We start from the raw sequence: 55471 nt of genomic DNA on the forward strand, positions 1-55471 counted from the left end.
GGCGGTTCCGGTCGACTCAGACGGGATCCCGAAGCCGCTCGACGAGGACGTTCTGCACGCTCCCACACCAACCGACGACGGACTTTCGTTGCCTGCCAGGCTTCTGGCGTCGGTTCCGGTCGAGCCTTCGCGACGTCGCGTGCTGCCCGGGGCCGAGCTGAACGAGGTGCTCGCGAACGCCGCCCGAGAGTATGTGCAGCTGGTTCGGTTGCTGCCGGCCGAACAGCGGTTCGCGCTCGTGCCCGCGCCAGGGTTCCCGAAGTCCACTGTGGACGCGATGCTTCGCGACGAGGTGCTGGCGAACCTCAGTTCCGAGCCGTGGTTGTCCACTCAGGACGGTCGTGAGGTCGCCGGACGGCAGGCGAAGGTGCTCGACGTCGACGTGCCGGGTCTGCCCCAGCTGATCGCCGATGTCGTTCCCGGGCTGATCGACGGCGCGGCACCCGCCAGTGTGCTGAAAGCCGTTGCGGTGCAAGTGATCAGCATCGAAGAGGTGCTGGAAACGCTGACCGGCACGTCCCGCGAGCCAGGCTGGTGGCACGACGTCTACGCGGCCCTGGCGATCGCCGTCGAGTCGCACGCGCTCGCGCGTGAACGGCTGGACGGGCTGCCCGTGCCGCTCTCCGACGGCCGGACGCTGCCCGGGGCGAGAGGGTCTCTGCTCGTCGAAGGCTCCGCCGAGCTGCTCGAACTGCTGTCCGATGTGGACGTCCCGGGGCTGAGGCTGGTGCACCCGGCGGCGTCGCACCCGCTGCTGGAACGCTTGGGGGCCAAGCAGGCCGACGCCCGGGAGCTGCTCAACGCCGACCAGCTGCGGGACGCCGTCGAGCGCAGTGTCGAGGATGTCAAGTCCGGTTTGGACGGTACGACGCTCGCGGGCGCCGTCCTCCGGCTGGTCGCCGACTGCGGGGACGACCCCCCGCGGTGGGTCGGCGCGCTCGCCCTGCCCGCCACCGACACCTGGCGGCGTGCCGACGAACTCGTGCTTCCGTCGTCGCCGCTGCTGGACGTCTTCGACGAAGAGGTCTTCGACGAGGACGGCGCCCTCGACGTCCTCGACGAGGACTTCGCAGAAGACTGGCCGGCCGACACGCTCAAAGCCGCGGGTGTGCTGGACTCGTTCGCGCTGGTCGTCGACGACGAGCCGCACGAGCCCGACCACGACCTGCCGGACGAGGAAGCCTGGTGGGACTCGCTTCCGGAACCGCCGTCGACGCTCCTCGCCGTCCGCGACCTCGACCTCGTCGCGGACGACGCGTGGCCCGCGGCGCTGCGTCTGCTCGCCGCGCGCCCGGAGACGTTGCAGGCCCTGCGCGCGCCCCGAGGGCACGCCGCCTGGTGGATCGCGCAGTACGCCGTGCTCGGCGGGCTCGCCCCGAGCGAATGGCGGCTGCCGGGCGCCGATCTCGCCGGTCTCTACGACGAGGTTCCTGAACTCGGCCTGAGTGAAGAGCTTCTGCGAACGGCCGGCGTGCGGACCGATCTCGAGATGTCCAATGTGGACGAAGTCGAGAACGTCCTGAATCGGCTCGCGGATCCGGATCGGACGATCTCGACCGGGCTGACCACCCGCGCCTACGACGCGGTCGTGGCGTCGGGGTTCGAGCCGCGGCCGCCGGAAGGAGTGCGCGCCGCCGACGGGTCCGTCGTGGACGGTGCGCTGGTGCTCGACGTGCCGTGGGTGGCCGGAGCGCTCGGTCCGGACCAGTACGTCGTCGCGCCCGAGGATCCGGAACGCCTCGCCGACCTGCTCGACCTCCCGCTCGCCAGTACCGAGGAAGCCGCGGTGACCAGCGAAGGCGAGTACGCGCCGTGGGCCGAGCTGCCCGCGCTGAAGCTCGTCGCCGACCAGCTCGGCATCCGGCTGCCCGCGGGCGGCGTCCTCGTGCACGACCCGCTGACCGTGTCGATCCAGGGCGCCGACCACGACGTCCAGTGGTGGTCCGACGGCCGGCTGCACGCGGCCGACACGTCCGAGGGTCTGGCGCGCGCGTTCGCCTGGGCGGCCGGGCGCTGGCCCGACCGGCACCTGATCACGGCGCTGCTCGACGAGCCCTCACCGCGGACGCTGCTCGCGTAAGCGACAAGAAAGTCGAAGGCATCAGAGGCGCTGGGCCGATTTCGAGCCCCGGCGGGCGGCGGCGCGCTGCCAGCCGATGATCGCCAAGCCGACGAACCCGAGCACGAAACCGGACAGCGCCGTCTGCACCCACAGCCCCGAAGTCGTGAAGAAGAGCACCACCAGCGCGACAGCCCAGATCGAGGTGCCTACGATCACCACCGGCGTCAGGTCGGTCAGCTTCTTGGGCAGCTCCGGCGTGTGCCGCAACGAGCCCGTAACCTCCGGTGGATTGATCGGTTCACTCACGTGGTGAAGGGTACTCCGCAGCAGCGACAGAATGGGCAGGCCAATGGCGGAGCAGGAGACGACCCGCGCCGGGACGTCCACACTGGACCGGTTCTTCAAGATCACCGAACGGGGTTCGACCGTGCCGCGCGAGGTGCGCGGCGGCCTGGTCACCTTCGTCACGATGGCCTACATCGTGGTGCTGAACCCGCTGATCATCGGCAGCTTCTCGGCCGGTGACGCGGGCGCGCACAAGGACCTGCTCGGCGGCATCCTGCCCGTGCCGCAGGTCGCCGCGGTGACGGCGCTCGTCGCCGGGGTCATGACCATCCTCATGGGCCTGGTGGCGAACTACCCGTTCGCCATCGCGACCGGCCTCGGCATCAACAGCCTGGTCGCGGTCACCATCGCCCCGCAGATGACCTGGCCCGAGGCGATGGGCTTGGTCGTCATCGAGGGCGTCATCATCGTGGCGCTCGTGCTGACCGGGTTCCGCACCGCGGTGTTCCGGGCGGTGCCGGCGTCGCTGAAGTCCGCGATCGCGGTCGGCATCGGCGTGTTCATCTGCCTGATCGGCCTGGTCGACGCCGGGTTCGTGCGCCGGCTGCCGGACGACGCGCACACCACCGTCCCGGTCGGCCTCGGCATCAACGGCTCGATCGCCTCCTGGCCGACCGCGGTGTTCGTGGTCGGCCTGCTGCTCACCGGCATCCTGGTCGTGCGCAAGGTCAAGGGCGCCATCCTGATCGGCGTGCTGTCGTCGACCGTGCTGGCCATCGTCGTCGAGGCGATCGTCAAGGCCGGGCCGTCGCAGGGCACGAACCCGAAGGGCTGGAACCTCGGCTACCCGGCACTGCCGGACCAGGTCGTCGGCCTGCCGAACCTTTCGCTGGTCGGCGACGTCTCGTTCGGCGCCTGGACGCGGCTGCCGATCATCACCGTCTGCCTGCTGGTGTTCACCCTGGTCTTGGCCGACTTCTTCGACGCGATGGGCACGATGACCGGCCTCGCGAAGGAAGCCGACCTGCTCCCGGCCGACGGGCAGCTGCCCAACGTCGGCAAGGCGCTGTTCGTCGAGGGCCTCGCGGGCGCGGCCGGCGGATTCGGTTCGGCCAGCTCGAACACGGTGTTCGTCGAGTCGGCGGCCGGCATCGCCGAGGGCGCGCGGACCGGCCTGGCCAACATCGTCACCGGCGTGCTGTTCATCGCCGCGATGTTCCTGACCCCGCTCTACCAGGTCGTGCCGGTCGAGGCGGCCGCGCCGGCGCTGGTCGTCGTCGGCGCGATGCTGATGGCGCAGGTCCGCGACATCGACTTCACCGACTACTCGATCGCGCTGCCCGCGTTCCTGACCATCGTCGTGATGCCGTTCACGTACTCGATCGCCAACGGCATCGGCGCCGGCTTCGTCAGCTACGTCGTGATCCGCGCGGCGACCGGCAAGGCGCGGCAGGTGCACCCGCTCATGTGGGTGATCGCGGTGGCCTTCATCGCCTACTTCGCGGTCGGGCCGATCCAGGCGGCGTTCCGCTGATCAGCCGGCGCCGCTGACCCGCAGCGCCGCGTCGAGGACGCCGCGGTTGCGCTCGAACTCGGCGGGCGGTGCCTCGAATCGGATCGTGATGAGGGTTTCACCGACGCCGAGGCCGATCACGGAGACCCGCCGCGGGCTTCCGCCGCCGGGATCGGTGTAGTCCCACTCGGCGGCGTCGTAGTCGGCGATCTGCGGGTGTTCGGTGACCGTGCCGCCGTGGCCGGCGGCCTTGGCCACGGCACGGAGACCGCTCACCGGGTCCTCCTGCTCGAGGGGCACCCGGTCGGTCTCCAGCAGGAGATCGCCGTGGCGGTAGCTCGCGCGGTCCTTGTCTTCGGTGAGGGCCCAGCCGGTCGGGACCGGAATCTCCACGTCGAAGCCGCCCGTCCCGCGGCCGGCTTCGGCCGGGAAGTCGTAGATCTCCTTGGTCTCCTGGTACGGCAACGTGGTCGCGGTCGGCGCGGGAGTCGTCGACGGTGGCGGTGCGGCTGCCTCGTCACCGCCGCCCGCGAACTGCGCCACCACGATCGCCAGGACCGCGGCGCCGACCACGGCCGAGCCCACCAGCTTCTTGTTCACCGAACCCCCAGGTTTCTCTCGAGGAGGGACGCCCGAGGCGCGCGGGAGGTTGCGGTGGAGATCACCCGTGCGGTGGAAGTTTCGTAAGGTATGCTAACTATATGTCCGGCGACACGCACGAACGCTCCTTGGCGAGCCGTCTGCGTCTCGCGGTGGTCCGGCTCAACCGCCGGCTGCGGGCACAGCGCGTCGGGGACGACCTGACGTTGACGCAGGTCGCCGCGCTGTCCACCCTGCACAAGTGCGGTGCGCTGACCCCAGGTCAGCTCGCCGCGAAGGAAGGCGTCCAGCCGCCCTCGATGACGAGGGTGATCGCCGCGCTCGAAGAGATGAAGTTCGTCGAGCGGCGCCCGCACCCGACCGATGGCCGACAGGCCATCGTCGAGCTGTCCGAGAGCGGGCTGGCCTACGTGCAGAAGGCCATTTCCGTGCGGGAGGCGTGGCTGGACCGGCAGTTGGCGGAACTCGGCGACGAAGAGCGTGAAGTGCTCTCGAAAGCCGCCGAAATCATAGACAGGATGGCGGGGAACTAACCACGGTGACGGCCACGGGTAGCGAAACGAAGCGTTCGATCGAGACCACTGCTACCCGGGACACGGCCCCACCGCCGTCCGCTTCACCACCATCCCCTTCCCGGCGCGGCAGCATGTTCGCGTCGCTGCGGGTGCGCAACTACCGGCTCTTCTTCACCGGCCAGGTCATCTCGAACATCGGCACCTGGATGCAGCGCATCGCCCAGGACTGGCTGGTGTTCACCCTCAGCGGCAACAACCCGATCGCCCTCGGCGTCGCCGTCGCGCTGCAGTTCGCGCCGACGCTGTTCCTTTCGCTCTGGGCCGGTGTCCTCGCCGACCGCGTCGACAAGCGGCGCCTCCTCACGTGGATCCAGGCCGCGGCGTGCTCGCAGGCCGTCGTGCTCGGCGTCCTCGACATCACCGGGCTCGTGGCGCTGTGGCAGGTGTACGTCCTGTGCTTCACGCTCGGCATCACGGCGTCGCTCGAAGTGCCGACGCGCCAGTCGTTCGTCGCCGAGATGGTGGGCCGCGACCAGATCGCCAACGCCGTCGCGTTGAACTCGTCGATCTTCAACATGGCGCGGATCGTCGGGCCGGCGATCGCCGGGTTCGCGATCACCTGGATCGGCACCGGCTGGCTGTTCATCGCGAACGCGCTCAGCACCGTCGCGGTGATCACCGGGCTCGTCCTGATGAACCCGGACAAGCTGTTCCGCGTCGCGGCGGTGCCGCGCGAGAAGGGCCAGCTCGCCGAGGGCCTGCGCTACGTCCGGCGGCGCTCGGACCTGATGACGGTGATGGTGCTGGTGCTGTTCGTGAGCACGTTCGGCATCACGTACTTCAGCTCCCTCCCGATCGTGGCCGCGAACGTCTTCCACACCGCGGCCGACGGCTACGGGCTCCTGTCGACGCTGGTCGCGGTGGGGACGTTCACCGGCGCGGTGATGTCCGCCCGCCGCGGCACCAAAGGCCGGCCGCGGGTGCGGCTGATGCTGGTGTCCGCGTTCTTCCTGGGCGTGTTCGAGCTGATCACGGCGTTCATGCCGACGTACCTGACGTTCGGCCTCGGCCTGATCCCGCTCGGCTTCGCCACGATGACGTTCCTCAACACCGCGAACGCACTGGTGCAGACGTCGGTCAGCCCCGAGATGCGCGGCCGCGTCATGGGGCTCTACGTGCTGGTGCTCATCGGCGGCAACCCGATCGGCGGCCCGATGGTCGGGTGGATGGCGCAGGCGTTCGGCGGGCGGTCTCCCTTCTACATCGGCGGGGCGGTTTCGGCTTTGGCTGCGGTCGTGTGTGCGGTGGTGCTGATCCGGCGAGGTGGAGTCTCGTGGCCGGTTCAGCGGGGGTTCGGACTTCGGGTGTTGAAGCGGGAGAAGATCTGACCGCGAGTATCGGTTCGTGTTCATGGCGTGACCGTAGCGGCACGCACCGACAAAAAACGGCGACCTGGGACCCCGATGTCACTCGGAAGGGTGAGATCGGGGTCTCGGCGATGGATCCCTTGCCCGATGAGGTGAGGTTAGGCTAACCTCATACACGTCCGCTTCGTGGTGGGAGCGGCAGTCAGTTCGGGAACGGACGGAGCCCCGGCCCTGGGAACCCCAGGCCGGGGCTTCGTTCACGTCACGGCAGTGTCGGGCTGAGCGCTCCGCTCGTCAAGGGACTCTCACCCGGTGGCGTGGGCAGCCGCGTCAGGGGGATGCCGAAGTAGACGCGGTACGCCGTGCGGATCGCCGCTTCCGTCGACAAAGCGACCTCGGTGCGGACGCCGTCGACCGTCTCGATCAGGCGGTCGCCCGAGAGCGTTACGCGGCCCTGGGAAGTCGGGCGGGAGCACGTCAGGGACTTCGTGAAGTGGGACGCCGGGGACGTCGACTGCCACCACGCCATCGGGACGAAGTCCGACAGCGGCCGCGGCCGGCGCTCGAGGCGGTACTGGGGCTTGCCGTCCAGGAGGACGTCGATGTCGCCGTGGGGAGCGTCCAGGAGGAGGAACTCGCCCTCCGGGTCGGGCTGGGCGTCCACGCCGGACAGTCGCAGCGGGTAGCGGGAGAAGCGGCCGAAACCGACGTCGACCAGCCAGTCCTCGTCCAGGGAAACGACGATCGCGGCGTGGTCCAGAGGTGGGCCGAGAGTGCCGTCCGGGCGGAAGACCTGCGCCGCGTGCAGCGATGCGTCGTACCCCAATGAGCGCAGCAGGGCCGCGAAGAGGCCGTTGAGCTCGTAGCAGAAGCCGCCGCGCCGGCGGCCCACGATCTTGTCGGACAGCGCCTCTTCGGTCAGCTCGACCGGCTCGCCCAGGTGGATGCCCAGGTTCTCGAACGGGACCGTGGTCAGGTGGCGTTCCTGCAGGTGGCGCAGGGTCCTCAGGTCGGCGGCCGCGGGCCGCTCGACACCCAGCCGCGCCAGATACGCGTCAACGTCCATGCCGACCACTCTCACACCTCGACTGCACTCGAGGTCAAGTGAGATTTCACCCGACGACGAAAAACGGGGCCCTCCCGCGAAGGAGGACCCCGTTCGGCGCGACGCTCAGCCGAGCAGCAGGCCGTTGCCGCCCGCGACCGCGTTGTCGAAGCGCTTGGAGATCTCCGCCCAGTTGAAGATGTTCCACAGGGCCTTGACGTAGTCCGGCTTCACGTTCTTGTAGTCCAGGTAGAACGCGTGCTCCCAGACGTCGACCAGCAGGATCGGCACGGTCGGCAGGATCAGGTTGTTGTGGTGGTCGCGCAGCTGCTGGGTGATCAGCGTCTTGCCGATCGGGTCCCAGGAGAGTGCGCCCCAGCCGTTGCCCTGGATCGTGGTCGACACGGCGGTGAACTGCGCCTTGAACTTGTCGAAGGAGCCGAACGCCTCGTCGATCGCCGCGGCCAGCTCGCCGGTCGGCTTGTCGCCACCCTCCGGCGACAGGATCTTCCACCACACGACGTGGTTGGCGTGGCCGGCCAGGTTGAAGGCCAGCGTGGTCTCCAGGCCGACGATCGAGCCGAAGTCGTTCGCTTCGCGGGCGGCTTCGAGCTTGTCGAGCGTGTCGTTCGCGCCCTTGACGTACGTCGCGTGGTGCTTGGTGTGGTGCAACTCGTTGATCTCGCCGGAGATGTGCGGCGCGAGGGCGCCGTAGTCGTAGTCGAGATCGGGCAGCTCGTAGCGGGCCATTGGCCCTCCTTCTGTCTTCGACACAAGTTTCCGGTACCGAACCTAGTAGCACACGCCCCTCCGCGGCGAGCGGGGGCGGGTCGTGGTCACCGCGTGGGACGACCGGTTCGTGAGTGGCGTACCCGAGGGTCCGGCACCCGAAACCGAGCCTGCTACCTGGACTTAACTGGAGGTCAACGAGCTGTGAGAACGATCATTCAGGCGCGGTACTCGTCCAGCCGCGAAGCCAGCTCCTCGAACACCGCGACGTTACACTCGAACGCCACCAGCGTCTCGTCGATCACCCGGGCGCGCTCGGCGTCGTCCCACGGCGCCTCGTCCAGCTTCGCTCGATATGCGTCGCGGAAGCGGGGCGCGCTGCCGATGCCGTCGAAGTGGTAGAAGAGCGTGCCCGCCTCGGCGACGTCGTACTTCTTCTCCAGCAGACGGCGGATCGCCTGGCCGCCCGCGATGTCGCCGAGGTAGCGGGTGTAGTGGTGCGCCACGTACCCGCCTGCCCACGAAGACGCTTCGCCGATGCGCGCGACGTACGCCCGTGTCGAAGCGAGCGGCGAGATCGTCGATCGCCAGTCCGGGCCGACCAGGTGCGCGAGGTCGCGCTCCAGGTGGGGCAGCCGCCGTAGCTCGTCGAAGACGAACTCGCCGCCCACCGGGTCGGCGGCCATGCGGTCGCTGGCCGCCTCGATCGCGCCGTAGACGAAGTAGTACTGGATCGCCAGCTGGGTGTAGCCCTCCTGGGTCAGCTCGCCGCCGAGCAGGGCGCGCATGTACGTCGAGTAGTTCGCCTTCTCGTGCACCTCGAGCGTGGACGCGCGCAGCGTCGCCGAAAAGGGACGGGCGTCCGTGGTCACCGACATGGGCAGGCCTCCCGGCGATCGATCTGACACGCTGTCAGAAAGATCGTAGGGCATCGCCGTGGGTCAGGCCAGGGCACCGACCGCCCGGAGTACGAACCGGACCGCCGCCTCGACGATCTCGTCCAGCTGCTCGGGCGGTCCGTCGACGAGCGTGCGGTTGCCCAGCGCCGCGGTGATCATCGGGATCAGGACGTCCGGGTCCTCGGCCGGCCAGCGCCCCAGGTCGACGCCGCCGGCCAGGATCGCGCGCAGCCGGTCGGTGATCGGGTCGGCGTGCGCGCTGATCCGCCGGTACGCGGCGGGCGCCAGCGCCGACGCGAGCGCCGTGCCCGGCGGCATGTGGAACTCGGCCAGCACGCGCAACTGCAGCCGGACGAAGGTGGCGAGCTGGTCGACGGGGTCGGCCTGGGCTTCGACGGCATCGGTCAGCCGCGTGACGTACTGGGCCGCCTCGTGCTCGACGAACGCGACGAGCAGGCTTTCCTTGTCCGGGAAGTGGTTGTACAGCGCGGTCCGGCCCACCCCGGCCGCCGCGGCGACGCCGGCGAGCGTGATCGCGTCGAAGCCGCGCTCGTAGAGCTGGGCACGCAGCACTTCGAAGACCCGCGTGCGGACCTCGCGCCGGTGCGCCTCCAGCGACGCACCGAGAATCTTCGGCATCGACCCAGGTTAGCGGTCAGTCGCCGAGCTGCCAGGTGTGCACGGGCTCGCCGGACTCCGAAAGCTCCAAGTAGCGACCCAGCATCCGGGACAGCGCCTCTTCCCGGTCCAGGCCGCGTTCCTGCGCACGTACGACGTAGTCCCGCTGCCAGGTCGCCCCGGTCCGCCGCGCGAGGCAGCGGCGCTCGATGATCCCGAGGTAGCGCTCGCGGGCCTCGTCGGACACGTCGGAGCGGCGCAGCCCCTCGTGAGCGAGCGGGAGCAGCACGCGCAGCGCCAGCTCGTCCGGCGGGATCCAGCCGATGCCCGGCCAGTACAGCTGCGCCTCGAAGCCGCGCCGCGCGCCGGCGTAGAGGTTTTCCTCCGCCGCCTGGAAGGACATTTGGCTCCACACCGGGCGTTCCGCCTCGGCCAGCGCGCGCTGGGCACCGTAGAAGAACGCCGCGTTCGCCACCGTGTCGACGACCGTCGGGCCGGCGGGCAGGACGCGGTTTTCGATGCGCAGGTGCGGCAGGCCGTCGACGACGTCGTACACCGGGCGGTTCCAGCGCCAGATGGTGCCGTTGTGCATGCGCAGCTCGGTGAGCTTGGGCGCCTGGCCCGCGTCGAGCGCCTCGATCGGGTCCTCGGCGTCGGTTTCCGGGAGCAGGCCGGGGAAATAGCGGACGTTCTCCTCGAACAGGTCGAAGATCGACGTGATCCAGCGCTCGCCGAACCACACGCGCGGCCGCACGCCCTGGTTCTTCAGCTCCTCCGGCCGGGTGTCGGTCGCCTGCAGGAACAGCGGGATGCGCGTCTCGTGCCAGAGCGCCTTCCCCAGCAGGAACGGCGAATTCGACGCGAGCGCGATCTGCAGCCCGGCCAGGCACTGCGCCGCGTTCCAGTGCGCCGCGAACTCCTCGGGCGCGACCTGGAGGTGCAACTGCACGCTCGTGCAGGCGGCCTCCGGCAGGATCGACTCCGCGTAGCTGCGCAGGCGCTCGGGCTGCTGCCCCGGCAGCGGCGCGCCTTCCATCGCGAGCACCGTGCGTTCGCCGCGCGCGGCGAAGATCTGGTCGTTCAGCGTGGCGTAGCGGGCCTTGTTGGTGAGCCACTTCTGGTCGAAGTGCTCGTGCTTCAACGTCGGCAGGATGCCGATCATCGCCAGCGACGATCCGGTGTCCCGGGCCTTCGACGCCGCCGTGGCGAGGTACGCGCGGAGGTCGTCTTCGAGCTGGAGGGCCGAATCGCCGGCCAGCGGCCGCGGCGGCACGTTCAGCTCGATGTTCTGCTGGCCCAGCTCGGTGGTGAACGACGGGTCGTCGAGCGCTTCGAGCACGGCGGTGTTCGTCATCGACGGGCGCAGCTCGCGGTCGACGAGGTTCAGCTCGACCTCGAGGCCGATGTTCTTGCGGGGGAACGAAAAACTGCCGTCGGTGAGCATGCGGGCCAACGTGTCCAGGCAACGCTGCACCTTGCGGCGGTACCGTCCGCGGTCCAGCGTGTTGAACGGTTGAGCCGCGAGGTCCATCCCCATGACCATCCCTGCTTTGCGTCGGCGTGGAACTAGGACGTGTTTCAGGCCCCGGCGGACAACCGTTTCACAGGCGTTGCACCCGGGCTAGCGGCCAAACTGGTGCTCTCCGTCACGACGAGTTAACAGACAGCAAAAAGAACCCGTTCGCACCACACCCGGCCGGACGTTCGGACCAGTGAAGCGCCCGGCAAGCGGATGACAGACTGGGCGGATGGGCCTGATCCACATCGCCGCCCGCGACGACCCCAGGGTCGACGATTTCCGGGACCTGTCCACAGCGGACCGCCGCCCGGACCGCCCGGGCGGCAAGGGACTCGTCATCGCCGAAGGCACCGTCGTGGTGTCCCGGCTGCTGGCCTCCCGGTACCCCGTGCGGGCGCTGCTGGGCGTCGAACGCCGGTTCGCCGAGCTGGCGGACGACCTCGCCGGCCGGGACGTGCCCCAGTACGCCGCTTCCGCGGAGGTGATGGCCGACGTCGTCGGCTTCCACCTCAACCGCGGGATCCTCGCCGTCGCGGACCGGCCCGCGCCGCTGACGGTTCCCGAGGTCGTCGAGGACGCCGGCACGATCGCCGTGCTCGAAGGCGTGGGGGACCACGAAAACCTGGGCGCGCTGTTCCGCAACGCGGCCGCGCTCGGCGTCGGCGGGGTCCTGCTCGGCCCTGGCTGTTCCGACCCGCTGTACCGGCGCAGCGTGCGCGTGTCGATGGGACACGTCCTGCGCGTGCCGTTCGCCCACCTCGCGGACTGGCCGGGCGGGCTGGACGACCTGCGGGCGCGCGGGTTCGCCGTCGCCGCGTTCACCCCGCGGCCGGGCTCGGTCCCGCTGCGCGAGCTGCGGAAGCACGCGCCCGGGCGAGTGGCGCTGCTGTTCGGCGCGGAAGGTCCCGGACTGACCGAAACGGCGTTGGCGGCGGCTGATCACGCGGTCCGGATACCCATGCCGGACGGTGTCGACTCCCTCAACATCGCGACGGCCGCCGCCGTGGCCTTCTACGAACTGGCGCGGGCCGACTAAGGTGCTGGCCGCGAGGAACGTCGAAGCGGCGCGAAAGGACCCCATGGAGCTGCGGATCCGCGGTGAGCGCGCCGTGCTGGCCGGACCCGGTGGGGAAAACGCGCGCGAGGTCGACCCGCACACGCTCGCGATCGGCGCGGACCTGGCCCAGGCCCTGCACGAGTGGGCGCGCGTGGCGTCCGCGGTCTCCGCCGGCTCCGGCGCCGAAGCGGGTGCGGTCGTCTCGCAGCGCGGTCGTCAGCTGGCCGGCCGGCTCGCCTCGGTGATGGGCACGACCGTCCGGTTCGTGGACCCGGTGACCGGCGCCGACACGGTCGTCGAGCCGCCTCCGCGGACCGACGCGCCCGGCCACCGGTTCGTCCGTGCGGTGCTGGGGCCGTCCGGCCCGCCCGGGGAGCCGACGCCGTGGCTGACCGGGCTGACCGTCTCGGCGTTCATCGCGGCCGTCGTCGTGGTGGCGATGGTGGCGCTGGCTTCGACCCTGGCCCGCGAGACGAGCGGCTGGCTGGCGCTGGTGGCGTCGGTCATCGTGACGGCCGGGATCACCCCGTCGCTGTGGCTGATCCGCCGCACCCCGATCCTGCGCTGGGCCGCCTACGGCGCGGCGGCCGGCGTCGTGGTCGCGTGGATCGGCGTGCTGGTGATCGCCTTCTAACGCTGCCGGACATAGGTGACGAGCGTGCCCTGCGCCCGCGTGTACGTCTGGCTGCCGAAGAAGTAGCCGTGGTAGCCGGCGATCTGGCGGACCAGGCCGGGCGAGACGTCGAACTGGCCGGAGAAGAACGTGACGCCGTCCTTGCCGGTGAACTCCCTCGCGAGCCAGCCGACGCGCGTCGACCGCGGGAAGACGCGCAGCACCCACAGCAGCGGCGGCACGCCGAGGACGGTCAGGCCGAAGGCGATCCCGAACAGGCGGTTTTCGCCGGTCAACACGGCCGTCAGGCAGCCGCCGCCGAAGCAGAGCACGACCCACGCGGCCGGGGCGAGGAAGCCGACGAACGACATCCGGAACTTCCGCCCGGGAGCCGGTGGCGGCGCCGTCGGGCGGCGCAGCAGCACGATCCGGTCGGACGGGTCGGCGAACTCGGCGACCGGGACCAGCCCCTCGGGTCCGGCGATCGCGGCGATCCGGTCCGGCGGCAGCTTCGCGTGCCGGACGCTCACCCACAGCTCGTCGCGGCCGTCGAGGTGAGTGCGCAGCCACTGCTCCCGCCCGGGCGACTCGGCCGGGGCCTCGAAGACGGGTGGCGGCGCCGGCGGGACGCCCGGCGCCGGCGTGCCGAACACCAGCCCGGGACGGCACTTCGCGAAGAGGTGGCTCATGCTGTTCCGGCCGACGTAGTACTGGCCGGCGTAGAAGTAGCCGTACAGCGAAGCGACTTCGCAGAGCAGCTCGGTGGACATCGACGGCGGCGGGGCCACGACGACCTGCCAGCCCCCGGTGAAGTTCTCGTCCAGCCACGGCATGCGCGGTGACCGCCCGGCGAAGCCGCGGATCGCGAGCTGCGGCCCGATCGCGACGGCCAGGAAGACCGGGATCAGCAGGAGCGGCCACTTCCGCTCGGACGCCGCCGCGAGCCACGTGCCCACGCCGGCCACGACGACGCTGAGGACGAAGGCCGAGGTCTGGACCTCGGCCAGGCCGAACCGGCGCCGGGTCGTGCGTGGCCGCAGCTCTTCGGCGGGCAACCCGGCCCGGCGCAGCAGCAGGAGCCGGTCGGTCGAATCGCTCACCTCGGCCACCACGGCCATCCCGCCGGCCGCCGCGATCGCGGCGACGTCGTCGCGGCCGAGCCGCAGCCGCCGCGAGCTGGCCCAGAACTGTTCCTGGCCGGTGAGCAGCTTCGCGAGCCGCCGTCGGTCGGCCTCGGTGCCCGGGCCGCGGTCGAAGTGCGGCGGGAAGGAGCCCGGGGCGAATTCGAACCGCAGGAAGCCCGGCAGGCCGGGCGGGACTTCGCGGTACCGGCGGGAAACCGCGGCCTGCCGGATCGCGATGGGGGCCAGGCCCCACTGCGCGGGCGCGATGTCGACCACCCGCGTCCCGCTGAACGCGCGGAACCGGAGCTCCCCGAGCCGGGTCAGCCCGGCCTGCTCGCCGGGTCTGGTGATCATCGGACGTCACGCACCATGATGGACTCCTCCCTCAGCGTGACATCGTAGCCTGGCGGGATGGAGCAGCTCGACGCGTTGCGGAAGTTGTGCCTGGCCCTGCCCGAAGCGACCGAGCGGCTCAGCCACGGGTCGCCCGCGTGGTTCGTGCGCGGCAAGAAGACGTTCGTCATGTTCCACGACGACCACCACGGCGACGGCAGGCTGGCCTTCTGGTGCCCGGCGCCGCCCGGTGCGCAGGAAGAGCTCGTGCGCACCGAGCCCGAGCGGTTCTTCCGGCCGGCGTACGTCGGGCACCGCGGGTGGCTGGGCGTGCGGCTGGACGTCGACGTCGACTGGGGCGAGATCGACCGGATCGTGCGCGAGGCCTACCGCCAGGTCGCCCCGAAGACGCTCGCGGCGCGGCTCGGCTAACCGCGCTGCGAGCGGACCCCGAGCAGCACGTCCTCCCAGGACGGCACGATCGGGTGGTTCTTCTTGGCCTTCGGCCGAGGCTGGTCGGCGTGGTCCTCTTCCGGGTCCGCCGGGACCCGGGGGATCTCGCGGGTGTCGTCGTCCGGGTCCGGCTCGGCGGCGGGCAGCTCGGCGTGGTCCTGCGGCGGCACCGAGTCCAGCGTCGGCTGGAACTCCGCGTCGCGGGCCGGGTCGAGGGCGCGGACCGTGCGCGGGGCGCGGTAGGCGTTCGGGTCGAGCAGGACCTCGGCGTTCTCGTCGAGCGCGACGACCGTGCCGCCGTGCGCCCCTGGCGAGAACGCCCAGTGCGCGCGGTTGTCCGACCGCCCGGCCTTCCACTGGAGCACGACGACCCAGCGGCCGTCGTCGCCCTTCCAGGAGTCCCAGGTGGCCTGCGAGTAGTCGTGGCCGCGGACGCCGAAGCCGTACGCGACGACCTCGCCGAGCGTCTGCACGTCGGGACCGTCTTCGCGGACCGGGTGCGCGCTCTGCGCGAGCTCGGCGGTGCGGGACCGCTCGAGGAGCACGGGGTAGGCGTACCGCTCGACGCGCTGCGCCGACACACCGGCGCCGGCGGCGACCTGCTCGACGGACTCGCCCGCTCGGATGCGCTGCTGGATCTCGCGTGGCCGCATCTGGCTCTCCAACTCGATTTCGATCTGGCCGAGGCGGGTGATGTCACCCCGCGCCGCCGCGCGCAGTCGCTCATCAGCCGGGAGCAGGAAGCGAGTACGGCTCGCCGGGTCTTCGAGCACGATGGACTTCCCGTCCTCGTGCAGCCCGACCACTCGCAGCGCCCGCATTGTTCTCGCCTCCCCGATCTTCTTCACCGTTGTGGGTGCCCACGTTAGAACGGCGCGTCGGCTTGACGTGCGAGGCGCGCCGAGTCCATGTCGAACTGCCCACTGTTCATTTCGCGACGTCCGCATCATGGGTCACCCAGGTCGGCGGCCGCCGGGTGACACGCCGGACACGGTAAGTCACGATCGAGTGGATCAGGGTCGTGAGTGAGAAACAGTGTTCCAGCCCTGTTTCTCACTCACGACGGCGGCAGGCGGACCGTCACCGTGAGACCGCCACGCCGGCCCGGCTGGGCCTCCGCGTACCCGCCGTGGGCCTGGGCCACGGACCGCACGATCGACAACCCGAGCCCCGCGTTGCGCGTGTCGCCGGTCCGCTCCGAACCGACCCGGCGGAACGGCTCGAACAACGTGGGCACGGCTTCGGGCGGCACGACCGGCCCCGAGTTCCGCACCTCCAGGGCCGGATCCCCACGGACCTCGACGTACACCCAGCCGCCCGAAGCGTTGTACGTGATCGCGTTGACCAGCAGGTTCGTCACCAGCCGCTCCAGCAGCACCGGGTCGCCCGCCACCGTGCGCGGCCGCAGGCGCGTCTCCACCGTCACCCCCGCCGAAGCCGCCGAAGCGGCCGTCGCCCGGATCACCGAGGCCACCACCTCGTCCAGCCGGACCGGCGTCCGGGCCTGCAACCCCCGGTCGCTGCGGGCCAGGATCAGCAGGCCCTCGATCATCCGCTCGCTGCGCTCGTTCGTGTGCAGCAGGTGCGTGCCGAGCTTCCGCAGCTCCGGCCCCACCTCCGGGTCGGCCATCGCCACCTCGATCAGCGTCCGCTGCACCGCCAGCGGCGTCCGCAGCTCGTGGGACGCGTTCGCGACGAACCGCTTCTGGCTGTCGAACGACTCCGCGAGCCGGTCGAGCATGCCGTCGAACGTGTCCGCCAGCTCCTTCAGCTCGTCGGGCGGGCCTTCGAGGTTGATCCGCCGGTCGAGCTTGCCCGCCTCCAGCCGGCGCGCCGCCGACGTGATGTCGTGCAGGGGCCGCAGCGCGCGGCCCGCCATCAGCCAGCCGAAGAGCACGGCCAATGCCGCCGTCGCCACCAGCGCGATCGCCGAGCCGACCAGCAGCGTGGACAGCGTCGAGGAGCGGTAGTCCTCCAGCGAGCCGCTGAGCAGCCGCACCGCGACGCCTTGGGAACCCCCCACCGTCCCGGCCGGGACGCCGTAGGCCAGATCGGCCGAGCCGATCGTCGTCGAGGCGACGCGGACCGGGTCCGGCAGCGTGCTCTGCACCAGCAGGTAGTTGATGACGACCAGCACCAGCCCGGCGAGCAGGAACAGCCCCCCGTACCAGGCCGTCAGCTTCGTCCGCACGGACAGCGCCTTCACGGCGTGCCGAACCGGTAGCCGGCGCCGGGCACGGTCTCGATCACCGGCGGGTCGCCGAGCTTGCGCCGCAACGTCATGACCGCCACCCGCACCGCGTTCGTGAACGGGTCCGCGTGCTCGTCCCACGCCTTTTCCAGCAGGTCCTCGGCGCTGACCACCGCGCCCTCGGCCCGCATGAGCACCTCCAGCACGGCGAACTCCTTCGGCGAGAGCAGCAGGAACCGGCCGTCGCGGGCGGCCTGGTGGCGCGGCAGGTCGAGCACGACGCCGTCGCGCTCCAGCACCGGCGGCAACGCGGGTCGCGCGCGCCGTGACAGCGCCTGCACCCGGGCGACCAGCTCGGCGAACGCGAACGGCTTCGTCAGGTAGTCGTCGGCGCCCAGGCCCAGGCCGATGACCCGGTCGGTGACGTCGGCGGCCGCGGTCAGCATCAGCACGCGTGCCTCGCCACCCGCCCGGACCACCGCGGCGCACACGGCGTCGCCGTGCACCTTCGGCAGGTCGCGGTCCAGGACGACGACGTCGTAGCCGTGCACGCCCACCCGTTCCAGCGCCTGCTCGCCGTCGTAACAGACGTCGACGGCCATCGAAAACCGCCGCAACCCCTCGGCCACGGAGTCGGCCAGCAGCCGTTCGTCCTCCACCACCAGCACCCGCACCCGCCCAGTCTGCGCAGGGAGGCCATAAGGACCGCATAAGCGACGTCGCTTAGCGCGCCCGAATCCCCCGATCCGTAGACCTGGCTCCCATCCGGACACGAAAGGAGCGAGCCATGCGGACACGGATCGTAGTCGCGGCGCTCGGAGCGGCCTTGCTGCTCTCGGGCTGCGGCGCGAAGGCCGACGACGGGTCGAAGGTCGCGTCGATCTCGACGCCGCCGAAGTCGGGCGGCCCCACGGCCGCCGACACGAGCGGCAAGAGCGACGAGGACAAGATGCGCGACTTCGCCAAGTGCATGCGCGAGCACGGCGTCGACATGCCCGACCCCAAGCCGGCCGGTGACGGCAAGGGCATGGCGATCACGCTGGGCGGCGACGGCACGGACAAGGGGAAGATCGACGCCGCGCAGAACGCGTGCAAGCACCTCATGCCCAACGGCGGCGAGATGAAGCCGCCGAGCGCCGAGGAGCTCGACAAGATGCGCAAGGACGCCAAGTGCATGCGCGACCACGGCATCGACATGCCGGACCCCGACCCGAGCGGCAAGGGCGCGATGCGGGTCGGCGGGCCGGGCGACGACCCGAAGAAGTTCGAAGCCGCCGCGAAGGCGTGCGGGCTCGGCATGAGCATCAGCTCCGAGGCGGGCAAGTGAACGAGGTGACTCACCTGAAAGCGCGCCGCCGCGGCCGGACGCGCTGGTTCGTCGCCGCCGCGGTGATCGTCGTGGTGCTGGGCACCAGCTCCGTCGTGATCCTGACGCGGGTCTCGTCCGCGACGCCGGTGAAGGAGGCCACGCCGCCGTCGGTCGAGACCGCCGAGGTCGTCAAGACCGACCTCAGCGAGGAGGAAGAGGCCGACGGCACCCTCGGCTACGGCGACGACGAGACCGTCCAGGGCCGCAAGCCCGGCACGATCACGTCGCTGCCCGCGGCCGGCGCCACGATCACCCGCTGCAAGCCGGTGTACGGCGTGGACGCGAAACCGGTGCCGCTGTTCTACGGCACGCTGCCGTTCTACCGCGACCTCGCCGCCGGCGCGGACGACGGCGCCGACGTCAAGCAGCTGGAGGAGAACCTCAAGGCGTGCGGGTTCGGCGGCTTCGGCACGCCGGACAAGAAGTTCACCTCCGCGACGGCGGCCGCGCTGAAGAAGTGGCAGAAGTCGCTGGGGCTGGAGCAGACCGGCGCGTTCGGCCAGGGCGACGTCGTGCTCGCGGCGGGCGAGGTCCGCGTGTCGGCGCTGTCGGCCAAGCCCGGTTCGCCGGCCCAGGGCGAGATACTGAAGACGACCGGGACCGTCCGCTCGGTGCAGGTGAAGCTCGACGCGGCGAAGCAGGATCTCGCGCAGCAGGGCGCGAAGGCGTCCGTGACGATCAACGGGAAGACGACGCAGGGCACGATCACCGACGTCGGGCGGACCGCCGTCGAGGGCAAGGACGCGGCGGGGCAGGACGACGGCAAGCCCAAGATCACCGTGTCCGTCCGCCTCGACGATCCGGCGGCCGGCGGCTCGCTCGACTCGGCGCCGGCGAGCGTCCGGTTCACCAAGGACGTCCACCAGGGCGTGCTCGCGGTCCCGGTCGGCGCGCTGCTCGCGCTCGCGGAAGGCGGTTACGCGGTCGAAGTCGACGAGAACGGGCAGCGACGGCTCGTGGCCGTCCAAACCGGACTGTTCAGCGGCGGCAAGGTCGAGGTCACCGGCACCGGGCTGAGCGCGGGCATGCGGGTGGTGACGACGTCGTGACGCCCGTGCTGCGCGTGCACGACGTCACGCGCACCTACCCCGGTGGGGTCGCCGCGCTCGACGGCGTCTCGCTTGCGTTGGAGGACGGCGAAATGGTCGCGATCGTCGGGCCGTCGGGGTCCGGCAAGTCGACCCTGCTGCACCTGATGGGCACGCTCGACCGGCCGTCGTCGGGGCGCGTCGAGCTGCACGGCCACGACGTCGCCGCGCTGCCGGACCGGAAGGTCTCGGCGCTGCGCTCGCGCTGGATCGGGTTCGTGTTCCAGCAGTTCTTCCTCGACGAAGGGATGAGTGCGGTGGACAACGTGTGCACCGGCCTGCTCTACGCCGGGGTGCCGCGGCGACGGCGTCGCGCGCGGGCACTGGCGGCGCTCGACCGGGTCAAGCTCGGGCACCGGGCGTGGCACCGGCCCGGCGAGCTGTCCGGTGGGGAACGCCAGCGCGTCGCGATCGCGCGGGCCGTGGTCAACGAACCGTCGATCCTGCTGGCCGACGAGCCGACCGGCAACCTCGACACCGGCACCGGCGCGTCCGTGCTCGCGCTGCTCGGCGAGCTGTCCACCGGCGGCACCACGATCGTCGTGATCACCCACGACCGGGAGATCGCCGCGGGCATGCCGCGCCGGATCGAGCTGCTCGACGGCCGGCTGCGGCTCGACACCGGCCTGGTGGGTGCGCGATGACCTTGGTGACGTTGCCGGAACCGGCCCGGCTCAAGCCGCCGGACGTCGTCGCGCTCGGTGCCCACGGCATGCGCACGCGGCCGGTGCGCGCGGTGCTTTCCGCGCTGGGCATCGCGATCGGCGTCGCGGCGATGGTCGCGGTGCTGGCGATCCCGGCGTCCGGCGCGCAGGCCCTGCACGACCGGCTGGCCGCGCTCGGCACGAACCTGCTCACCGCCGGGCCGGGCCAGACGTTGTTCGGGGACAACGCGACCCTGCCGGACGACGCCGTCCCGATGGCCAAGCGGATCGCGCCGGTGCAGGCGGCGAGCGGGACCGGGAACACGTCGGCGAGCGTGCGGCGCAGCGACAAGATCGCGCCGGACGACACGTCCGGGCTCGCGGTGTTCGCGGCGAAGCCGGACCTGCTGGGTGTGCTCGGCGGCAAGGTACGGGCCGGGACGTTCCTGGCGGCGGGGAACCAGGACTACCCGGTGACGGTGCTCGGGTCGCAGGCCGCGGCCCGGCTCGGCATCGACCACATCGACCCGGCCCGGCCGCCGCAGGTGCTGATCGGGACGCAGTGGTTCACCGTGGTCGGCATCCTCGCGCCGATGCCGCTGGCGCCGGAGATCGAGCGGTCGGCACTGGTCGGCTGGGACGTCGCCAAGCGGCTGCTCGGGTTCGACGGTCATCCGTCCACTGTGTACGTCCGCGCGAAAGAGTCCCAAGTGGACGGTGTGCGATCGGTGCTGGGCGCGACGCTGAACCCGCAGGCGCCGAACGAGGTCGAGGTCCGCCGTCCGTCGGACGCGCTGGCCGCGCAGAAGCTGACGGACACGACGTACAGCGCGCTGTTCCTCGGCCTCGGCGGGGTCGCGCTGCTCGTCGGCGGGGTCGGCGTGGCCAACACGATGGTCATCTCGGTGCTCGAACGGCGGCGCGAGATCGGCCTGCGCCGCGCGCTCGGGGCGACGAAACGCCAGATCCGCGGGCAGTTCCTGGCCGAGTCCGTGCTGCTGTCGGGGCTGGGCGGGCTGGCGGGGGTGCTGGCCGGGGTGCTGGTGACGGCGGGCTACGCGCTCAGCCAGGGGTGGCCGGCGGTGCTGCCGTGGGCGACGCTCGCGGGTGGTGTCGGCGTCGCGGCCCTGGTGGGGGCGGTCGCGGGAGCCTACCCGGCGGTCCGGGCCGCCCGGCTGGCGCCGACCCAGGCCCTGGCCTGACCGCCGCCGCCACTTCCCGTGAAAGCGACCCGGAGCGTGCACTCCGGGCCGCTTTCGCGGGACAGTGCTAACTCCGAGCGTGCGCAGCGGGGAAGAGCGCACGGTGGAAGATCCACGGCCGCCGTCCGGCGCGTTGAATGGGCCGCGAACCCGACGAGAGGGGCGGCCGTGGTGCGGGTCGAGGCGAACCGGCGGGAGTTCCTGCGATGGCTGGCCACGGCGGGCGCGGGCCTGGCCGCCGCGGGCATCGCGCCCGCGCTGTTCGCCCAGGACGCCGCCGCGGCCGGGCTGGCCGTCGTCGTGGTGCGGGGCGCGACCCTCGTCGACGGCACCGGCGGGCCCGACCGGCCGGACTCCGCGGTCGTGCTGGTCGGCGACCGCATCGCCTGGACGGGCCCGGCCGGCGCGCTGCCGCCGCTGGCCGGCGCCCAGGTCGTCGACGGCCGTGGCCGGTACCTCATCCCCGGCCTCTGGGACATGCACACCCACGGGCTGGACTACGAGGAGATCTTCCCGCCGCTGTTCCTGGCGAACGGCGTGACCGGGATCCGCGAGATGTGGGGGTACGCGGAGAACCGGGCCACCCGCGCCAAGATCGCCCGCGGCGAGCTGCTCGGCCCGCGGGTCGTCATGGGCAGCTCGATCCTCGACGGCCCGGTCAGCCTGCTCACCCCGCCCGTCACGAAGGTCGCGACGCCCGCCGAGGGCCGCGCCGCCGTCCGGGCCGCCGCGGACCTCGGCGACGACTTCGTGAAGGTGTACTTCTACCTGCCCGCGGAGGTGTTCGTCGCGATCGCCGACGAGTGCCGGGCCCTCGGCCTGCCGTTCGGCGGCCACTGGCCGTACCGAGTGGGCCAGGTCGACGCGGCACGCGCCGGGCTCCGCAGCTTCGAGCACCTCTTCGGGCTGCCGATCGCGACGTCGAGCCGCCGCGACGAGCTCCTCGCCGTCCTGGCCGCCACGCCGTTCGACCCGGCAGCGCCACGGGACTTCTTCAACCTGGCGCGCGAGCTCGACCGGCAGGCCACCCAGGCGTACGACCCGGCCACCGCGGCCGGCCACTTCGCCGCGCTCGCCCGGCACGGCACCTGGCTGAGCCCGACGCTCGCGGTCAACCGGGTGATCTCGAGCCCCGCCGCGGCCTTCGCCCACGACGTCCGGCTCAAGTACGTCCCGCAGGACCTCCGCGACTACTGGGCCGATCGCATCACCCTGTTCGCGCCCACCACGCCCCAGCAGATCGCGCAGCAGCACGCCTACTTCGAGGCGCTGCAGAGGCTCGTCGTGGCCGCGAGCGAGGCCGGCGTCGGGCTGATCGGCGGGACGGACTGCGAAAACCCGTACGTCTACCCGGGCTTCAGCCTGCACGACGAACTGGAGCTGCTCGTCCAGGCCGGGCTCAGCCCGCGGCGGGCGCTGCGGATGGTGACCCGGGACGCGGCGGCCTACCTCGGCCGCGAGGCCACGGCCGGCACCGTCACCCCGGGCAAGGTGGCGGACCTGGTGCTGCTGGACGCGAACCCCGTCGCCGACATCCGCGCGGTCCGCCGCGTCCACACGGTCGTCACCGCGGGCCGCGTCCTCGACCGCGCCGCGCTGGACGGGCTGCTGGCCGGCGTCGAAGCGGCGGCGAACCGGCCGCCGGCGGCCGGGAACGCCAGGTCGGCGCGGTTGCCGGTGCGCGGGTGCTGCTGAGGGCCCGGTAATCTCGGCCGGTCGGAGAGCGGCTGAGTGGGGGTAAAGCGTGTCGGGCTGGTCCGGACGGAAACTGGCTTGGGTGCTCGCCCTGCTCGAGGTCGCCGCCGTCGTGCTCGTCCTCGTGCTCAAGCGGTTCGACGGCCTGGACCTCGAGGTCTACCTCGGCGGGGCCAAGGCGCTGGCCCAGCAGGGCTCGCCGTACGACGCCTGGGTGCCGACCACCCACCAGATCCTGCTGCCGTTCACCTACACGCCGTTCGCCGCGGCCGTGTTCCTGCCCGGCACGCTGCTGCCCTTCGCCGTGACGATGAAGCTGGTCAGCATCGCCTCGATCGTCGCGACCGGCGTCGTCGCGTACCTCTACGTCGCGACGCTCAACGGCTCGCTCACCGATCCCGCCGAGGTCACCGGCCGGACCGCCGCCGCACTGGTCGCCGTCGGCGCGCAGCTCGCCGGGGCCCTGCTCGAGCCGGTGCGCTCGACGCTCGGCTTCGGGCAGATCAACGCGCTGCTCATGGTCATGGTCGTGCTCGACGTCCTGCTTCCCGGCGACCGCAGGCGCACCAAGGGCCTGCTCATCGGCGTCGCCGCGGCGATCAAGCTGACGCCGGCGGTGTTCGTCGTCTACTTCCTGGTGCGCCGCGACTTCCAGTCGGCCGCGCGGGTCGTCGCCGGGTTCGTCGCGGCGGGCGCGCTGCTGTGGCTGGCGCGGCCGTCGGCGTCCTTCACCTACTGGACGAAGCTCGTCTTCGACGCGGGCCGCATCGGCGGCGTCGACTACGTCGGCAACCAGTCGCTGAAGGGCCTGGTGACGCGGCTGGGGCTGCCGGAAACCGCGGGGACCGTGGTCTGGCTGCTGGCCGCGCTCGCCGTGATGGCCCTGGTCGCGGTGGTGATCGTGCGGGCGGGCGAGCCGGTGCTCGCGCTGACCGCGTGTGCGCTCGGCGGGCTGCTCGTGTCGCCGATCTCGTGGACCCACCACTGGACCTGGTGCGTGCCGATCCTGGTACTGGCCGGCTACCACGGCGTCCGCGCCTGGCGGACCGATCGCGTGGTGGCGTGGTGGTCGGGCGCGGTCGTCGCGGCCGGGCTGGCGCTGTTCGTCTGGGGTCCGATGTGGTTCGCGCCGCGCCCGGCGTCGTCGATCGGCTGGTGGCTCGCGACGGAGTCCTACGAGCTGTTCGGCCTCGCGCTGCTGGTCCTGGCCGCGTTCGCCGCCCGGCGGCTGGGCAAAGCGAAGGCCGCGCCGAGGGAGTCCCTCGACGCGGCCCTCATGGACGTCTGATCAGCCGAGGCGCTCGACGACGTACTCGATGCTCTGCGTGAGCTTCGTGACGTCGTCCGGGTCGATGGCCGGGAACAGGCCGACGCGCAGCTGGTTGCGGCCCAGCTTGCGGTACGGCTCGGTGTCGACGATCCCGTTGGCGCGCAGCACCTTCGCCACCGCGGCGGCGTCGACCTCGTCGGCGAAGTCCACCGTGCCGACGACCTGCGAGCGCAGGTCCGGGTCCTTCACGAACGGCGTCGTGTAGCTCGTCTTCTCGGCCCACTCGTACAGCCGCGAGGACGAGTCCTTCGTGCGCGCGGTCGTCCACTCGAGGCCGCCCTGGCCGTTCATCCACTCGATCTGTTCGGCGAGCAGGAAGAGCGTCGCGACGGCCGGGGTGTTGTACGTCTGGTCCTTGCGGGAGTTGTCCAGCGCGGTGGTCAGCGACAGGAACTCCGGGATCCAGCGGTCGCCGCCGCCGAGCTCGCCGATGCGCTCGACCGCGGCCGGCGAAGCCAGCGCGATCCACAGACCGCCGTCCGCGGCGAACGACTTCTGCGGCGCGAAGTAGTAGACGTCGAAGTCCTCGGCCTTGACGGGGAGGCCACCGGCACCGGAGGTGGCGTCGATCGCGACGAGCGCGTCACCGGACCCTTCGGGACGACGGACCGGCACGGCCACGCCGGTGGACGTCTCGTTGTGCGCCCAGCCGACCAGGTCCGCGCCGGCTTCGTAGGCGATGTCCGGGGCACTGCCCGGCTCGGCCTTGACGACGATCGGGTCGGCGAGGAACGGCGCGCCCTTGGTCACGGTGGCGAACTTCGACGAGAACTCGCCGTAGGTGAAGTGCTGGGCGCGCTCGCGGACCAGGCCGAACGCGGCCGCGTCCCAGAACGCCGTGGTGCCGCCGTTGCCCAGGATCACCTCGTAGCCCTCGGGCAGGGAGAACAGCTCGGACAACCCGGCCCGGACGCGTCCGACGAGGGACTTGACCGGCTTCTGCCGGTGCGACGTGCCGAGGTAGGTGGAGCCGGACTCCGCCAGTGCGCTCAGCTGCTCGGCGCGGACCTTCGACGGTCCGCAGCCGAAGCGGCCGTCGGCCGGCTTGAGGTCTGCGGGGATGGTCAACTCAGCGTCGGTCATGTGGCCAGTCTCTCAGGTCGGGATGCGGCTGGTGATAGCGGTTCGCCAGTGTCCGCTATGTGGGACCAGGGGCGTTCCCGGCACCGGGACGCCCGCCTCCGACTCTAGGCGGCTCCGCCGACTGGCGGCTTCTGGCGGCGGGCCGTGGGGGTAAAAACACGGTTTCCCGAAGCGGCCGCCGCTGGTTGGCTCTCGGTCATGAAGACTGTGCAGCAGAGCTTCCCGGCACCGCCCGAGGCGCTGTGGAACGCGCTCCCCGCCGGGGTCGCGGCGATCGGCGGGCAGGGCCCGCGCTACGACGCGCAGCGCGGGTTCGTGTCGTTCCGGACCGGGATGAGCCTGCTGAGCTGGGGCCAGGAGATCACCGCGACGGTGGTGCCCGCGGCCGGAGGTTCGACGCTCACGGTCATGACGAACCTGAAGTTCGGCCTGTTCGACTGGGGCGAGGGCAAGCGCATCGCCACCCGCTTCGCCGCCGCTGTCGCCTTCTCGGCCGGCACTGCCGCGCTGGCTTAGGGCCCCGCTCGCCGCCCTGGGGGTGTGAGCGGGGCCCCGCACGTCAGCGCCAGCCTTCGACGCCGCCCGGCACCGGCGCGGCCGGGTCGTACGGCGTGCGGGTGAAGACGAACGTCGCGAGGTCGAGGTGCGTGGCGACGCCGTCGGCGTCCCGGCCCACTTCGAGCGTCTCGCCGGCGTAGTAGCCGTCGAGGCCGACGTAGGTGTCGCGGCCGGTGGCGCGGAAGCGCGAACTGCGCCCGGCGCCGTCGGCCGGGGCCAGCAGGAGCAGGCCGTCACCCTGGATGCGCAGGTGGTACGGCGTCGGCCCCCAGTGCCAGAGGCCGGTGAGGGCGAGCAGCGCGGGGTCGACGGCCGACGGCTGCCACTCGGCGGGCAGGCGCGGCTCCCGCTCGTCGGTCATCGTGATGAGGTCCAGGCAGAGCTGGGTGATGCCGACGCCGGACGTCGAGTTCGTGAGCACGAGCGCGCCGGTCTGCGCGGCCGGGTCGACCAGCGTGACGGCGAGGAAGCCGGGCATCGAGCCGGTGTGCCCGGCGAGCCGCCGGCCCTGGTAGCGCACGAGCATCAGGCCGAGGCCGAAGCCGGTCGTCCAGACGTCGGTGTCGTCGACGGTGACCATGGTCCGCATCTGCTCGATGGTCTCCGGCGCGAGCACGCCGCCGTCGTGGCCGCCGAGGAACGCCGTCCAGCGGGCGAGGTCGGCGGCGGTGGACCACAGCTGCCCGGCCGGGGCCATCGCGCCGGCGTCCGGGCTCGGCTCGGGCAGGAGGACGTCGGCGAAGGGGTGCACGGCGAAGCCCTGGGCGTGCGCGCCGACGGGGTGTGGGGTGGTGCGCGTCATCCCGAGCGGGCCGAGGACCTCTTCGTCGAGCACGGACAGCCAGTCCTTGCCGCGGTGGCGCGAGACGAGCTCGCCGAGCACGCCGTAGCCGACGTTCGAGTAGTGGAACCGCGCGCCCGGCCGGTGCTTGGTGGCGCCTTCGGCGAGGCTTCCGACGAGCGCGTCCCAGTCGGCGCCGGGGGTGCGCTCCCACCAGAGACCGGGGGACTCGGAGGTCAGGCCGGAGGTGTGGGAGAGCAGCTGGGCGACGGTCGCGGCGCCGAAGGGCGTGCCCGGGACGTGCTTCTCGAGCGGGTCGTTGAGGTCCAGCAGGCCTTCGTCGCGCAGGCGCATGACGGCGGTGGCGACGAGGGTCTTGGTGATCGAGCCCAGCCGGTACTGGGTGTCGGTGCCGGGCTGCCGGTCGCCGACGCGTCCCCGGCCGCCGGACCAGACGAGCTCCCCGTCCCGCACGACGGCGGCGACGAGCGAGGGAGCCCGGCAGGCGGCCTGCTCGTGGGCGATCCGGCGGAGCAGGGCGTGTTCGGTCGACTCAAGCATGGACGCATTCTGCCGCGCGACGGCGATCGAGGCAGGTCCCGGGCCACGGCCGTGGTGACGGCAGCGGCATCACGCGTGAGTGAAGGGGCATCACGCGTGATGGGGAGGGCATCGGGTGTGATTGAACGGGGCATCGACGCGATGCCCCTCGGATCACGCGTGATGCCTGCTGGATCACGGGTGATGCCTGCTGGATCACGGGTGATGCCCCTCGGGTCACGGGTGATGCCCGAGGCGGTTGGTCAGCCGAGGAGGTTCCTCGCCATCGCCGTCGTCACCGCGGCTGTCCGATCGGAGACGCCCAGCTTGCCGAACACGCGCAGCAGGTGGGTCTTCACCGTTGCCTCGCTGATGTGCAGCGCGCGGCCGATGTCGGCGTTCGTGCCGCCCTTCGCCACCAGCCGGAGCACCTCCACCTCGCGGGCCGACAGCGACTGCGGCTCCGGGTTGCGCACCCGGTTGACGAGCTTGCCCGCCACCGACGGCGCCAGCACCGTCTCGCCACGTGACGCCGCGCGGATCGCGTTCGCCAGCTCCGTGCGCGACGCGTCCTTCAGCAGGTATCCCGACGCGCCCGCCTCGACGGCGCGCAGGATGTCGGCGTCCGTCTCGTACGTCGTCAGCACGACGATCCGGCGGCCCGGCTGCTCGCGCAGGATCCGCTTCGTCGCGCCGACGCCGTCCAGCCCCGGCATCCGCAGGTCCATCAGGACGACGTCCGGCAAGGCGACGCGGTCGAGTGCGACAGCTTCGTCGCCGGAGCCCGCTTCGCCGACCACCGTCAGATCCGGCTCGGCTTCGAGCATGCCGCGCAGGCCTTCGCGGACGACGGGGTGGTCGTCGACGAGCATGATGCGGATCAAGCCGGCACCTCCAGGGTGAGTTCGGTGCCGCTCGGGCCGCTCCGGACGCTCAGTGTGCCACCCACCTGCTCGGCCCGGGACCGCATGCCGCGCAAGCCGAAACCGCTGACGCCGTCCGGGTCGAAGCCGACGCCGTCGTCTCGGACGAACAGCCGGACCGCATCGTCCACAAGGGACAGCCGCACCGACACCGACGACGCCGCCGCGTGGCGCCGGACGTTGTTCAGCGCCTCCTGCGCGCCGCGCAGCAGGACCACTTCGCCCGCCATGCCGATCGCCGGGAGCGCACCGTCCACTTCGTACTCGACCGACACGCCCGTCTCGTCGGCGAGCCGGCCGGCCTGGCGCCGGACGGCGTCCACGAGGGACCCCGACGCCAGATCCGCCGGCGCCAGCGCGGCGACCATCGTGCGGGCCTCGGCGAGGTTCTCCCGCGCCGTCCGGGCGGCCAGTTCGACGTGCCGCCGCGCTGCCGCCAGGTCGGTGTCCAGTTCGGACTCGATGGCCTCGGTGAGCGTGACGATGCTGGTGAAGCCCTGGGCCAGCGTGTCGTGGATCTCGCGCGCGAGCCGCTCGCGCTCGGCCGCCGTGCCCGCCTCGCGGGAGAGCCGAGCGACTTCGGCCTGGCTCTCCTCGAGCCGGTCGATCAGCTCCGCCCGCGCCCGGCTCTCCTCGATGACGTGCAGGATGAACTTGCCGGACAGGATCCCGAACACGACGAGGATCGCGGTCATCGGCAGCAGGATGTGCAGCGCCGGACCCCGCAGCCCGTCGGCGGCGATCGACGACAGCGGGCTCAGCAGGATCACCAGCGTGGTGAGCACCGCGGCCGGGCGGAACTCGAGCGTCGAGAACAGCAGCGGGCACACCATGAACAGGATGAAGCTGGACGTCGTGTTGGCGAACATCGCGACCGCGACCAGCGCCACGACGAGCACCGCCAGCAGCCACCGCTGCCGGAGGTGCCCGTCGTCGCGCACCACCCGCCGCCCCCACAGCAGGTAGGTCAGCGCGAGCGCGGTGAGGGCCCCGACCGCGACGAGGGTGCGCACCGGATCGGTCTCGTCCAGCAGCACCAACGTCGTCGTGGCCAGGTACGCCACCGCGAAGAGGATCTCCCAGAGCCAGTTGAACCGGTCCCAGGCGTCCTTCACTTCGCGTCGGTCCACCGGAAGCTCAGCCGCGCCAGCACCGCGCCCGCCACGCACCAGATCCCCAGCACCAGCGCCACCCGCGGAAGCTCCCATGACCCGGCCATCTCCATCCTCACGGCGCCGTCCGGCAGGAACACCGATCGGAATCCCTGGCAGATCCACTTCAGCGGGAAGAACGACGCGATGTCCACCATAACTTTCGGCAGGTGCGTGATCGGCGAGACGAACACGCCGGAGATGAACTGCAGCACCAGGTAGAGCATCTGGACGACCGCGACGGCACCGTTCTGCGACTTCGCCAGCGAGCTGATCGCGATGCCGAGCAGCGTGCACGAGACGATGCCGAGCGCGAACACCCACAGCAGCGTCAGCCACTTCGCCGGGTCGGACGGCAGCTTCAGCCCGAACAGCAGCGTCGCGACCGCGACCATCAGCACGGTCTGCGCCAGGCTGGACACCGCGACCAGCACCATCTTGCCGATGAAGTAGGACGCCGACGGCATCGGCGTGCCGCGAAGGCGTTTGAGCGCCCCGGTTTCCCGGTCGCCCGCGACGCCGGTCGCGATGCTGTTGAACGAGGTCGAGACGATGCCGGAGCCGATCATCCCGGCTGCCAGCAGCTGCCCGGACGTGACACCCGCCAAGGCCGTCGGACCGTCCAGGATGGACCCGAGCAGGATCATCAGTACCGCGGGCAGGGAGAAGGTGAAGACCACCTGTTCCTTGTGCCGGAAGAACTGCCGCAGCTCGGTGCCGCCGCGAGCGAGGCCGAGTGACAGTGGGCCCGGGAGGGCGAGCATGGTCGCTTTTCGGGGGTTCCGGGTGGCGGAGCCCCCGGCCTGGGGCGAAGCCCCGGATCTCGCAGTGGTCATGCCTTGTCTCCGATCAGGTCCAGGTAGATCTCCTCCAGGCTCGGCCTGGTCACGGTCAGCCCGCCGAGCTCCCTACCCCCAGCAGAGAGCTCGGTGACGAGCTTGGTCGGGTACGCGGTGCGTTCGACGTGCTCGCCGCGCTCGTCGAACCACCGCACGGTGGCCTCGGCGGCGGCGCGGCCACCGAGGTTCTGCGGCGTGTCCTGCGCGACGATCTCGCCACGAGCGATCACCGCGACGCGGTCGGCGAGCGCCTCGGCTTCGTCGAGGTAGTGGGTGGTGAGGAGGATGGTGGTGCCCTCGGCGGCGAGGTCGCTGATCAGCTTCCAGAACTGCCGCCGCGCCTCGGGGTCGAAGCCGGTGGTCGGCTCGTCGAGGAAGAGCAGTTCGGGCCGGCCGATGATGCCGAGCGCGACGTCGACGCGGCGCCGCTGCCCGCCCGACAGTGACTTGATCCGCGCCTTGGCCTTCTCGGTGAGCCCCACCTTCTCGATGACCTCGTCGGGGTCGCGCGGGTCGGGGTAGTACTTCGCGAAGTGCTGCACGGTCTCGGCGACGCTCAGCTCGGCGGCGTCGTTGGCGGTCTGCAGGACGATCCCGATCCGCGACCGCCAGGCGCGGCCGGCCTTGCCGGGGTCCTCGCCGAGCACGGTGACCTCGCCGCCGCTCCGCTGGCGGTGGCCTTCGAGGATCTCGACGGTCGTGGTCTTCCCCGCGCCGTTCGGGCCGAGCAGGGAGAAGACCTCGCCCGGGGCGATGTCCAGGTCGAGCCCGGCCACCGCGAGGTGACCGGGGTACTGCTTGCGCAGGCCGCGCACGCTCACTGCTGTGGTCATGGCTCACAGCCTGCTCGCTCGCGGCCCCGATGAGGAGCAACGCTCAGCTGAATCCGGGTGTCCACCGTTCGATGGACAGAGTCGTCAGCCGGGCCCCGGCTTGGTTTCCCGTGGAACCACGAAAACGCTGTCATACCAGCAAAAACCCGCCGAATGCATGAACGTCGGCCGGCCGCCAGCCGCCGCGTGGGTGAACACACTGTTGACATCCTGTCTAACATGACAGAATGTCTCACAAGTGGGTGACCGCCAGCGACGGTGTCCGCCTCTCGGTCCACATCGACGGCCGGGAAGACGGGCCCACGGTCGTGCTCGTGCACGGCTACCCCGACAACAGCTCGATGTGGGCCGGCGTGGCCGCCGAGCTGGCGCCGGACCACCGCGTCGTCACCTACGACGTCCGCGGGGCCGGACAGTCGGCCAAGCCGTCGGGACGCGCGTCCTACCGGCTGGACCAGCTGGCCGACGACCTCCGAGCCGTCGTCGACGAGGTGAAGCCGCACGGCAGGGTCCACCTCCTCGCCCACGACTGGGGCTCCATCCAGGCCTGGCACGCCGTCACCGGCGACGGCCTGCGCGGCCGGATCGCGTCCTACACGTCGATCTCCGGCCCGAGCCTCGACCACGCCGGCGCGTGGTTCCGCGCCCAGGTCACCCGCCCGACGCCGAAGCGGCTCAAGAACGCGCTGAGCCAGTTCCTGCACTCGTGGTACATCCTCGCGTTCCAGCTCCCGCTGATCCCGGACCTGCTGTGGCGCACCGGCTTGCTGGGCAAGCAGATCCAGCGCATGGAGCCCGACGCGGCGCCACCGGAGAAGTCCGACGGCATCAACGGCCTCGAGCTGTACCGCGCCAACATGTTCACCCGGCTGTCCCGGCCCGCGCCGCGGGCGGCCGACGTCCCGGTGCAGGTCCTCGCCCCGACCAGCGACGCCTACGTCACCGCGCCGCTGCAGACCGAGGTCGCGCGCTGGGTGCCCGACCTGCGGATCCGCCGGATCGTCGGGACGCACTGGGTGACCCGCGCCAAGCCGAAGGTGGTCGCTCGGGCCGCCGCCGAGCTGATCGAGCACGTCGAAACCGGCGCCGAGAGCCGGGGCCTGCGCCGGGCGCGCGTGGGGACCAGCCGGTTCGCGCACAAGCTGGTCGTCGTCACCGGTGCCGGCAGCGGCATCGGGCGCGCCACCGCGCTCGCCTTCGCCGCGGAGGGCGCCGACGTCGTCATCACCGACATCGACCAGGCCGCGGCCGCCGAAACCCGGAAGCTCCTCGGCGACCACGGGGTCGCCGAGTACACAGTGGACTCCAGTGACGGCGCCGCCGTGCACCGCTTCGCCGAAGACGTCCGCGAGAACCACGGCGTCCCGGACATCGTGGTCAACAACGCCGGGATCGGGATGTCCGGCCCGTTCCTCGACACGTCCGTCGAGGACTGGGAACGCGTCATCGACGTCAACCTCTGGGGCGTGATCCACGGCTGCCGCGCGTTCGCGCCGATGCTCGCCGAACGCGCCGAGGGCGGCCAGATCGTCAACCTCGCCTCGGCGGCCGCCTACCTGCCGTCGAAGATCCTCACCGCCTACGCGACGACGAAGTCCGCCGTGCTGACGTTGAGCATCTGCTTGCGCGCCGAGCTGGCCGAGCACCACATCGGCGTCACCGCGGTGTGCCCGGGGATCGTCAAGACCAACATCACCACCACCACGCGCTTCGTCGGAGTGTCCGAAGAGGAGCAACGGCGGCGGCAGCGAGAGAGCTCGAAGCTGTACGCACGACGCGGTTTCGGCCCCGAAGGCGTCGCGAAGGACATCCTGCGAGCCGTGGAGAAGGACACCGCGATCGCACCGTCCACTCCGGAAGCCAAGGTCGCGCTGGTCCTTTCGCGACTGACGCCCGGACTCCTGCGCCAGGCGGCGAAACTGGACCTGACGCCGTGAGCAGGCCGCGGCGGATGTCGCCGCAGGCCCGCCGCGACGACCTGATCCGCGCCGCGCTCGACCTGTTCGGCTCCCGTGCGCCGGAACTGGTCACCGTGGACGACATCGTCGCGCGCGCCGAGGTGTCGCGGCCGTTGTTCTACCGGTACTTCTCCAGCCTGCGCGAGCTGCAGGTCGAGGCGCTGCGCACGGTCACCGTCGGGCTCATCGACGGCCTGGCCGGGCTCGAGGAGGGGCCGCCCGAAACCCGGCTCCGGGCCGCCGTCCGGGGCCTGATCGACGTCGCCGACCACTACCGCGCGGGCTACATCGCGGTGCTGCGCAGCGGTTCGGTGATCGCGACGTCCGAAACGGACGCGGCGATCGACGAGGTCCGCAACCGGGCGGTGGCCCTGATCCTGGACGCGCTGGGCGTCGAAGATCCGTCGCCGCTGCTCTCGCTCACCCTGCGCTGCTGGACCGCGGTCGTCGAAGGCGCGTTGCTGAGCTGGCTGCAGGAGCGCACGGTCCCGCGCGAATCCCTGGACACCTGGCTGGTGGACCAGCTCACGGCGATGCTCGGCGCCACCGCCGCACACGAGCAGACCGGCACTTTCGCGTGAAAGTGCCGGTCTGCTCGTGGGTCAGTGCTTGGTGACCAGTTCCCAGCCCTCGACCTCTTCCGGGGTCCGCGGGGCCGGGCCGATGTACTTGGCCGACGGCCGCACCAGGCGTCCGGTGCGCTTCTGCTCCAGGATGTGCGCGGCCCAGCCGGCGGTGCGCGCCGAGCTGAACATCGCCGGCATCATGTGCGGCGGGACCTGGGCGAAGTCGAGGATGACCGCGGCCCAGAACTCGACGTTCGTCTCGATCGGGTGGTCCGGGCGCCGCTCGCGCAGCTCCTTCAGCGCGGCCTGCTCCAGCGCGGCGGCCGCCTCGAAGCGGGACGCGCCGAGCTCCTGGCAGGTGCGGCGCAGCACGCGCGCCCGGGGGTCCTCGGCCCGGTAGACGCGGTGGCCGAAGCCCATCAGGCGTTCCTTGCGGTCGAGGATGCCCTTGACCAGGCCCGCCGGATCGCCGGAGCGCTCGACCTCTTCGATCATCGGCAGCACGCGCGCCGGGGCGCCGCCGTGCAGCGGGCCCGACATCGCGCCGATGGCGCCGGACATGGCCGCCGCCACGTCGGCGCCGGTGGAGGCGATGACGCGGGCGGTGAAGGTCGACGCGTTGAGGCCGTGCTCGGCGGCCGACACCCAGTAGGCGTCCAGCGCCTTGACGTGCGCCGGGTCGGGCTCGCCGCGCCAGCGGATCAGGAAGCGCTCGGTGATCGAGTGGGCCTCGTCGACGCGGGTCTGCGGGACAGCGGGCTGGCCGATGCCACGCGCCGACTGCGCGACGTACGACAGCGCCATCACCGAGGCGCGGGCCAGCTGCTCACGGGCCTCTTCGTCGGTGATGTCGAGCAGCGGGCGGTAGCCCCAGATCGGCGCGAGCATGGCCAGCGCGGCCTGGACGTCCACCCGGACGTCGCCGGTGTGGACCGGCAGCGGGAACGGCTCGGCGGGCGGGAGGCCGTGGCCGAACCGGCCGTCCACGAGGAGGCCCCACACGTCACCGAAGGTCACCTTGCCGGCGAGGTCCTCGATGTCGACGCCGCGGTAGCGCAGCGCACCGCCGTCCCGGTCGGGTTCGGCGATCTCGGTGTGGAAGGCGACGACGCCCTCCAGACCCGGTCGGAAGCCGTCGTCGGGTTGGCCGGACGGCTGTGGCTTGCTGATCGTGGAGGTAGTCACTGTTTCGCGAAACCTTTCGGTGCGCTTTCTTCCCCGGCTGGTCGCGCTGACGGGATACGCACGGAAAGCGCGCACCATCGCACGGATGGATAGACCTTGCTCCCTCGATCGCCGGGGGGCAATCGAAAGATGCGGTGGTTTCGGTCACGATTACGAGAACGATTCAGTCACCGAAGCCGCGCGGCCGGAGAATTTCCGCCACGCAGTGTGACGAAACCCAGGTTAAAGGTATGTTTCCGAACCAGGCGGAGCGCCGGTCCGGGTGATAGACCTGAGCGATGCACCTCAGCCCGCAGGAGCGCGACAAGCTGCTCGTCCACGTGGCGGCCGACGTCGCGCGGAAGCGGCTGGACCGCGGCGTCCGGCTGAACTACCCCGAGGCCGTCGCGCTGATCACCGACCACGTCCTCGAAGGAGCCCGCGACGGCCGCACGGTCAGCGAGCTGGTGGCCAGCGGCCGGACCGTGCTCTCGCGGGCGCAGGTCCTCGACGGCGTGCCCGAAATGGTGGACTCGGTGCAGGTCGAGGCCACCTTCCCGGACGGCACCAAGCTCGTCACCGTGCACGACCCGATCGTGTGACGCACCGCCACGTGAGAGAGGAGCCGGATGCGTCCAGGCGAGATCATCCCCGGCGACGAGCCGGTCGAGCTGAACCCGGGCCGCGAGCGCGTCCGGCTGCTCGTGCGCAACCTCGGCGACCGGCCGGTGCAGGTCGGCTCGCACTACCACTTCGCCGCGGTGAACCCCGGCCTCGAATTCGACCGTGACGCCGCCCGCGGCCACCGCCTTGACGTCCCGGCCGGCACGTCGGTGCGCTTCGAACCCGGTGTCGAACGCGAAGTCGATCTTGTTCCGCTCGCCGGCGCGCGCCGGGTTCCGGGGCTCCGGTCCGAATTCTCGGGAGAGTTCTGAATGCCGCAGATCGACCGCGAGCGCTACGCCGAACTGTTCGGCCCGACCACCGGCGACCGGATCCGGCTCGCCGACACCGACCTGCTGATCGAGGTCACCGAGGACCGTTCGATGGGGCCCGGCGGCAGCGGTGACGAAGTGCTCTTCGGCGGCGGCAAGGTCATCCGCGAGTCGATGGGCCAGGGGATGGCGACGCGCGCGGAGGGCGCGCCCGACCTGATCATCACCGGCGCTGTCATCCTCGACCACTGGGGCGTCGTCAAGGCCGACGTCGGCGTGCGCGACGGCCGGATCGTCGGCATCGGCAAGGCGGGCAACCCGGACACGATGGACGGCGTCGACCCGGCGCTGGTGATCGGCCCGTCGACGGAGGTACTGGCCGGCAACGGCAAGATCCTCACCGCCGGCGGCATCGACTGCCACGTCCACTTCATCTGCCCGCAGCTCGTCGACACCGCGCTGGCGGCGGGACTGACCACTTTGGTCGGTGGCGGCACCGGTCCCAACGAAGGCACGAAAGCCACCACCGTCACGCCGGGCGCGTGGAACCTCGGCCGGATGCTGTCCGCCATGGACGGTTACCCGGTCAACGTCCTGTTGCTGGGCAAGGGGAACACCGTCCGGCACGAAGCGCTGCGCGAGCAGCTGGCGGCGGGCGCCGGCGGCTTCAAGCTCCACGAGGACTGGGGTACCACCCCTGCTGCGATCGACGCCTGCCTGACCGTGGCCGACGAGTCCGGCGTCCAGGTCGCGATCCACACGGACACGCTCAACGAAGCGGGCTTCCTGGAGTCCACTGTGGACGCCATCGGCGGCCGTTCGATCAACGCGTACCACACCGAAGGCGCCGGTGGCGGGCACGCCCCGGACATCATCGAGGTCGTCTCGCTGCCGAACATCCTGCCGTCCTCGACCAACCCGACCCGGCCGCACACGGCGAACACCCTCGACGAGCACCTCGACATGCTGGTGGTCTGCCACCACCTCAACCCGTCGGTGCCCGAGGACCTCGCCTTCGCCGAGAGCCGGATCCGGCCGTCGACGATCGCCGCCGAGGACGTCCTGCACGACCTGGGTGCCATTTCGATGATGAGCTCGGACTCGCAGGCGATGGGCCGGATCGGCGAGGTGATCATCCGGACCTGGCAGACGGCGCACGTGATGAAACGCCGCCGCGGCGTCCTGCCCGGCGACGGTGCGGCCGACAACCTGCGTGCGCGTCGCTACGTCGCCAAGTACACGATCAACCCGGCCATCGCGCACGGCATGGAGACCGAGATCGGCTCGGTCGAGGTCGGCAAGCTCGCCGACCTGGTGCTGTGGGAGCCGAAGTTCTTCGGCGTCCGGCCGCACGTGGTCCTGAAGGGCGGCTTCCCGGCGTGGGCGGCGATGGGCGACGCCAACGCGTCCATCCCGACGCCACAGCCGGTCGTGGCGCGCCCGATGTTCGGTGCGAACATCGGCGCCGCGCTGAGCCTGCACTTCGTCGCACCGTCCGCATTGGACAGTGGGCTGCGTGAGACGTTCGGCATCACGCGCCCGCTGGTCGCCGTGTCGAACACCCGCGCGCGGACCAAGGCGGACATGGTGCTCAACGACGCGACGCCGGACGTCCGCGTCGAGCCGGACAGCTTCGCGGTGCACGTCGACGGCGAGCTGATCGAGCCGCAGCCGGTGACCGAACTGCCGATGGCCCAACGGTACTTCCTGTTCTGATGGACCTTTCGGCGCTGATCCTCGCGGACTCCCGCTTCCCCGGCGGCGGGCACGTCCACAGTGGCGGGATGGAGGAAGTCGTATCCCGGCGGCTGGTGACGTCCGTCCGTGATCTGCCGGAGTTCCTTTCCGGGCGGTTGCGGACGGCGGGCTTCCTGGCGGCTGTTTTCGCGGCTGCCTCGGCACATGCGGCCCTCGCCAGCGGGAATTGGTCCCTCTTGGACAGTGAGCTGGATGCGCGCACTCCGTCGCTCGCGCAGCGTGAGGCGTCCCGGGCTCAGGGGCGCGGTACCGCTCGGGCCGGCCGGATCGCTTGGCCGTCTCCCGTTTTGGACGCGTTGCTGACCGAAACCCCGCGTCCCCACCACCCGATCGTGCTGGGCGCTTTGGTCGGCGTCGCCGGCGGCTCACCGTACGACGCCGCGATGGCGGTCGCGTACCTGGCGGTGAGCGGTCCGGCGAGCGCGGTCGTGCGGCTGCTGGGTCTGGATCCCTTCGCTGTCAACGCCGTTGTCGCGCGCCTGGACCTCGCTTCGGTTTGTTCGGAAGCGGCGGCCGTGGCGGGCGACGATCCGGCGTCATTGCCTTCGCCGGGTTCGCCGGCGTTGGATCTGTTCGCCGAGGCGCACGCCCGGCACCACCAGGAAGAGGTGCGTCTCTTTGCCAGCTGAAGGTCACGGACACGGTCACTTCCACGAGGTCAACTTCGACCCGACGGCCGCCGAACCCGACCACTACGACCCGGCGCCGACGGCCGGCCGCGCGTACCGGATCGGCATCGGCGGCCCGGTGGGTTCGGGCAAGACGGCGCTGACCGCTGCCCTGTGCCGCGCCCTGGGCGACGAGGTCGACCTCGCCGTCGTCACGAACGACATCTACACGACCGAGGACGCGGACTTCCTGCGTCGCGCGGGGGTGCTGGACCCGGCCCGGATCGAGGCGGTGCAGACGGGCGCGTGCCCGCACACCGCGATCCGCGACGACATCACCGCGAACCTGGACGCGGTCGAGCGCCTGGAGGAGAAGTTCCCGGGGCTGGACCTGGTGATCATCGAAAGCGGCGGCGACAACCTGACGGCGGTGTTCAGCCGCGGGCTGGCCGACAGCCAGATCTTCGTGGTGGACGTGGCGGGTGGCGACAAGGTGCCGCGCAAGGGCGGCCCCGGCGTCACGACGGCGGACCTGCTGGTGATCAACAAGATCGACCTCGCGCACCTGGTGGGCGCGGACATGGCCGTGATGACGTCGGACGCGCACCGGATGCGGGGCGAGCTGCCGGTCATCACCCAGTCCCTTGTGGACACTCCGGAGGCACCCGACGTCGCGGCCTGGGTCCGTTCCCTGCTGTGAAGGCCCACGCCCGCTTGACGGCGTGCTTCGACGGCACGCGCACGGTGCTGCGCGAGCTGCGCTCGATGGCGCCGTTGACGTTGTTCCCCCGCCGCGGTCGCGGTTCGACGGCCGTGGTGCACCTGGTCAACTCGGCGACCACGCCCCTGGGTGGCGACGACCTGCTGCTTTCCGTCCACGTCGGCCCCGGCGCGTCCCTGCGCCTTTCCGGCGTGGCGGCGACGCTCGCGCTGCCCGGCCTGCACGGCGAGGGTTCGCTGTCCACGGTTTCGGTGGTGGTCGAGGCGGGCGGCTCGTTGGAGTACCTGCCGGAGCCGACGGTCATCACGTCCCGCGCCCAGCACACGGCGGTGTTCCGCGCGTCCCTGGCGACGGACGCGTACCTGCACACGCGGGAGGTGCTGGTGCTGGGCCGGATTGGCGAACGCCCCGGCTCGCTCACGACGTCGTCGCAGGTCACCCGGGGTTCGGTGCCGGTCCTGCGGCAGACGCTGACGATCGGTGATTCCACTTTGGACGGAAGCTTGGCGGTGCTCGCGGGCCGCCGGGTGCTGGCGACGGACCTGGTGGTGGGCGGCCCGGATCTCCCGGCGGCCTCGGGCGAGTGGTGGTCGCGCACGCCCCTCGCCGCGGGGGGCACCCTGACGACTTCCGTCGCGGCGGACGCGGTCACGGCGTTGAAGGGGCTGGCGGAGAGCTGACCCCGCTCGCCGGAGAAGACCCCCTGCGCCTTCTCCGGCGAACAACCATTGGTAATTGCGATTTTCACAAAGTAGTCATCCGGGTAGGATCTGGCATCCCTCGGAAGGAGGAGCGAACCGGTGGCTCGCACGTACGGCGGCGTCGCGCCCGAGCAGCGCCGCGCCGACCGCCGGCAGCGGCTGCTCGTGGCCGGCCTCGAGCTGTTCACCTCCACCGGTTTCCGGCACACGAAGATCACCGAGGTGTGTGCCCGCGCCGGCGTGTCGACGCGCAACTTCTACGAGGAGTTCAGCGGCAAGGAGGACGTGCTCCGCACCCTCCACGACCAGATCAACAGCCTGGCGCTCGCGCACGTGACCGCGGAGCTCGACAAGGTCGCCGACGCCGACGCGCTCACCCGCATCTCGACGCTGCTGGACGTCTTCATCGCGACGGTCACCGCGGATCCCCGGATGCCGCGCCTCACCTACGTCGAAGCGGTCGGCGTCAGCGCCGAACTGGAGGCGCAGCACCAGGTGTGGGTCGATCGCTGGGCGAACTTCATCGCCGCCGAGGCGAGCCGCGCCGCGGAGCACGGCGTCTTGCCGGTGCGGGACTACCGGCTGACGGCGATCGCCCTGGTCGGCGCGGGTACCGGGCTGCTGCGCGAATGGCAGGCGCACGACCCGCCACTGCCGGTCGAAGAGGTGGGCGCCGAATTCCGCGCGATGATGCTGGCGGCCATCACGCGACCGGAAAAGATCTTGGAACTGCCCGGCAACCCCGGCGGCCCTTCCGGCGTGGAAGAGTCGAGCCGGGCGGGGGCACAGGGGGGAGCCCGGCGAACGTGAGGGCCTCCTCGCCGTCAGCGGACGCCGTCGAGGAGGCCCTCACGGACCTCATCCCTGCCGCGGCGTCGGCAGACCCAGCGAAACCGGGCCGGTCGTCTGGCACATGTCGTGGCAGCTGTTGTCGAGCGTGCAGCACAGCGAGCAGATCGGGCCGTCCTGCTTCGCGCAGTCGGCGACGTCCGGCAGCTCGTACGGGTCGCCGCAGACCGAGCAGGTGTGCGTCGCCCGCAGGTCGGCCTCCGGGGTGAGGACGGTGTTCTCCCGTGCCAGGTAGTACTTCCCGCGGGTCGCGACGGCGAGCGTCGGGACCAGTGCCACGGCGATGACCAGCGCGAGCAGCGGGCTGAACGCCGCCAGGAACGGACCGAACGCGCCGAAGTAGGCCACGATCGACACCGCCGACGCGACGACCATCGAGCCGAACCCGACCGGGTTGATCTTGTGCAGGTAGGCCCGCTTGAACTCGATGTGGCGCGGCGAGAGCCCGAGCGGCTTCGCGATCACCAGATCGGCGCACACCGCGCCGATCCACGCGATCGCGACGTTCGAGTAGAAGCCCAGGATCTTGTTGAGGAAGCCGAACGCGCCGAACTCCATCAGCGCGAGCGCGATCCCGCAGTTCACCAGCACGTACCAGACGCGGCCGGGGTGCTTGTGCAGCACGCGGGAGAAGAAGTTCGCGAACGACAACGACCCCGAGTACGCGTTCGTCGTGTTGATCTTGATCTGCGAGACGACGACGAACAGCGCGGCGAATGTCAGCGCCACCGGGCCGAGCGCGGGCTTCACCGCTTCGAGGTACGGCGCGATCGGTTCGAGCGCGTGCGTCTTCCCGACGACGCCGAGCGCGAGGAACGCCAGCAGCGCGCCCCCGATCTGCTTCGCAGCGCCCAGGATCACCCAGCCGGGTCCGGCGGCGAGCACCGCGGCCCACCACGACCGCTTGTTCTCCGCCGTCTTCTCGGGCATGAACCGCAGGTAGTCGGCCTGCTCGCCGATCTGCCCGATCAGCGACAGCGCGACGCCCATGCCGAGGCCGAACCCGATCGCGGAGAACCCGGAGCCGGCGCCCTCGGTACCGCCGAAGTGCGCGAACTCGGCGAACTTGCCGGGCTCGCGGACCAGCACGACGACGAACGGCAGCACCAGGCCGGCGATCCACAGCGGCTGCGTCCAGGTCTGCATCTTCGCCACCGCGCCCATGCCGTAGAGCGCGAACGGCAGCACGATCAGCGTCGCCAGCAGGTAGCCGATCGGCAGCGGGATGCCGAGGGCCAGCTGGAAGGCCTGGCCCATGATCGAGCCTTCGAGCGAGAAGAAGATGACGGTGAAGCTCGCGTACACGAGCGACGTCAGCGTCGACCCGAAGTAGCCGAAGCCGGCTCCGCGGGTCAGCAGGTCCATGTCCACTCCGGACTTCGCGCAAGCGGCCGCGATGGGCACGCCGGTCACGAAGATGACGACGGCCGCGGCGAGGATCGCGAGGACCCCGGACGTGAAGCCGTAGGAGAGGACGATGCTGGCCCCGATCGCGAAGTCGGCGAGGTAGGCGATGCCGCCCAGCGCCGTCGTCGCGACCACGAACGGTGACCATTTCCGGAACGAATGGGCGGCGAAGCGCAGTGAGTAGTCCTCGCGGTTTTCGTTCGCCGCGAGCGGGGCGTACCGGCGTTTCGGGGGAGCGGTTTCTTCCGCGTTGGACAGGGTGTCGGTCATGCCTGCCTCCGGGTGGTGGGGAACGCGCCGAAGGTAGAGCCGAGCTGTATCGATCCTGGTCCGGCGGGTAACGCACGGGTTACGGCTTGTTGTCCTGCGGTTACGGCCCGGGGTGGCGGGTGTCACCGTTCAGTGGGTTCCGCCGCAGCTCGGAAGGCCCTAACGTGCCTAGAGCCGAAGTCGACTGATGCCCCGACCGGGCGTGGAGGTTTGGCGATGATGCCGGAGATCGAAGATCAGGTGGAAGACGCCGTGGTTCGCCTGCCCGGAATGCGCGTGGCGTACGACGGTGCCGCGTTCGACGAATCCGCGCTGGCGGCCACCTGGACCGATCAGCTGCAGGGCTGGCTGAACCAGGCCGTCGCCGCCGGGATCGCCGAACCGAACGCGATGGTGCTGGCGACAGCGGACGCGGAAGGCAGGCCGTCGTCCCGCACGGTGCTGTGCAAGGGCCTCGACGAGCGCGGCGTGGTGTTCTACACGAACTACACGTCGGCGAAGAGCCACGACCTGACCGCGACGAGGTACGCGTCGGTGACGTTCCCCTGGTACGCGCTGCACCGCCAGGTCCACGTCCGCGGCGAGGTCGAGAAGGTCGGCGTCAAGGAGACGGCGGAGTACTGGGCCCAGCGTCCCCGCGGTTCCCAGCTGGGTGCGTGGGCATCGCCGCAGTCGCGGGTGGTCGACGGGCGCCGCGCTTTGGACAACGCCTTGAACGGCATCGAGCGCCGGTTCGCGGACGTCGAGCAGATCCCCGCCCCGCCGCACTGGGGTGGGTGGCGGATCCGGCCTGACCTGGTCGAGTTCTGGCAGGGGCGGGAGGACCGGATGCACGACCGGCTGCGGTTCGTGCGCAATGACGACGGCTGGAACATCGAGCGCGTGGCACCCTGAGTCCGGCTTCGTGCACAGCCCGGCCGTGATGTGGACAACCACGTCACGGCCGCGGCTTTTCCGGCTTTCTGTCGGGCGGTGCCGATACGCTGGAAGCGGGGCCGCCCCCCAGGGAGGGCGGGGGCTGCCGGGCGACGGAAATCACGCGACCCGAGATAGTTAGCCGAGCTAAACTCGTCGGTTGTGACCTCTGAGCCCGAGACCTTGCCGCCTCGTTCGAGGGGCGTTCGCAAGCTCCTCGGCCGGATCATCGTCGACACCCGGCCGCTCAAGATTCCGGCTTTCCGGCGGCTCTGGCTGTCCACTGTGGTCACCGCCGTCGGCACGCAGCTGACCGCCGTCGCCGTGCCGAAGCAGGTCTTCGACCTCACCGGGTCCTCCGCCTACGTCGGCCTCACCGGGCTCGTCGCGCTCGTGCCGCTGCTGATCTTCGGGCTCTGGGGCGGCGCCGTCGCCGATGCCGTGGATCGGCGGAAGCTGCTCATCGTCACCAACGTGCTCGTCGCGATCACCTCCGCGCTGCTCTGGCTGCAGGCGTTCCTGAACTTCGGCTCGGTGTGGCTCGTCCTCGCCCTGCTGGCCGTCAACCAGGCCCTCTTCGCGATCAACATGCCGACGCGCGGCGCCGTCGTCGCCCGGCTCGTGCCCGGCGAGCTGCTGCCGTCGGCGAACGCGCTGAGCTCGACGATGTCGACCTTCGGCGCCGTCTTCGGCCCGCTGCTCGCCGGCGCGCTCATCCCGGTCCTCGGCCTCTCGACGCTCTACCTGATTGACGTCGTCGCCCTCACGATCACGCTCCTCGCCGTCTGGCGGCTGCCGGCGCTCCCGCCGCTCAACGGCCCCTCGCGGCGCGCCGGCGTCAGCGACGTCGTCGACGGCTTCAAGTACCTCGCGACGAAGAAGGTGCTGCTGGCCTCGTTCGTCGCCGACATCATCGCGATGGTCTTCGGCATGCCGCGGGCGCTGATCCCGGAGATGGCCGAGCGGACGTTCGGCGACCCGCCCGGCGGCGGCCCCGCGCTCGGCTGGCTCTACGCCGCCCTGCCCGCGGGCGCCATGCTGATCGGCCTGTTCTCCGGCTGGCTGACGCGCATCCACCGCCAGGGCGTCGCGGTCGTCGTGGCGATCTGCGCGTGGGGTGCGGCGGTCGCGGCGTTCGGGCTCGCGCACTCGCTGTGGCTCGCCGTCGTCTTCATGGCGCTGGCCGGTGCCGCCGACATGGTCAGCGCGGTCTACCGGATGGCGATCCTGCAGGTCGCGACCACCGACGAGATGCGCGGCCGCCTCCAGGGCGTGTTCACGGTCGTGGTCGCCGGCGGGCCGCGGATCGCCGACCTCGTCCACGGCTGGGGCGCGGCCGCGTTCGGCACGGCGGCCGCGGCGAGCGTCGGTGGCCTGCTGGTGATCGTGTCGGTGTGCGCGTCGATGTTCCTGCTCCCGGCGTTCTGGCGGTACCGGGCGCCGACCGCTTAGGCCGTTCGGACTATCGTGCCGGACATGCGTACCCTCGCCGTCGTTTTGGTCGCTTTCGCCGCGTTGACTGCCTGTTCTTCGGGTGACAAGCCGTCGTCGTCCGCACCCAAGCCGAGTTCGAGCGCGAACCCCGCCGCGGCGGCGGCCCTCGACCCGTGCGCGCTGCTGCCGGCGGACGCCGTCTCGAAGGCACTGGCCCTCGACAACCTCAAGGCCGTCCCGGGCCCGTCCCGCGACACCTCGGCCAACGGCGGCAAGTCCCGCAGCTGCGAGTACCAGCTCGACGGCAAGGCGGCCGGCGCGCTGGCGGTGACCCGCTACGAGGGCCGCCAGGGCAAGCCGGCGGAGATGGTCGCGTCGATCAAGAAGGGCAAGCCGGGCGCGACGGACGTCCAGGGCTTCCCGGACGGCGCGGTCTTCTACGTCGACGAGCAGAAGACGGCGACGCTGGCGTCGGCCGAGCTGGTGTCGGGCACGCCGGTCCTGGTCAACTACACCGGCCCGGCGAAGATGACCGCCGAGCAGATGGCCCCGCTGGTCAAGAAGGCCCTCGACGCGAGCTGATCGCTCACCGGCGCAGGGCCGCCAGTTCCACCGGGCTGTGCGCCGAGAACACCTTGACCTCGTCCTGGTGCGCCCGCGCCAGCTCGTGCAGCCGCTCCAGGTTGTGCAGCCGGGCCTTGCGGTCGGTCTGGACGAGGTTCTGGAACGCCGTCATGCCGGGCGGGCAGTGCGGCGCGACCGGGTCCAGCTGGCCGTGGAAGAAGTACGCGTCGCCCGCGTGCAGGAGCCAGCCGTCGCCCGTGTCGACCGCGACACCCGTGTGGCCGCGCGTGTGACCCGTGAGCGGGACCAGCAGGATCTCCTCCGGCAGGCCCTTCAACGACCGGACGGCCGCGAAGCCGAACCACGGCTCGCCCAGCTCGTCGTAGGTGGTCCACAGGGGACGGTGCGCAAATTGCACAGCCCGATAGCGGTTCTTCTCGGCCGCGTTCGACGGCGAGGTCGCCGCCCGGTGCTCCTCGGAACGGACGTGCACGACGGCGTTCGGGAAGTCGGCCAGCCCGCCAGCGTGGTCGACGTCGAGGTGCGTCGCGACGACGTGCCGGACGTCCGCCGGGTCGAGGCCGAGCGCCTTGATCTGCGCGACGGCCGTCTCGGCGGCCTCGGGCCGGGCGCCGACCATCGCCAGGAACGGACGGCCCAGCCACTCGCCGGGGCGGGCCACGCCCTGGCTGCCGAACCCGGTGTCGACCAGCACCAGGCTGTCGCCGGTCTCGATCAGCAGGCAGTGCGCGACCAGCTCCGCGCGCCGCAGCAGGCCGGGCTCGCCGTCGAGCAGCCTGCCGCCCGCGGGTCGCATCGATCCGCAGTTCAGGTGGTGCACCTTCATACCCTGCTCCTGGAGCTCAGCCGGAGGAACTCGGTCTCGTCGTGCGCGGCGAAGACGGTCACCTCGTCGCCGTGCTCCTGGACAAGCTGGCGCAGGCGGCGGTGATTGTCCAGCCGGGCACCCTTGACCGTCTCCATGCGGCCCTCGAACCACTTCAGGCCGGGCGGGCAGTGCGGGGTGGCGTCGACCTGCCCGTGGAAGAAGTACGAGTCGCCGGCGTTGAGCAGCCAGCCGTTCCCGGTGTCGACGGCGACCCCGGCGTGGCCGCGCGTGTGCCCGGAGAGCGGGACGAGCAGGATCTCGGGCGGCAGGCCGTCGAGCTGCCGGACGGCGCCGAAGCCGAACCACGGCTCTCCGCTGTCCGCATAGGACGTCCACTGTGGACCGTGCGCGAACTGGATCCGGCGGTAGCGGCCGCGTTCGGCGGCGTCCCGCGGTTCGGTGAACGCGCGCAGCTCTTCGGCGTAGACGTGCACGCGCGCCCACGGGAAGTCGATGAGCCCCCCGGCGTGGTCGAGGTCGAGGTGGGTCAGCACGATGTCGCGGACGTCCGCGGGGTCGAAGCCGAGCGCGCGGATCTGGGCGATCGCGGTCTGCGCCGGGTCTTCGACCGGGTTGGACTGGCGGACGAAACCCGCGCCCAGCCAGGCGTTCCGGTCGACGGCGGCGGGCGTGCCCATGCCGGTCTCGACGAGCACGAGGCCGGTGCCGGTCTCGAGCAGCAGGCAGTGGCAGACCATGGTGGCGCGCCGGAACAGGCCCGGCCGTCCGTCGACCAGGCCGCCGCCGAGCGGGCGCATGGTGCCGCAGTTCAGGTGGTGGACGCGCATCAGGACAGCTCCCGGTCGAGGGTGGCGTGCAGGTGGGTGGCGACGGCCCGCAGCGGCGCGAGGTCGCGTCGGGTGCGGGCCAGCAGCAGCCCGCCTTCGATCGCGGCGAGCACGACGGTGGCCAGCTCGTCGGCGCGCTCGGCGGAAAGCTGTTGTCCCGCAAGGTAGTTTCGCAGGAGGTCGTGCCACGACGCGTAGCCGTCGGCGCAGGCCTCGCGGATCGGCTCGCTTTCCGCAGCGGCGTCGAGCGCGACCGTCGCGAGTGGACACCCGCGCTGGAAGTCCGATTCGGAGAGGAAGACCGCCAGTGCTTCGACGGCCCACTCGATCGCGGTCGGCGCGTCGGGCGCGTCCCGCAGGACCCCTTCGAGCATCGCGCCGGTGCGTTCGCTCGAGAGCCGGACGGCTTCGGCGGCGAGTTGCTCCTTGCCGCCGGGGAAGTGGAAGTAGAGCGACCCCTTCGGCGCGCCCCCGGCCGTGGTCAGCTGGGTGAGGCCGGTGGCGTGGTAGCCCTGGGTCTGGAACAGGTCGGCGGCGGTGTCGAGCATCCGCTGCCGCGTGTCGGTGCGACGGACCATGGTGCCGACTGTAGCTCAAACTATGACGACCGGTCTAGTGACTTTGCTTCTCGGTAAGGTCGTCGCATGGGCAACCCCACCGGTCAGCAGTTCGAGATCACCCGCGGCAACGCGCGCGCCGTCGTCACCGAGATCGGCGCGGGGCTGCGCGCGTTCGAGGTCGGCGGAGTGCCGTACGTCGAGGAATTCCCCGAAGACGCGAAGCCGCCGAAGGGCGCTGGGCAGGTGCTGCTGCCCTGGCCGAACCGGACCAAGGGCGGCCAGTGGACGTTCCAGGGTGAGAAGCAGCAGCTCGAGATCACCGAGGAGGCGCGCGGCAACGCCATCCACGGCCTGACCCGCCACCTCGAGTGGGAGCTGCTGGAGCACGCCGAGTCGTCGATCACGCTGGCTGTCGACGTCGAGGTGCAGCCGGGCTGGCCGGTGCCGCTGCGGGCGACCGTGACGTACGAGCTGGCGCCGCGCGAACTGACCGTCACCCACGAGATCCGCAACGAGGGCGAGCAGCCGATCGGCGTCGGCGTCGGCACGCACCCGTACTTCCGGATCGGCGACGTCCCGACCGACGAGCTGACCCTCACGCTGCCGGCGAGCCGCGTCCGGCCGTCCCGCCCCGACGAGCAGATGCCCTACGCCGAGGAGCAGGACGTCGAAGGCACGGACTACGACTTTCGCGGCGGGCGGCTCCTGGCCGGCGTCGACCTGGACACCGCGTTCGGCGGGCTCGCCGCGGCCGAAGACGGCCGGCACCACATCGTCCTGTCCCACGAGGAGCAGCAACTCGTCGTCTGGACCGGCCCGGACTTCCGCTGGGCGCAGGTGTTCACGCCGGACGACCTGGTCGGCCGCGGCCGGGCCGTCGCGATCGAGCCGATGACGTGCCCCGCCGACGCGCTCAACACCGGCACCGACCTGATCGAGCTGGAGCCGGCGGCGTCGTGGTCGGGCAGCTGGGGCATCCGGGTCCGGTGAAGCGGCTGGGCGTCGCCGACGCGGGCGAAGTGCTGACGCTGCAACGCGCGGCGTACGTCACCGAGGCCCGCGCGCACGACGACTGGGACCTGCCGCCGCTGCTGGAAACCCTCGAGGAGACGCGGGCGGCGCTCGCGGGTCTGTCGTGGGGGATCCGCGAGTCGGGGCGGCTGGTCGCGTCGGTGCGGCTGACGGTGACCGGCGAGGTCGGCGTGATCGGCCGGCTGGTCGTCGCGCCCGACCGGCAGGGGTTCGGCCTCGGCGGCGGCCTGCTGCGGGCGGCGGAGGCCGCGGCGCCGTCGCAGGTGACGGTGTTTCGGCTGTTCACGGGGTCGAAGAGCGTCGGCCCGCTGCACCTGTACGCCAAGCACGGCTACCGCGAGACCCATCGGACACCGGAGAACAACCACGAGCTGGTGCACTTCGAGAAGGCCCGCGTGCGGGCGCTCAGGTGAGTTCGTTAGCGTGGCGAACTATGGCGAAGGCAATTGTCGGGGGCCATGTCGTCCCCATCGACGGTGATCCCATCGAAGGCGGCACGGTCCTGATCGACGACGGGAAGATCGTCGCGGTCGGCACCGAGGCCGACGTCGACATCCCGGAGGACGCCGAACTGGTCGACGCGGCCGGCACCTGGGTGCTGCCCGGCTTCATCGACGCCCACGCCCACCTCGGCGTCCACGAGGACGGCGAAGGCTGGGCCGGCAACGACACGAACGAGATGACCGACCCGAACGGCGCCCGCTTCCGCGCCATCGACGGCATCGACCCGTACGAGCCCGGCTTCGACGACGCGCTGGCCGGCGGCGTCACGAGCGTCGTGATCAAGCCCGGGTCGGGCAACCCGATCGGCGGCCAGACGATCGGTGTCAAGACGTGGGGCCGCAGCATCCTCGACATGGTCTTCGCGGAGCACGTCAGCGTGAAGAGCGCGCTCGGCGAGAACCCGAAGCGCGTGTACGGCGACAAGAAGCAGACGCCGTCGACCCGCCTGGGTGTCGCGGCGATCCTGCGCGAGGCGTTCACCAAGGCGCGCAACTACCAGGCGAAGCGCGCGCACGCGGAGTCCGAGGGCAAGCCGCACGAGGTCGACCTGACGCTGGAGACGCTGTCGAAGGTCCTCGACGGCGAGCTGTACTGGGACCAGCACGTCCACCGCGCGGACGACATCGTGACGGCGCTGCGGCTGGCCGACGAGTTCGGCTACAAGCTGGTGATCAACCACGGCACCGAGGGCCACCTGATCGCGGACCTGCTCGCTGCGCGCGACGTGCCGGTGATCCTGGGCCCGCTGTTCACCACGAAGTCCAAGGTGGAGCTGCGCAACCGCACGCTGCGTTCGGCGGGCATCCTGGCCCGCGCGGGCGTGCGGATCGCGATCACCACGGACCACCCGGTGATCCCGATCAACTTCCTGGTCTACCAGGCGGCCTTGGCGGTGAAGGACGGCCTCGACCCGGTGACGGCGCTGCGGTCGCTGACGGTGAACCCGGCGTCGATGCTGGGTCTGGACGGGCAGATCGGCTCGTTGAAGCCGGGCCTGGACGCGGACGTCGTGCTGTGGTCGGGTGATCCACTCGATGTGATGAACCGGGCGCTGCGCGTGTTCATCCGGGGCGACGAGGTGTATCACTTCGACGAGTCTCTGGGCGAAGGCGTGTCGAAGGACCGCCGGTACCGCGAGACCCGCTGAGTTTCGGACGGCACGCCGGTTACCGGGCGGTTCCGGCGTGCCGTCCGATTGTCACGCCCGCTTGAAGGGCGTGTAGATCTGGACGTCGCCGTCCTGGTCGCGGGCTTCGTACACCGGCAGCGGCGGGATCTCCACCGGGAGGTCGTAGCGCACTACCTCGCCGGTCAGCGCGAAGGTCGCGCCGTGGCACGGGCAGACCAGCTGCCGTTCGGGGTCCGCCAGGCGCAGGCGGCAGCCCAGGTGGGTGCACGTCGAGGACACGGCCTGCAGGCCCTCCGGAGTCCGCTGGACGAAGCCGGTCACGGTGTCCAGCTCGAACTCGCGCAGGCCGCCGTCCGGGACGTCCTTGCTCGCCGCCACCGTCCGCCACTCGCCGCCCGGTTCCTGCTGCTGCGGGGTGGTCGTGGCCGGGCCGCGGACCAGGCGGTCGATTCCGACGCCCGCCGCGAGGGAGGCGGCGGCGATCCCGGCCGTCCGGACCACGCGGCGCCGGCCCAGTGGCGTGGCGGACGGGGGCGTGGCGGACGGGGGCGTGGCGGACGGCGGCGTGCGCCCGGCCGCCAGTTCGCGGCCGAGGCGGGCGACGAAGTCCTCGTCCGGCAGCGCGTCGGCCGCGCCGAGCCGGGCCGCCTGCAACTCGATGGCCGCGCGCATCTGGGCGACCTGCTCGTCGTCCGGCCGGAACGGTTCGGGCGTGCGCTGCCCGAGGAGGCTGTCGGCGAAGCGGTCCACGTCGTTCATGCCTGCTCCTCGATCCGTGCCGCTGCTTGGGCGGCGAGCCGCAGGGCCCGGTGCTGGATCACCTTGACGTTGGCCAGGCTGACTCCCAGCTCTTCGGCGGCGTCTTGCAGCGAGTAGGACTCCAGGAATCGTAGTTGCAGGACCTTCCGCGCGCGCTCGGGCAATTCGGCGAGTATCGCGGCGACCCGCCGGTCCGTCGCCAGAATCGCCGAACCGTTCGTCGTCCGGTGGCTGCTGTCGGGTATTTCCGTCGTTTCGTCGAGACCGATCGTGGTGATCTCGCGCCCGAACAAGCGCCGCCAGTGCGCGGCGAGCACGGTGCGCGCGGTCGCCAGCAGGTAGGCGCGGACCTCCGCCGCGTTCGCGCTCGCGCGCAACGGTTTCAACACGGCGAGGAAGACTTCGCCGGTGAGATCCTCGGCGTCCGCGGGGTTTCCCACCTTTTTCAGCATCAGCCGGTAAACCCAGACGACATTCTCTCGGTAAACGGTTTCCCAGTCCGGTTCGGACTTCCCCTCCATCGGGACTCCACATCGCTGGTTCCGATGTTCCGACGATACCCGGCGAACCCGCCGGCCGCGAGGACGCGGGTGATGTAACCCGGGTGCATACCTTTCGGCGAGGGGCCACCTTGATTTCTCCTCCGCGCCCCTGCCGGCGAGCGCGGGGACTGCCCGTTTCATGCGAGGAGCAATCATGATGAGCAAGCGCAAGGCCGCGACCGCGGTGGCCGCGGCATTGACGCTGGGGGCGACCGCCGCGTTGTCCGGCGGAGCCGAAGCCGTTACGCAGCAGGGAGGCGGTTTTACCGACCGGGGCGACATCCGCTTTCTGCCGCAGCCACTGAAAGATCGCCTGGCGTTGCTGGCCGGCCGGCCGTCGACCTTTCCGCCGATGACCGCGTTTTCCGAAGCGCCGACACCGAGTCGGTTATTCCAGTACTACCTGCTGGACACCAAGAATTTCCAACCGAATGTGTTCACGACGACCATTCCGGGGATCAACGACGGGGTCGCGCCGACGGCCACCGGGCCGAACCACGACCTGCCCACGCTGGGCGGGCTGCGGGTGGTCGTCGAGCCCAAGCCCGGGCTGCCGACCGATCCGAACGACCCCGGTTCGTTCGTCGACATGTTCACCGACATCTCGGGGCTGTTCGTCATCAACAACGAGTCTGGCTGGTACGAGGGCTGGCTGATCCACGACGTGACGGTGCCGGACGTCGCCGCGCCGCGCACCGACGGGCACGCCGCCTTCGGCACGATCACCGCCGCGGACGCCGCGGCGCTGGCGAAGACGGGGGACCACCACAACAAACCGGGTGCGGTCTTCACCACCGACGGCAAGGCGCCACGCGAACCGTCCGCGAACGACCACTGGCCGGACAAGGTGTCCAACCTCGTGCCGATCCAGCTGTCGCTGGGCGCCTACAACGCCGCGCAGCAGAGCGACCTCCACTCGTACTGGGAGCTCAACCAGTACACGAACTGGGTGCCGCCCGCGTACGAGCTGCCGTTCACCGGTGGGATGCCCGGCACGTTCGAGAAGGGCAAGATCGGCGCGCTGTCGTCGATCGTGCCCGGCTCGGGTCCCGCGGGCGTGAAGAACAAGCCGCAGGTCGACGGCGACAACCCGAACATCCCGCGTGACCCGGACCGGCTGCTCAACACGAGCCCGGAAGACCCGGACCGCCCGATGCCGAACAACGACGACCACAAGGAGAAACGGCTCCGGTTCGTCCCGAGCGGCCTGGGCAACGAAGTGATGCTGGACGTCTACCTGCGGACCGCGTCCTTCGAGCCGTACGAGCACAACCTGAGCCAGCGGATCTTCGACGCCTACGCGGCCGAGGTCGCGCGGGTCGACGGCAACCGCGACGGCATCGTCGACGCCGTCGAGGCGGACCTCGAGGGCACGTCCGACGGCGGCCAGTCCAACGACCGGCTGTTCCTGCCCGCGACCGCGTACAACCGCGTCGCGGTGACCCGGGAGATCAACGACGGCCTGCTTTCGCCCCGTTTCGCGCCCAGCCAGCGCGCGTGGGTGCTGAGCGGCGACATCGCCCGGGTGAGCCCGGCCGTGCCGGCGTCGATACCGCAGGACGGCGACAACCGCTAGCCCGACCGGACCGAGGGGGCACGGGTGCGGCCGGCTCACCGCCGGCCGCACCCGTGCGGGACAGGAAGGGAGGTGGACGATGCGCGTCTGGGAAACGAGTTTCAGGCCTTCTTCAGCTCACGGGCGATGACGAGCCGCTGGATCTGGTTCGTGCCCTCGAAGATCTGCGGCACCTTCGCCTCGCGCATGTAGCGCTCCACCGGGAAGTCACGCGTGTACCCGGCCCCGCCGAGGACCTGGACCGCGTCCGTGGTCACCTTCATCGCGCCGTCGGTCGCGACCAGCTTCGCGATCGACGCCTGCCGCTGGAACGGCAGCCCGCGGTCACGCCGTCGGGCTGCCTCCAGGTAGCAAGCCCGGGAAGACTCGACGATCGCCGCCATGTCGGCCAGGAGGAACTCGATGCCCTGGAAGTCGATGATCGGGCGCCCGAACTGCGAGCGTCCCTTCGCGTACGCCACCGCCTCGTCCAAAGCCGCCTGTGCGAGGCCCACCGCGCACGCCGCGATCCCCAGCCGCCCGGAATTCAGCGACGACAGCGCGATCCGCATGCCCGCTCCCGCGGGGCCCACCAGCCGCGAAGCCGGGACGCGGGCGCCGTCGAAGATCAGCTGGGCCGTCGGGGAGCCCGTCAGGCCCATCTTGCGTTCGCGCGGTGCCGCGGAGAGGCCGTCGGTCGGAGAGGGGACCAGCAGGCACGAGATCTCGTCCGCGCCTGTGCGGACCATCGTCGTGTAGAAGTCCGCCACGCCCGCGTGCGTGATCCACGCCTTCGTGCCGTCGACGACGTAGTCCGAACCGTCGAGACGCGCACGTGTCGACAAAGCGGCCGCGTCCGAGCCCGCCTGCGTCTCCGAGAGCGCGTACGCCCCCAAGAGCGAGCCTTCCAGCATGTCCGGCAGCCACTCGTCGCGTTGTTCGTCGGTGCCGTACTCCGAAAGCGCGTAGCAGGACATCGTGTGCACCGACAGGCCGACGCCGACCGTCATCCACGCCGTCGCGATCTCCTCCAGGACCTGCAGGTACACCTCGTACGGCACCTCGCCGCCGCCCCAGCGCTCGGCGTACGGCAGGCCCAGCAGGCCGGACTTGCCCAGCAGGCGGAACTGCTCGCGCGGGAACTGCTCGGCCTCCTCCGCCGCCGCCGCACGCGGGGCCAGCTCGTCGCGGGCGATCTCGCGAGCCAGCGCGACCAGAGCTTCGGCGTCCGAATCCGGCAGCAGGCGTTCGGCGGGCATCGTCGTCCTCCAAACACATGTCTTGCGGGGGTTCCGGGTGGCGGAGCCCCCGGCCCGGGACGGAGTCCCGGATATGACAGTACTGAAAACAGTACTGTGGGCTCTTCGAGAGTACAGTATCGAGCGACTGGGGTGTCCGGAAGACGTAGGAGATAGTGAGCCGATGCGCCCCGAACCACGCCGACGGCCGACCGCCCGCCAGCGCGCCTTGCTGGTCGACCTCGAGGCGCTCTTCCTCGCCGAAGGCTTCGCGGACTTCACCCTCGACGACCTCGCCGGCCGCCTTCGCTGCTCGAAGTCGACGCTCTACGCGCTCGCGCCCAGCAAGGAGCAGCTCGCCGTCAAGGTCGTCACCCACTTCTTTCGCGGGGCCGGCGAGCGGATCGAGGAGCGCGTCGCCGGGATCGACGACGCCCGCAAGCTCATCGGGGAGTACCTGGCCGGCGTCTCCGAGCACCTGAACCGGGCGTCGCCCGCGTTCATGCGAGACCTCGCCGAGTTCGGGCCGGCCCGCGAGGCCTACCAGGTCAACAGCAGGTTCGCCGCCCAGCGGCTCCGGCAGTTCATCGACCGGGGTGTCGCCGAGGGCGTCTTCCGCGACGTCCACGCCCGGCTCGTCGCCGAGATGACCAGCCTGATCATCGAGGGCATCCAGACCGGCGTGCTCGGCCAGCGGACCGACGTCTCCGACGCCGAAGCGTTCACCGCTCTGGGTGAACTCCTGCTCGGTGGCCTGAACAAATAGCGGACAGGATTTGTCAGCCGGAACTCGATTAAACTCCCGGCGTGATCGTCGTAGGCGGAGAAGCTCTGGTCGACCTGGTTCCCGGCGACCCTCTGGATTCCACTGTGGACGGTGGGCTGCGCGCGCTGCTCCCGCGGCTCGGCGGCGGTCCGTACAACGTCGCGCTGGCGGCCGGGCGCCTCGGCGTGCCGGCGGCGTTCCTCTCGCGCGTGTCCACCGACCGCTTCGGCGACGCGATGGTCGAGCGCCTGCACGCTTCCGACGTCGACACGTCGTTGCTGCAGCGCGGCGACGAACCGACGACGCTCGCCGTCGTCGCGCTCGACGCGAAGGGCGCCGCGCGCTACACGTTCTACGTCGAGGGCACCGCGGACCGGCTCGTCGCGGACCCGGGACCGCTGCCGGAGAACGTGACCGCGCTCTCACTGGGCACCCTCGGGATGGTCCTCGAGCCCGGCGCGTCGGCGTACGAAGCCATGCTGCGGCGCGAGGCCGCGCGCGGCGTGCTGACCGTCCTCGACCCGAACATCCGCGAGGCGCTGATCACCGACCCCGCCGCCTACCGCGCCCGGTTCACCTCCTGGCTGCCGGACGTTCGCCTGCTGAAGATCTCCGACGACGACGCCGCGTGGCTCACCGAAGGCGCCGACCCGGTCGCCGCCGCGAAGACGTGGATCGAGTCCGGTGTGGACGCCGTGGTGCTCACCCGGGGCGCCGACGGCGTCGCGGTGATCACCGCCGCAGGTGAGCTGGCCCACGTGCCGTCGCGGAAGGTCGCCGTGGTGGACACGATCGGTGCCGGCGACACCGTCCAGGGCGCGCTGCTGGCCTGGCTGCACACCCGCGAGGTCGCCGACCTGGCCTCCCTCGACGCCGGCGCGTGGCGCGAGGCGCTGGCGT

At 71.2% G+C, this 55471-nt stretch carries 57 protein-coding genes (2 of these 57 only partly in view); 32 read left to right on the plus strand and 25 right to left on the minus strand.

Translation table 11 applies throughout. From position 1 onward, the window contains the following. Positions 1 to 2080 carry the 3' portion of a sacsin N-terminal ATP-binding-like domain-containing protein gene (locus tag OG738_RS15810; RefSeq protein ID WP_329054716.1) on the plus strand. The gene continues 740 nt to the left of window position 1, outside the view, so 2080 of the gene's 2820 nt are visible here — the last part of the coding sequence; its start codon lies beyond the left edge, outside the window; its stop codon occupies positions 2078 to 2080. Between the two features lie 21 nt (positions 2081 to 2101). Here the strand turns inward: OG738_RS15810 and OG738_RS15815 are convergent, their stop codons facing one another. After that, on the minus strand, positions 2102 to 2329 hold the full coding sequence (locus tag OG738_RS15815) for a DUF2530 domain-containing protein (RefSeq protein ID WP_086675179.1): 228 nt from the start codon (positions 2327 to 2329) through the stop codon (positions 2102 to 2104). 82 nt (positions 2330 to 2411) lie between these two features. Here OG738_RS15815 and OG738_RS15820 point away from each other — a divergent pair, with 82 nt between their 5' ends. Further along, positions 2412 to 3881 carry an NCS2 family permease gene (locus OG738_RS15820; RefSeq protein ID WP_329054717.1) on the plus strand — a complete coding sequence of 490 codons (1470 nt, stop codon included), beginning with the start codon at positions 2412 to 2414 and terminating at the stop codon, positions 3879 to 3881. Here the strand turns inward: OG738_RS15820 and OG738_RS15825 are convergent, their stop codons facing one another. After that, a complete protein-coding gene (locus tag OG738_RS15825) occupies positions 3882 to 4460 on the minus strand; it encodes a hypothetical protein (protein WP_329054718.1) in 579 nt (192 codons plus the stop codon). It lies immediately after the preceding gene. A 101-nt stretch (positions 4461 to 4561) separates the two neighbouring features. Between OG738_RS15825 and OG738_RS15830 the strand changes: the two genes are divergently transcribed. After that, a complete protein-coding gene (locus OG738_RS15830; protein ID WP_086675176.1) occupies positions 4562 to 4993 on the plus strand; it encodes a MarR family winged helix-turn-helix transcriptional regulator in 432 nt (143 codons plus the stop codon). A 113-nt stretch (positions 4994 to 5106) separates the two neighbouring features. Then, complete coding sequence (locus OG738_RS15835) at positions 5107 to 6363, plus strand: MFS transporter (RefSeq protein ID WP_329054721.1); 1257 nt, start codon at positions 5107 to 5109, stop codon at positions 6361 to 6363. A gap of 241 nt (positions 6364 to 6604) precedes the next feature. Here OG738_RS15835 and OG738_RS15840 read toward each other — a convergent pair whose 3' ends face one another. From OG738_RS15840 to OG738_RS15860, 5 genes are all read right to left on the minus strand, one after another. After that, positions 6605 to 7408 (minus strand): arylamine N-acetyltransferase family protein, encoded by an 804-nt coding sequence (locus OG738_RS15840; protein ID WP_329054723.1) that lies wholly within the window; start codon positions 7406 to 7408, stop codon positions 6605 to 6607. Positions 7409 to 7513: 105 nt separating this feature from the next. Continuing rightward, the gene (locus OG738_RS15845) at positions 7514 to 8137 is read right to left on the minus strand and encodes a superoxide dismutase (RefSeq protein ID WP_329054724.1); all 624 of its coding nucleotides are present in this window, start codon (positions 8135 to 8137) and stop codon (positions 7514 to 7516) included. 197 nt (positions 8138 to 8334) lie between these two features. After that, complete coding sequence (locus OG738_RS15850) at positions 8335 to 8994, minus strand: biliverdin-producing heme oxygenase (RefSeq protein ID WP_329054726.1); 660 nt, start codon at positions 8992 to 8994, stop codon at positions 8335 to 8337. A gap of 63 nt (positions 8995 to 9057) precedes the next feature. Beyond that, positions 9058 to 9654: a TetR/AcrR family transcriptional regulator gene (locus OG738_RS15855; protein ID WP_329054728.1), complete on the minus strand. Its 597-nt coding sequence runs from the start codon at positions 9652 to 9654 to the stop codon at positions 9058 to 9060. 16 nt (positions 9655 to 9670) lie between these two features. Next, on the minus strand, positions 9671 to 11170 hold the full coding sequence (locus OG738_RS15860) for a glutamate-cysteine ligase family protein (protein WP_329054729.1): 1500 nt from the start codon (positions 11168 to 11170) through the stop codon (positions 9671 to 9673). Between the two features lie 211 nt (positions 11171 to 11381). Between OG738_RS15860 and OG738_RS15865 the strand changes: the two genes are divergently transcribed. After that, positions 11382 to 12188: a TrmH family RNA methyltransferase gene (locus OG738_RS15865; protein WP_329054730.1), complete on the plus strand. Its 807-nt coding sequence runs from the start codon at positions 11382 to 11384 to the stop codon at positions 12186 to 12188. A 43-nt stretch (positions 12189 to 12231) separates the two neighbouring features. After that, positions 12232 to 12843 (plus strand): DUF2537 domain-containing protein, encoded by a 612-nt coding sequence (locus OG738_RS15870; RefSeq protein ID WP_329054732.1) that lies wholly within the window; start codon positions 12232 to 12234, stop codon positions 12841 to 12843. On the opposite strand, the gene OG738_RS15875 is transcribed toward OG738_RS15870, so the two are convergent. Further along, complete coding sequence (locus OG738_RS15875) at positions 12840 to 14300, minus strand: hypothetical protein (protein ID WP_329054733.1); 1461 nt, start codon at positions 14298 to 14300, stop codon at positions 12840 to 12842. The two genes, OG738_RS15870 and OG738_RS15875, sit on opposite strands and share 4 nt — an antisense overlap. Before the next feature lie 57 nt (positions 14301 to 14357). Between OG738_RS15875 and OG738_RS15880 the strand changes: the two genes are divergently transcribed. After that, positions 14358 to 14711, plus strand: a complete 354-nt coding sequence (locus OG738_RS15880) for an MmcQ/YjbR family DNA-binding protein (RefSeq protein WP_329054734.1) — start codon at positions 14358 to 14360, stop codon at positions 14709 to 14711. Here the strand turns inward: OG738_RS15880 and sepH are convergent. The 3 genes from sepH to OG738_RS15895 form a co-directional block, all read right to left on the minus strand. Further along, positions 14708 to 15553: a septation protein SepH gene (gene sepH / locus OG738_RS15885; protein ID WP_329054735.1), complete on the minus strand. Its 846-nt coding sequence runs from the start codon at positions 15551 to 15553 to the stop codon at positions 14708 to 14710. The genes OG738_RS15880 and sepH overlap by 4 nt on opposite strands. Positions 15554 to 15789: 236 nt before the next feature. Beyond that, the gene (locus OG738_RS15890) at positions 15790 to 16938 is read right to left on the minus strand and encodes a sensor histidine kinase (RefSeq protein WP_329054737.1); all 1149 of its coding nucleotides are present in this window, start codon (positions 16936 to 16938) and stop codon (positions 15790 to 15792) included. Then, complete coding sequence (locus OG738_RS15895) at positions 16935 to 17597, minus strand: response regulator transcription factor (protein WP_329054739.1); 663 nt, start codon at positions 17595 to 17597, stop codon at positions 16935 to 16937. Before OG738_RS15895 ends, OG738_RS15890 begins: the two co-directional genes overlap by 4 nt. A gap of 113 nt (positions 17598 to 17710) precedes the next feature. Between OG738_RS15895 and OG738_RS15900 the strand changes: the two genes are divergently transcribed. The 6 genes from OG738_RS15900 to OG738_RS15925 all read left to right on the plus strand — a co-directional run bounded on the left by OG738_RS15900 (position 17711) and on the right by OG738_RS15925 (position 24209). Beyond that, the gene (locus OG738_RS15900) at positions 17711 to 18250 is read left to right on the plus strand and encodes a hypothetical protein (RefSeq protein ID WP_329054741.1); all 540 of its coding nucleotides are present in this window, start codon (positions 17711 to 17713) and stop codon (positions 18248 to 18250) included. Further along, the gene (locus OG738_RS15905) at positions 18247 to 19341 is read left to right on the plus strand and encodes a peptidoglycan-binding protein (RefSeq protein ID WP_329054742.1); all 1095 of its coding nucleotides are present in this window, start codon (positions 18247 to 18249) and stop codon (positions 19339 to 19341) included. The genes OG738_RS15900 and OG738_RS15905 overlap by 4 nt, the downstream gene beginning before the upstream one ends. Next, on the plus strand, positions 19338 to 20024 hold the full coding sequence (locus OG738_RS15910; RefSeq protein WP_329054745.1) for an ABC transporter ATP-binding protein: 687 nt from the start codon (positions 19338 to 19340) through the stop codon (positions 20022 to 20024). The genes OG738_RS15905 and OG738_RS15910 overlap by 4 nt, the downstream gene beginning before the upstream one ends. Next, positions 20021 to 21226: an ABC transporter permease gene (locus OG738_RS15915; protein ID WP_329054747.1), complete on the plus strand. Its 1206-nt coding sequence runs from the start codon at positions 20021 to 20023 to the stop codon at positions 21224 to 21226. Before OG738_RS15910 ends, OG738_RS15915 begins: the two co-directional genes overlap by 4 nt. A gap of 168 nt (positions 21227 to 21394) precedes the next feature. Further along, positions 21395 to 22921 carry an amidohydrolase family protein gene (locus OG738_RS15920; RefSeq protein ID WP_329054748.1) on the plus strand — a complete coding sequence of 509 codons (1527 nt, stop codon included), beginning with the start codon at positions 21395 to 21397 and terminating at the stop codon, positions 22919 to 22921. Positions 22922 to 23012: 91 nt separating this feature from the next. After that, complete coding sequence (locus tag OG738_RS15925; RefSeq protein WP_329056712.1) at positions 23013 to 24209, plus strand: glycosyltransferase 87 family protein; 1197 nt, start codon at positions 23013 to 23015, stop codon at positions 24207 to 24209. On the opposite strand, the gene serC is transcribed toward OG738_RS15925, so the two are convergent. After that, a complete protein-coding gene (serC, locus tag OG738_RS15930) occupies positions 24210 to 25334 on the minus strand; it encodes a phosphoserine transaminase (protein ID WP_329054749.1) in 1125 nt (374 codons plus the stop codon). A 198-nt stretch (positions 25335 to 25532) separates the two neighbouring features. On the opposite strand from serC, the gene OG738_RS15935 reads away from it, so the two are divergent. Then, positions 25533 to 25850, plus strand: a complete 318-nt coding sequence (locus tag OG738_RS15935) for a hypothetical protein (protein WP_329054750.1) — start codon at positions 25533 to 25535, stop codon at positions 25848 to 25850. Positions 25851 to 25893: 43 nt separating this feature from the next. Here OG738_RS15935 and OG738_RS15940 read toward each other — a convergent pair whose 3' ends face one another. The 5 genes from OG738_RS15940 to OG738_RS15960 all read right to left on the minus strand — a co-directional run bounded on the left by OG738_RS15940 (position 25894) and on the right by OG738_RS15960 (position 30959). After that, positions 25894 to 27234: a serine hydrolase domain-containing protein gene (locus OG738_RS15940; RefSeq protein WP_329054752.1), complete on the minus strand. Its 1341-nt coding sequence runs from the start codon at positions 27232 to 27234 to the stop codon at positions 25894 to 25896. 242 nt (positions 27235 to 27476) lie between these two features. After that, the gene (locus tag OG738_RS15945; RefSeq protein ID WP_329054753.1) at positions 27477 to 28097 is read right to left on the minus strand and encodes a response regulator transcription factor; all 621 of its coding nucleotides are present in this window, start codon (positions 28095 to 28097) and stop codon (positions 27477 to 27479) included. Beyond that, on the minus strand, positions 28094 to 29251 hold the full coding sequence (locus OG738_RS15950) for a sensor histidine kinase (protein WP_329056713.1): 1158 nt from the start codon (positions 29249 to 29251) through the stop codon (positions 28094 to 28096). The genes OG738_RS15945 and OG738_RS15950 overlap by 4 nt, the downstream gene beginning before the upstream one ends. Continuing rightward, complete coding sequence (locus OG738_RS15955) at positions 29248 to 30051, minus strand: ABC transporter permease (RefSeq protein WP_329054754.1); 804 nt, start codon at positions 30049 to 30051, stop codon at positions 29248 to 29250. The genes OG738_RS15950 and OG738_RS15955 overlap by 4 nt, the downstream gene beginning before the upstream one ends. Before the next feature lie 68 nt (positions 30052 to 30119). Then, positions 30120 to 30959: an ABC transporter ATP-binding protein gene (locus OG738_RS15960; protein WP_329054755.1), complete on the minus strand. Its 840-nt coding sequence runs from the start codon at positions 30957 to 30959 to the stop codon at positions 30120 to 30122. A 242-nt stretch (positions 30960 to 31201) separates the two neighbouring features. Between OG738_RS15960 and OG738_RS15965 the strand changes: the two genes are divergently transcribed. Together OG738_RS15965 and OG738_RS15970 are read left to right on the plus strand one after the other, a co-directional pair. Beyond that, positions 31202 to 32896 (plus strand): SDR family oxidoreductase, encoded by a 1695-nt coding sequence (locus OG738_RS15965; protein WP_329056714.1) that lies wholly within the window; start codon positions 31202 to 31204, stop codon positions 32894 to 32896. 14 nt (positions 32897 to 32910) lie between these two features. Further along, a complete protein-coding gene (locus tag OG738_RS15970) occupies positions 32911 to 33498 on the plus strand; it encodes a TetR/AcrR family transcriptional regulator (RefSeq protein ID WP_329056716.1) in 588 nt (195 codons plus the stop codon). Positions 33499 to 33519: 21 nt separating this feature from the next. Here OG738_RS15970 and OG738_RS15975 read toward each other — a convergent pair whose 3' ends face one another. Then, positions 33520 to 34668 (minus strand): citrate synthase 2, encoded by a 1149-nt coding sequence (locus OG738_RS15975; protein WP_329054756.1) that lies wholly within the window; start codon positions 34666 to 34668, stop codon positions 33520 to 33522. 278 nt (positions 34669 to 34946) lie between these two features. On the opposite strand from OG738_RS15975, the gene OG738_RS15980 reads away from it, so the two are divergent. From OG738_RS15980 to OG738_RS16010, 7 genes are all read left to right on the plus strand, one after another. Beyond that, on the plus strand, positions 34947 to 35249 hold the full coding sequence (locus tag OG738_RS15980; RefSeq protein ID WP_086680249.1) for an urease subunit gamma: 303 nt from the start codon (positions 34947 to 34949) through the stop codon (positions 35247 to 35249). Between the two features lie 27 nt (positions 35250 to 35276). Next, entirely contained in the window at positions 35277 to 35582 is a 306-nt protein-coding gene (locus tag OG738_RS15985) for an urease subunit beta (protein ID WP_323324152.1), read from the plus strand. After that, complete coding sequence (locus tag OG738_RS15990) at positions 35583 to 37298, plus strand: urease subunit alpha (RefSeq protein ID WP_329054759.1); 1716 nt, start codon at positions 35583 to 35585, stop codon at positions 37296 to 37298. It begins immediately after the preceding gene. Next, the gene (locus tag OG738_RS15995) at positions 37298 to 37969 is read left to right on the plus strand and encodes an urease accessory protein UreF (RefSeq protein ID WP_329054760.1); all 672 of its coding nucleotides are present in this window, start codon (positions 37298 to 37300) and stop codon (positions 37967 to 37969) included. Before OG738_RS15990 ends, OG738_RS15995 begins: the two co-directional genes overlap by 1 nt. After that, positions 37959 to 38648, plus strand: a complete 690-nt coding sequence (gene ureG / locus OG738_RS16000) for an urease accessory protein UreG (protein ID WP_329054762.1) — start codon at positions 37959 to 37961, stop codon at positions 38646 to 38648. The genes OG738_RS15995 and ureG overlap by 11 nt, the downstream gene beginning before the upstream one ends. After that, the gene (locus OG738_RS16005; protein ID WP_329054763.1) at positions 38645 to 39349 is read left to right on the plus strand and encodes an urease accessory protein UreD; all 705 of its coding nucleotides are present in this window, start codon (positions 38645 to 38647) and stop codon (positions 39347 to 39349) included. The genes ureG and OG738_RS16005 overlap by 4 nt, the downstream gene beginning before the upstream one ends. 120 nt (positions 39350 to 39469) lie before the next feature. Next, positions 39470 to 40180 (plus strand): TetR/AcrR family transcriptional regulator, encoded by a 711-nt coding sequence (locus OG738_RS16010; protein ID WP_329054764.1) that lies wholly within the window; start codon positions 39470 to 39472, stop codon positions 40178 to 40180. Positions 40181 to 40228: 48 nt separating this feature from the next. Here the strand turns inward: OG738_RS16010 and OG738_RS16015 are convergent, their stop codons facing one another. Continuing rightward, positions 40229 to 41896, minus strand: a complete 1668-nt coding sequence (locus OG738_RS16015) for a purine-cytosine permease family protein (RefSeq protein WP_329054766.1) — start codon at positions 41894 to 41896, stop codon at positions 40229 to 40231. A gap of 216 nt (positions 41897 to 42112) precedes the next feature. Between OG738_RS16015 and pdxH the strand changes: the two genes are divergently transcribed. From pdxH to OG738_RS16030, 3 genes are all read left to right on the plus strand, one after another. Continuing rightward, complete coding sequence (pdxH, locus tag OG738_RS16020; RefSeq protein WP_329054768.1) at positions 42113 to 42790, plus strand: pyridoxamine 5'-phosphate oxidase; 678 nt, start codon at positions 42113 to 42115, stop codon at positions 42788 to 42790. Between the two features lie 204 nt (positions 42791 to 42994). Further along, on the plus strand, positions 42995 to 44263 hold the full coding sequence (locus OG738_RS16025; RefSeq protein WP_329056718.1) for an MFS transporter: 1269 nt from the start codon (positions 42995 to 42997) through the stop codon (positions 44261 to 44263). Positions 44264 to 44287: 24 nt separating this feature from the next. Further along, positions 44288 to 44827, plus strand: a complete 540-nt coding sequence (locus tag OG738_RS16030; RefSeq protein WP_329054770.1) for a DUF3558 family protein — start codon at positions 44288 to 44290, stop codon at positions 44825 to 44827. Positions 44828 to 44831: 4 nt separating this feature from the next. Here the strand turns inward: OG738_RS16030 and OG738_RS16035 are convergent, their stop codons facing one another. Genes OG738_RS16035 through OG738_RS16045 form a run of 3 tightly spaced genes read right to left on the minus strand, consistent with a single transcriptional unit; the run spans position 44832 to position 47064 of the window. Next, positions 44832 to 45656, minus strand: a complete 825-nt coding sequence (locus OG738_RS16035) for an MBL fold metallo-hydrolase (RefSeq protein ID WP_329054772.1) — start codon at positions 45654 to 45656, stop codon at positions 44832 to 44834. Beyond that, positions 45653 to 46486, minus strand: a complete 834-nt coding sequence (locus OG738_RS16040) for an MBL fold metallo-hydrolase (RefSeq protein WP_329054773.1) — start codon at positions 46484 to 46486, stop codon at positions 45653 to 45655. The genes OG738_RS16035 and OG738_RS16040 overlap by 4 nt, the downstream gene beginning before the upstream one ends. After that, complete coding sequence (locus tag OG738_RS16045) at positions 46486 to 47064, minus strand: TetR/AcrR family transcriptional regulator (protein WP_329054776.1); 579 nt, start codon at positions 47062 to 47064, stop codon at positions 46486 to 46488. Before OG738_RS16045 ends, OG738_RS16040 begins: the two co-directional genes overlap by 1 nt. A gap of 66 nt (positions 47065 to 47130) precedes the next feature. Between OG738_RS16045 and OG738_RS16050 the strand changes: the two genes are divergently transcribed. From OG738_RS16050 to OG738_RS16060, 3 genes are read left to right on the plus strand one after another with little or no spacing between them, the layout of a single operon-like run. Further along, on the plus strand, positions 47131 to 48036 hold the full coding sequence (locus tag OG738_RS16050) for an aldose 1-epimerase family protein (RefSeq protein WP_329054778.1): 906 nt from the start codon (positions 47131 to 47133) through the stop codon (positions 48034 to 48036). Beyond that, positions 48003 to 48491: a GNAT family N-acetyltransferase gene (locus OG738_RS16055; RefSeq protein WP_329054781.1), complete on the plus strand. Its 489-nt coding sequence runs from the start codon at positions 48003 to 48005 to the stop codon at positions 48489 to 48491. Before OG738_RS16050 ends, OG738_RS16055 begins: the two co-directional genes overlap by 34 nt. 20 nt (positions 48492 to 48511) lie before the next feature. Beyond that, positions 48512 to 49729, plus strand: a complete 1218-nt coding sequence (locus tag OG738_RS16060) for an amidohydrolase (RefSeq protein ID WP_329054783.1) — start codon at positions 48512 to 48514, stop codon at positions 49727 to 49729. Positions 49730 to 49780: 51 nt separating this feature from the next. Here the strand turns inward: OG738_RS16060 and OG738_RS16065 are convergent, their stop codons facing one another. Then, on the minus strand, positions 49781 to 50470 hold the full coding sequence (locus OG738_RS16065; protein WP_329054785.1) for a Rieske (2Fe-2S) protein: 690 nt from the start codon (positions 50468 to 50470) through the stop codon (positions 49781 to 49783). Continuing rightward, positions 50467 to 50991, minus strand: coding sequence for an RNA polymerase sigma factor (locus OG738_RS16070; protein ID WP_329054787.1), 525 nt, complete (start codon positions 50989 to 50991; stop codon positions 50467 to 50469). Before OG738_RS16070 ends, OG738_RS16065 begins: the two co-directional genes overlap by 4 nt. 178 nt (positions 50992 to 51169) lie before the next feature. On the opposite strand from OG738_RS16070, the gene OG738_RS16075 reads away from it, so the two are divergent. After that, positions 51170 to 52588, plus strand: a complete 1419-nt coding sequence (locus tag OG738_RS16075) for a hypothetical protein (protein ID WP_329054789.1) — start codon at positions 51170 to 51172, stop codon at positions 52586 to 52588. A gap of 101 nt (positions 52589 to 52689) precedes the next feature. Here OG738_RS16075 and OG738_RS16080 read toward each other — a convergent pair whose 3' ends face one another. Beyond that, complete coding sequence (locus OG738_RS16080) at positions 52690 to 53826, minus strand: acyl-CoA dehydrogenase family protein (RefSeq protein ID WP_329054791.1); 1137 nt, start codon at positions 53824 to 53826, stop codon at positions 52690 to 52692. 163 nt (positions 53827 to 53989) lie between these two features. On the opposite strand from OG738_RS16080, the gene OG738_RS16085 reads away from it, so the two are divergent. Together OG738_RS16085 and OG738_RS16090 are read left to right on the plus strand one after the other, a co-directional pair. Further along, a complete protein-coding gene (locus tag OG738_RS16085) occupies positions 53990 to 54571 on the plus strand; it encodes a TetR/AcrR family transcriptional regulator (protein ID WP_329054792.1) in 582 nt (193 codons plus the stop codon). A gap of 41 nt (positions 54572 to 54612) precedes the next feature. Then, positions 54613 to 55471, plus strand: the 5' portion of a protein-coding gene (locus OG738_RS16090; protein ID WP_329054795.1) for a carbohydrate kinase family protein. Its footprint extends 83 nt past the window's final position; the window shows 859 of its 942 coding nt (coding positions 1–859); the start codon lies at positions 54613 to 54615; the stop codon falls past the right edge of the window.

The organism is Amycolatopsis sp. NBC_01488 (assembly GCF_036227105.1).
Classification (GTDB): domain Bacteria; phylum Actinomycetota; class Actinomycetes; order Mycobacteriales; family Pseudonocardiaceae; genus Amycolatopsis.

Bases quoted from the DNA above. Each gene is read 5' to 3' on its own strand.
- OG738_RS15820 (WP_329054717.1), top strand. From the start codon at position 2,412: ATGGCGGAGCAGGAGACGACCCGCGCCGGGACGTCCACACTGGACCGG.
- OG738_RS15830 (WP_086675176.1), top strand. From the start codon at position 4,562: ATGTCCGGCGACACGCACGAACGCTCCTTGGCGAGCCGTCTGCGTCTC.
- OG738_RS15835 (WP_329054721.1), top strand. From the start codon at position 5,107: ATGTTCGCGTCGCTGCGGGTGCGCAACTACCGGCTCTTCTTCACCGGC.
- OG738_RS15840 (WP_329054723.1), bottom strand. From the start codon at position 7,408: ATGGACGTTGACGCGTATCTGGCGCGGCTGGGTGTCGAGCGGCCCGCG.
- OG738_RS15845 (WP_329054724.1), bottom strand. From the start codon at position 8,137: ATGGCCCGCTACGAGCTGCCCGATCTCGACTACGACTACGGCGCCCTC.
- OG738_RS15850 (WP_329054726.1), bottom strand. From the start codon at position 8,994: ATGTCGGTGACCACGGACGCCCGTCCCTTTTCGGCGACGCTGCGCGCG.
- OG738_RS15855 (WP_329054728.1), bottom strand. From the start codon at position 9,654: ATGCCGAAGATTCTCGGTGCGTCGCTGGAGGCGCACCGGCGCGAGGTC.
- OG738_RS15860 (WP_329054729.1), bottom strand. From the start codon at position 11,170: ATGGGGATGGACCTCGCGGCTCAACCGTTCAACACGCTGGACCGCGGA.
- OG738_RS15865 (WP_329054730.1), top strand. From the start codon at position 11,382: ATGGGCCTGATCCACATCGCCGCCCGCGACGACCCCAGGGTCGACGAT.
- OG738_RS15870 (WP_329054732.1), top strand. From the start codon at position 12,232: ATGGAGCTGCGGATCCGCGGTGAGCGCGCCGTGCTGGCCGGACCCGGT.
- OG738_RS15875 (WP_329054733.1), bottom strand. From the start codon at position 14,300: ATGATCACCAGACCCGGCGAGCAGGCCGGGCTGACCCGGCTCGGGGAG.
- OG738_RS15880 (WP_329054734.1), top strand. From the start codon at position 14,358: ATGGAGCAGCTCGACGCGTTGCGGAAGTTGTGCCTGGCCCTGCCCGAA.
- sepH (WP_329054735.1), bottom strand. From the start codon at position 15,553: ATGCGGGCGCTGCGAGTGGTCGGGCTGCACGAGGACGGGAAGTCCATC.
- OG738_RS15900 (WP_329054741.1), top strand. From the start codon at position 17,711: ATGCGGACACGGATCGTAGTCGCGGCGCTCGGAGCGGCCTTGCTGCTC.
- OG738_RS15915 (WP_329054747.1), top strand. From the start codon at position 20,021: ATGACCTTGGTGACGTTGCCGGAACCGGCCCGGCTCAAGCCGCCGGAC.
- serC (WP_329054749.1), bottom strand. From the start codon at position 25,334: ATGACCGACGCTGAGTTGACCATCCCCGCAGACCTCAAGCCGGCCGAC.
- OG738_RS15935 (WP_329054750.1), top strand. From the start codon at position 25,533: ATGAAGACTGTGCAGCAGAGCTTCCCGGCACCGCCCGAGGCGCTGTGG.
- OG738_RS15940 (WP_329054752.1), bottom strand. From the start codon at position 27,234: ATGCTTGAGTCGACCGAACACGCCCTGCTCCGCCGGATCGCCCACGAG.
- OG738_RS15955 (WP_329054754.1), bottom strand. From the start codon at position 30,051: ATGCTCGCCCTCCCGGGCCCACTGTCACTCGGCCTCGCTCGCGGCGGC.
- OG738_RS15960 (WP_329054755.1), bottom strand. From the start codon at position 30,959: ATGACCACAGCAGTGAGCGTGCGCGGCCTGCGCAAGCAGTACCCCGGT.
- OG738_RS15970 (WP_329056716.1), top strand. From the start codon at position 32,911: ATGTCGCCGCAGGCCCGCCGCGACGACCTGATCCGCGCCGCGCTCGAC.
- OG738_RS15980 (WP_086680249.1), top strand. From the start codon at position 34,947: ATGCACCTCAGCCCGCAGGAGCGCGACAAGCTGCTCGTCCACGTGGCG.
- OG738_RS15985 (WP_323324152.1), top strand. From the start codon at position 35,277: ATGCGTCCAGGCGAGATCATCCCCGGCGACGAGCCGGTCGAGCTGAAC.
- OG738_RS15990 (WP_329054759.1), top strand. From the start codon at position 35,583: ATGCCGCAGATCGACCGCGAGCGCTACGCCGAACTGTTCGGCCCGACC.
- OG738_RS15995 (WP_329054760.1), top strand. From the start codon at position 37,298: ATGGACCTTTCGGCGCTGATCCTCGCGGACTCCCGCTTCCCCGGCGGC.
- OG738_RS16015 (WP_329054766.1), bottom strand. From the start codon at position 41,896: ATGACCGACACCCTGTCCAACGCGGAAGAAACCGCTCCCCCGAAACGC.
- pdxH (WP_329054768.1), top strand. From the start codon at position 42,113: ATGATGCCGGAGATCGAAGATCAGGTGGAAGACGCCGTGGTTCGCCTG.
- OG738_RS16030 (WP_329054770.1), top strand. From the start codon at position 44,288: ATGCGTACCCTCGCCGTCGTTTTGGTCGCTTTCGCCGCGTTGACTGCC.
- OG738_RS16035 (WP_329054772.1), bottom strand. From the start codon at position 45,656: ATGAAGGTGCACCACCTGAACTGCGGATCGATGCGACCCGCGGGCGGC.
- OG738_RS16040 (WP_329054773.1), bottom strand. From the start codon at position 46,486: ATGCGCGTCCACCACCTGAACTGCGGCACCATGCGCCCGCTCGGCGGC.
- OG738_RS16045 (WP_329054776.1), bottom strand. From the start codon at position 47,064: ATGGTCCGTCGCACCGACACGCGGCAGCGGATGCTCGACACCGCCGCC.
- OG738_RS16050 (WP_329054778.1), top strand. From the start codon at position 47,131: ATGGGCAACCCCACCGGTCAGCAGTTCGAGATCACCCGCGGCAACGCG.
- OG738_RS16060 (WP_329054783.1), top strand. From the start codon at position 48,512: ATGGCGAAGGCAATTGTCGGGGGCCATGTCGTCCCCATCGACGGTGAT.
- OG738_RS16065 (WP_329054785.1), bottom strand. From the start codon at position 50,470: ATGAACGACGTGGACCGCTTCGCCGACAGCCTCCTCGGGCAGCGCACG.
- OG738_RS16070 (WP_329054787.1), bottom strand. From the start codon at position 50,991: ATGGAGGGGAAGTCCGAACCGGACTGGGAAACCGTTTACCGAGAGAAT.
- OG738_RS16075 (WP_329054789.1), top strand. From the start codon at position 51,170: ATGAGCAAGCGCAAGGCCGCGACCGCGGTGGCCGCGGCATTGACGCTG.
- OG738_RS16080 (WP_329054791.1), bottom strand. From the start codon at position 53,826: ATGCCCGCCGAACGCCTGCTGCCGGATTCGGACGCCGAAGCTCTGGTC.
- OG738_RS16085 (WP_329054792.1), top strand. From the start codon at position 53,990: ATGCGCCCCGAACCACGCCGACGGCCGACCGCCCGCCAGCGCGCCTTG.